The 49,659-nt window shown below is 61.9% G+C and carries 59 protein-coding genes and 1 pseudogene; 23 read left to right on the forward strand and 37 right to left on the reverse strand.

What is annotated here, in order from left to right:
- Nucleotides 1-401: transposase (locus AC1DUB_RS24360; RefSeq protein WP_477731733.1), on the forward strand; the 401-nt coding region annotated here is incomplete at its 5' end.
- A 47-nt stretch (nt 402-448) separates the two neighbouring features.
- On the opposite strand, the gene AC1DUB_RS24365 is transcribed toward AC1DUB_RS24360, so the two are convergent.
- The 3 genes from AC1DUB_RS24365 to AC1DUB_RS24375 form a co-directional block, all read right to left on the reverse strand.
- Nucleotides 449-1,180, reverse strand: coding sequence for an SDR family NAD(P)-dependent oxidoreductase (locus AC1DUB_RS24365; protein WP_477731734.1), 732 nt, complete (start codon nt 1,178-1,180; stop codon nt 449-451).
- 2 nt (nt 1,181-1,182) lie between these two features.
- Nucleotides 1,183-1,710: a 2,4'-dihydroxyacetophenone dioxygenase family protein gene (locus tag AC1DUB_RS24370; RefSeq protein ID WP_477720881.1), complete on the reverse strand. Its 528-nt coding sequence runs from the start codon at nt 1,708-1,710 to the stop codon at nt 1,183-1,185.
- A 255-nt stretch (nt 1,711-1,965) separates the two neighbouring features.
- The gene (locus AC1DUB_RS24375) at nt 1,966-2,799 is read right to left on the reverse strand and encodes an undecaprenyl-diphosphate phosphatase (RefSeq protein ID WP_477731735.1); all 834 of its coding nucleotides are present in this window, start codon (nt 2,797-2,799) and stop codon (nt 1,966-1,968) included.
- Between the two features lie 93 nt (nt 2,800-2,892).
- Here AC1DUB_RS24375 and AC1DUB_RS24380 point away from each other — a divergent pair, with 93 nt between their 5' ends.
- Nucleotides 2,893-3,561 (forward strand): DUF924 family protein, encoded by a 669-nt coding sequence (locus AC1DUB_RS24380; protein ID WP_477731736.1) that lies wholly within the window; start codon nt 2,893-2,895, stop codon nt 3,559-3,561.
- A 153-nt stretch (nt 3,562-3,714) separates the two neighbouring features.
- Complete coding sequence (locus tag AC1DUB_RS24385; RefSeq protein ID WP_477731737.1) at nt 3,715-4,305, forward strand: DUF3455 domain-containing protein; 591 nt, start codon at nt 3,715-3,717, stop codon at nt 4,303-4,305.
- 11 nt (nt 4,306-4,316) lie between these two features.
- Here the strand turns inward: AC1DUB_RS24385 and AC1DUB_RS24390 are convergent, their stop codons facing one another.
- Nucleotides 4,317-5,303 carry a LysR family transcriptional regulator gene (locus AC1DUB_RS24390; protein ID WP_477731738.1) on the reverse strand — a complete coding sequence of 329 codons (987 nt, stop codon included), beginning with the start codon at nt 5,301-5,303 and terminating at the stop codon, nt 4,317-4,319.
- Nucleotides 5,304-5,549: 246 nt separating this feature from the next.
- On the opposite strand from AC1DUB_RS24390, the gene AC1DUB_RS24395 reads away from it, so the two are divergent.
- The 3 genes from AC1DUB_RS24395 (at nt 5,550) to AC1DUB_RS24405 (ending at nt 8,395) form a co-directional block, all read left to right on the forward strand.
- Nucleotides 5,550-6,434 carry a Bug family tripartite tricarboxylate transporter substrate binding protein gene (locus AC1DUB_RS24395; RefSeq protein ID WP_477731739.1) on the forward strand — a complete coding sequence of 295 codons (885 nt, stop codon included), beginning with the start codon at nt 5,550-5,552 and terminating at the stop codon, nt 6,432-6,434.
- Between the two features lie 128 nt (nt 6,435-6,562).
- Nucleotides 6,563-7,003 carry a DoxX family protein gene (locus AC1DUB_RS24400; RefSeq protein WP_477731740.1) on the forward strand — a complete coding sequence of 147 codons (441 nt, stop codon included), beginning with the start codon at nt 6,563-6,565 and terminating at the stop codon, nt 7,001-7,003.
- Nucleotides 7,004-7,121: 118 nt separating this feature from the next.
- A protein-coding gene (locus AC1DUB_RS24405; RefSeq protein WP_477731741.1) for an IS3 family transposase occupies nt 7,122-8,395 on the forward strand; the annotation gives its coding sequence in 2 pieces (ribosomal slippage) (nt 7,122-7,484 and nt 7,487-8,395; 1,272 coding nt in all).
- A 94-nt stretch (nt 8,396-8,489) separates the two neighbouring features.
- Here the strand turns inward: AC1DUB_RS24405 and AC1DUB_RS24410 are convergent.
- Nucleotides 8,490-8,906, reverse strand: a complete 417-nt coding sequence (locus AC1DUB_RS24410; RefSeq protein ID WP_477731742.1) for a hypothetical protein — start codon at nt 8,904-8,906, stop codon at nt 8,490-8,492.
- Between the two features lie 133 nt (nt 8,907-9,039).
- On the opposite strand from AC1DUB_RS24410, the gene AC1DUB_RS24415 reads away from it, so the two are divergent.
- Both AC1DUB_RS24415 and AC1DUB_RS24420 read left to right on the forward strand, forming a co-directional pair.
- Nucleotides 9,040-10,878, forward strand: a complete 1,839-nt coding sequence (locus AC1DUB_RS24415) for a glutamine--tRNA ligase/YqeY domain fusion protein (protein WP_477731743.1) — start codon at nt 9,040-9,042, stop codon at nt 10,876-10,878.
- Between the two features lie 28 nt (nt 10,879-10,906).
- Complete coding sequence (locus AC1DUB_RS24420; RefSeq protein WP_477731744.1) at nt 10,907-11,659, forward strand: endonuclease/exonuclease/phosphatase family protein; 753 nt, start codon at nt 10,907-10,909, stop codon at nt 11,657-11,659.
- A 112-nt stretch (nt 11,660-11,771) separates the two neighbouring features.
- Here AC1DUB_RS24420 and AC1DUB_RS24425 read toward each other — a convergent pair whose 3' ends face one another.
- A complete protein-coding gene (locus AC1DUB_RS24425) occupies nt 11,772-12,677 on the reverse strand; it encodes a restriction endonuclease (RefSeq protein WP_477731745.1) in 906 nt (301 codons plus the stop codon).
- Nucleotides 12,678-12,867: 190 nt separating this feature from the next.
- Nucleotides 12,868-13,731 (reverse strand): restriction endonuclease, encoded by an 864-nt coding sequence (locus AC1DUB_RS24430; protein ID WP_477731783.1) that lies wholly within the window; start codon nt 13,729-13,731, stop codon nt 12,868-12,870.
- A 263-nt stretch (nt 13,732-13,994) separates the two neighbouring features.
- Here AC1DUB_RS24430 and AC1DUB_RS24435 point away from each other — a divergent pair, with 263 nt between their 5' ends.
- Together AC1DUB_RS24435 and AC1DUB_RS24440 are read left to right on the forward strand one after the other, a co-directional pair.
- A complete protein-coding gene (locus tag AC1DUB_RS24435) occupies nt 13,995-14,303 on the forward strand; it encodes a nucleotidyltransferase family protein (RefSeq protein ID WP_332776468.1) in 309 nt (102 codons plus the stop codon).
- Nucleotides 14,293-14,637, forward strand: a complete 345-nt coding sequence (locus AC1DUB_RS24440; protein WP_477731746.1) for a HepT-like ribonuclease domain-containing protein — start codon at nt 14,293-14,295, stop codon at nt 14,635-14,637. Before AC1DUB_RS24435 ends, AC1DUB_RS24440 begins: the two co-directional genes overlap by 11 nt.
- Before the next feature lie 64 nt (nt 14,638-14,701).
- On the opposite strand, the gene AC1DUB_RS24445 is transcribed toward AC1DUB_RS24440, so the two are convergent.
- Complete coding sequence (locus tag AC1DUB_RS24445) at nt 14,702-15,067, reverse strand: ArsR/SmtB family transcription factor (RefSeq protein ID WP_477731747.1); 366 nt, start codon at nt 15,065-15,067, stop codon at nt 14,702-14,704.
- On the reverse strand, nt 15,051-15,512 hold the full coding sequence (locus tag AC1DUB_RS24450; RefSeq protein WP_477731748.1) for an SRPBCC family protein: 462 nt from the start codon (nt 15,510-15,512) through the stop codon (nt 15,051-15,053). Before AC1DUB_RS24450 ends, AC1DUB_RS24445 begins: the two co-directional genes overlap by 17 nt.
- Before the next feature lie 260 nt (nt 15,513-15,772).
- Between AC1DUB_RS24450 and AC1DUB_RS24455 the strand changes: the two genes are divergently transcribed.
- Nucleotides 15,773-15,991, forward strand: coding sequence for a hypothetical protein (locus AC1DUB_RS24455; RefSeq protein ID WP_477731749.1), 219 nt, complete (start codon nt 15,773-15,775; stop codon nt 15,989-15,991).
- A 94-nt stretch (nt 15,992-16,085) separates the two neighbouring features.
- Here AC1DUB_RS24455 and AC1DUB_RS24460 read toward each other — a convergent pair whose 3' ends face one another.
- Nucleotides 16,086-16,448: a DUF1428 domain-containing protein gene (locus AC1DUB_RS24460; RefSeq protein WP_477731750.1), complete on the reverse strand. Its 363-nt coding sequence runs from the start codon at nt 16,446-16,448 to the stop codon at nt 16,086-16,088.
- Nucleotides 16,449-16,760: 312 nt separating this feature from the next.
- Between AC1DUB_RS24460 and AC1DUB_RS24465 the strand changes: the two genes are divergently transcribed.
- Entirely contained in the window at nt 16,761-17,108 is a 348-nt protein-coding gene (locus AC1DUB_RS24465) for a PA2779 family protein (protein ID WP_477731751.1), read from the forward strand.
- Nucleotides 17,109-17,153: 45 nt separating this feature from the next.
- Nucleotides 17,154-18,185, forward strand: a complete 1,032-nt coding sequence (locus AC1DUB_RS24470; RefSeq protein ID WP_477731752.1) for a PA2778 family cysteine peptidase — start codon at nt 17,154-17,156, stop codon at nt 18,183-18,185.
- Between the two features lie 86 nt (nt 18,186-18,271).
- On the opposite strand, the gene AC1DUB_RS24475 is transcribed toward AC1DUB_RS24470, so the two are convergent.
- Nucleotides 18,272-19,177 carry a DUF72 domain-containing protein gene (locus tag AC1DUB_RS24475; protein ID WP_477731784.1) on the reverse strand — a complete coding sequence of 302 codons (906 nt, stop codon included), beginning with the start codon at nt 19,175-19,177 and terminating at the stop codon, nt 18,272-18,274.
- A gap of 110 nt (nt 19,178-19,287) precedes the next feature.
- On the opposite strand from AC1DUB_RS24475, the gene AC1DUB_RS24480 reads away from it, so the two are divergent.
- Together AC1DUB_RS24480 and AC1DUB_RS24485 are read left to right on the forward strand one after the other, a co-directional pair.
- Nucleotides 19,288-20,262, forward strand: coding sequence for a cysteine synthase A (locus AC1DUB_RS24480; RefSeq protein ID WP_477731753.1), 975 nt, complete (start codon nt 19,288-19,290; stop codon nt 20,260-20,262).
- A gap of 131 nt (nt 20,263-20,393) precedes the next feature.
- Nucleotides 20,394-20,981, forward strand: a complete 588-nt coding sequence (locus AC1DUB_RS24485) for a transcriptional regulator (protein WP_477731754.1) — start codon at nt 20,394-20,396, stop codon at nt 20,979-20,981.
- Nucleotides 20,982-21,135: 154 nt separating this feature from the next.
- Here AC1DUB_RS24485 and AC1DUB_RS24490 read toward each other — a convergent pair whose 3' ends face one another.
- From AC1DUB_RS24490 to AC1DUB_RS24500, 3 genes are all read right to left on the reverse strand, one after another.
- Nucleotides 21,136-21,543: a nuclear transport factor 2 family protein gene (locus AC1DUB_RS24490; RefSeq protein ID WP_477731755.1), complete on the reverse strand. Its 408-nt coding sequence runs from the start codon at nt 21,541-21,543 to the stop codon at nt 21,136-21,138.
- 147 nt (nt 21,544-21,690) lie between these two features.
- Nucleotides 21,691-22,389, reverse strand: coding sequence for a pirin family protein (locus AC1DUB_RS24495; RefSeq protein ID WP_477731756.1), 699 nt, complete (start codon nt 22,387-22,389; stop codon nt 21,691-21,693).
- Between the two features lie 59 nt (nt 22,390-22,448).
- Complete coding sequence (locus tag AC1DUB_RS24500) at nt 22,449-23,201, reverse strand: SDR family oxidoreductase (protein WP_477731757.1); 753 nt, start codon at nt 23,199-23,201, stop codon at nt 22,449-22,451.
- 102 nt (nt 23,202-23,303) lie between these two features.
- On the opposite strand from AC1DUB_RS24500, the gene AC1DUB_RS24505 reads away from it, so the two are divergent.
- Nucleotides 23,304-24,221, forward strand: coding sequence for a LysR family transcriptional regulator (locus AC1DUB_RS24505; RefSeq protein WP_477731785.1), 918 nt, complete (start codon nt 23,304-23,306; stop codon nt 24,219-24,221).
- A 1,196-nt stretch (nt 24,222-25,417) separates the two neighbouring features.
- On the forward strand, nt 25,418-25,945 hold the full coding sequence (locus AC1DUB_RS24510; protein WP_477731758.1) for a hypothetical protein: 528 nt from the start codon (nt 25,418-25,420) through the stop codon (nt 25,943-25,945).
- 64 nt (nt 25,946-26,009) lie between these two features.
- On the opposite strand, the gene AC1DUB_RS24515 is transcribed toward AC1DUB_RS24510, so the two are convergent.
- A complete protein-coding gene (locus AC1DUB_RS24515; RefSeq protein ID WP_477731759.1) occupies nt 26,010-26,396 on the reverse strand; it encodes an SRPBCC domain-containing protein in 387 nt (128 codons plus the stop codon).
- 166 nt (nt 26,397-26,562) lie between these two features.
- Here AC1DUB_RS24515 and AC1DUB_RS24520 point away from each other — a divergent pair, with 166 nt between their 5' ends.
- Nucleotides 26,563-27,168, forward strand: a complete 606-nt coding sequence (locus tag AC1DUB_RS24520) for a DUF938 domain-containing protein (protein ID WP_477731760.1) — start codon at nt 26,563-26,565, stop codon at nt 27,166-27,168.
- 64 nt (nt 27,169-27,232) lie between these two features.
- Here the strand turns inward: AC1DUB_RS24520 and AC1DUB_RS24525 are convergent, their stop codons facing one another.
- From AC1DUB_RS24525 to AC1DUB_RS24540, 4 genes are all read right to left on the reverse strand, one after another.
- On the reverse strand, nt 27,233-27,838 hold the full coding sequence (locus AC1DUB_RS24525) for a hypothetical protein (RefSeq protein ID WP_477731761.1): 606 nt from the start codon (nt 27,836-27,838) through the stop codon (nt 27,233-27,235).
- A gap of 226 nt (nt 27,839-28,064) precedes the next feature.
- Nucleotides 28,065-28,526 carry a methyltransferase family protein gene (locus tag AC1DUB_RS24530; protein ID WP_477731762.1) on the reverse strand — a complete coding sequence of 154 codons (462 nt, stop codon included), beginning with the start codon at nt 28,524-28,526 and terminating at the stop codon, nt 28,065-28,067.
- A gap of 251 nt (nt 28,527-28,777) precedes the next feature.
- Nucleotides 28,778-29,218, reverse strand: a complete 441-nt coding sequence (locus AC1DUB_RS24535; RefSeq protein WP_477731763.1) for a host attachment protein — start codon at nt 29,216-29,218, stop codon at nt 28,778-28,780.
- 37 nt (nt 29,219-29,255) lie between these two features.
- Nucleotides 29,256-29,696, reverse strand: coding sequence for a universal stress protein (locus tag AC1DUB_RS24540; RefSeq protein ID WP_477719577.1), 441 nt, complete (start codon nt 29,694-29,696; stop codon nt 29,256-29,258).
- A 277-nt stretch (nt 29,697-29,973) separates the two neighbouring features.
- Here AC1DUB_RS24540 and trxC point away from each other — a divergent pair, with 277 nt between their 5' ends.
- Nucleotides 29,974-30,411, forward strand: a complete 438-nt coding sequence (gene trxC / locus AC1DUB_RS24545; protein ID WP_477731764.1) for a thioredoxin TrxC — start codon at nt 29,974-29,976, stop codon at nt 30,409-30,411.
- Nucleotides 30,412-30,462: 51 nt separating this feature from the next.
- Here trxC and AC1DUB_RS24550 read toward each other — a convergent pair whose 3' ends face one another.
- Nucleotides 30,463-31,098 (reverse strand): DUF2242 domain-containing protein, encoded by a 636-nt coding sequence (locus tag AC1DUB_RS24550; RefSeq protein ID WP_477731765.1) that lies wholly within the window; start codon nt 31,096-31,098, stop codon nt 30,463-30,465.
- Between the two features lie 250 nt (nt 31,099-31,348).
- Between AC1DUB_RS24550 and AC1DUB_RS24555 the strand changes: the two genes are divergently transcribed.
- A complete protein-coding gene (locus AC1DUB_RS24555) occupies nt 31,349-31,657 on the forward strand; it encodes a hypothetical protein (protein ID WP_477731766.1) in 309 nt (102 codons plus the stop codon).
- A 163-nt stretch (nt 31,658-31,820) separates the two neighbouring features.
- On the opposite strand, the gene AC1DUB_RS24560 is transcribed toward AC1DUB_RS24555, so the two are convergent.
- A complete protein-coding gene (locus tag AC1DUB_RS24560) occupies nt 31,821-32,570 on the reverse strand; it encodes a winged helix-turn-helix transcriptional regulator (protein WP_477731767.1) in 750 nt (249 codons plus the stop codon).
- Between the two features lie 104 nt (nt 32,571-32,674).
- Between AC1DUB_RS24560 and AC1DUB_RS24565 the strand changes: the two genes are divergently transcribed.
- Together AC1DUB_RS24565 and AC1DUB_RS24570 are read left to right on the forward strand one after the other, a co-directional pair.
- Nucleotides 32,675-33,616: a carbon-nitrogen hydrolase family protein gene (locus AC1DUB_RS24565; protein ID WP_477731768.1), complete on the forward strand. Its 942-nt coding sequence runs from the start codon at nt 32,675-32,677 to the stop codon at nt 33,614-33,616.
- A gap of 125 nt (nt 33,617-33,741) precedes the next feature.
- Nucleotides 33,742-35,163, forward strand: a complete 1,422-nt coding sequence (locus AC1DUB_RS24570) for an FAD-binding oxidoreductase (protein WP_477731769.1) — start codon at nt 33,742-33,744, stop codon at nt 35,161-35,163.
- Nucleotides 35,164-35,286: 123 nt separating this feature from the next.
- Here AC1DUB_RS24570 and AC1DUB_RS24575 read toward each other — a convergent pair whose 3' ends face one another.
- From AC1DUB_RS24575 to AC1DUB_RS24620, 10 genes are all read right to left on the reverse strand, one after another.
- Nucleotides 35,287-35,898, reverse strand: coding sequence for a hypothetical protein (locus tag AC1DUB_RS24575; RefSeq protein WP_477719584.1), 612 nt, complete (start codon nt 35,896-35,898; stop codon nt 35,287-35,289).
- A 333-nt stretch (nt 35,899-36,231) separates the two neighbouring features.
- Complete coding sequence (locus AC1DUB_RS24580; RefSeq protein ID WP_477719585.1) at nt 36,232-36,651, reverse strand: potassium channel family protein; 420 nt, start codon at nt 36,649-36,651, stop codon at nt 36,232-36,234.
- 74 nt (nt 36,652-36,725) lie between these two features.
- A complete protein-coding gene (locus AC1DUB_RS24585) occupies nt 36,726-37,430 on the reverse strand; it encodes an ABC transporter ATP-binding protein (protein ID WP_477731770.1) in 705 nt (234 codons plus the stop codon).
- Nucleotides 37,423-38,220: an ABC transporter ATP-binding protein gene (locus tag AC1DUB_RS24590; RefSeq protein WP_477731771.1), complete on the reverse strand. Its 798-nt coding sequence runs from the start codon at nt 38,218-38,220 to the stop codon at nt 37,423-37,425. The genes AC1DUB_RS24585 and AC1DUB_RS24590 overlap by 8 nt, the downstream gene beginning before the upstream one ends.
- Nucleotides 38,217-39,197 (reverse strand): branched-chain amino acid ABC transporter permease, encoded by a 981-nt coding sequence (locus tag AC1DUB_RS24595; protein ID WP_477731772.1) that lies wholly within the window; start codon nt 39,195-39,197, stop codon nt 38,217-38,219. The genes AC1DUB_RS24590 and AC1DUB_RS24595 overlap by 4 nt, the downstream gene beginning before the upstream one ends.
- Entirely contained in the window at nt 39,197-40,069 is an 873-nt protein-coding gene (locus AC1DUB_RS24600; protein WP_477731773.1) for a branched-chain amino acid ABC transporter permease, read from the reverse strand. The genes AC1DUB_RS24595 and AC1DUB_RS24600 overlap by 1 nt, the downstream gene beginning before the upstream one ends.
- 159 nt (nt 40,070-40,228) lie before the next feature.
- Complete coding sequence (locus AC1DUB_RS24605) at nt 40,229-41,401, reverse strand: ABC transporter substrate-binding protein (protein ID WP_477731774.1); 1,173 nt, start codon at nt 41,399-41,401, stop codon at nt 40,229-40,231.
- A 100-nt stretch (nt 41,402-41,501) separates the two neighbouring features.
- The gene (locus AC1DUB_RS24610) at nt 41,502-42,491 is read right to left on the reverse strand and encodes a PDR/VanB family oxidoreductase (protein WP_477731775.1); all 990 of its coding nucleotides are present in this window, start codon (nt 42,489-42,491) and stop codon (nt 41,502-41,504) included.
- Between the two features lie 28 nt (nt 42,492-42,519).
- The gene (locus AC1DUB_RS24615; RefSeq protein ID WP_477731776.1) at nt 42,520-43,317 is read right to left on the reverse strand and encodes a GntR family transcriptional regulator; all 798 of its coding nucleotides are present in this window, start codon (nt 43,315-43,317) and stop codon (nt 42,520-42,522) included.
- Between the two features lie 72 nt (nt 43,318-43,389).
- Entirely contained in the window at nt 43,390-44,499 is a 1,110-nt protein-coding gene (locus AC1DUB_RS24620; RefSeq protein ID WP_477731777.1) for an aromatic ring-hydroxylating dioxygenase subunit alpha, read from the reverse strand.
- 143 nt (nt 44,500-44,642) lie between these two features.
- Here AC1DUB_RS24620 and AC1DUB_RS24625 point away from each other — a divergent pair, with 143 nt between their 5' ends.
- The gene (locus AC1DUB_RS24625; RefSeq protein WP_477731778.1) at nt 44,643-45,776 is read left to right on the forward strand and encodes a 5-methyltetrahydropteroyltriglutamate--homocysteine S-methyltransferase; all 1,134 of its coding nucleotides are present in this window, start codon (nt 44,643-44,645) and stop codon (nt 45,774-45,776) included.
- Between the two features lie 46 nt (nt 45,777-45,822).
- On the opposite strand, the gene AC1DUB_RS24630 is transcribed toward AC1DUB_RS24625, so the two are convergent.
- From AC1DUB_RS24630 to AC1DUB_RS24655, 6 genes and pseudogenes are all read right to left on the reverse strand, one after another.
- A complete protein-coding gene (locus AC1DUB_RS24630; RefSeq protein ID WP_477731779.1) occupies nt 45,823-46,221 on the reverse strand; it encodes a c-type cytochrome in 399 nt (132 codons plus the stop codon).
- Complete coding sequence (locus tag AC1DUB_RS24635) at nt 46,218-46,790, reverse strand: ferritin-like domain-containing protein (RefSeq protein WP_477731780.1); 573 nt, start codon at nt 46,788-46,790, stop codon at nt 46,218-46,220. Before AC1DUB_RS24635 ends, AC1DUB_RS24630 begins: the two co-directional genes overlap by 4 nt.
- A 49-nt stretch (nt 46,791-46,839) precedes the next feature.
- A complete protein-coding gene (locus AC1DUB_RS24640) occupies nt 46,840-47,559 on the reverse strand; it encodes an RNA polymerase sigma factor (RefSeq protein ID WP_477731786.1) in 720 nt (239 codons plus the stop codon).
- 150 nt (nt 47,560-47,709) lie between these two features.
- A complete protein-coding gene (locus tag AC1DUB_RS24645) occupies nt 47,710-48,438 on the reverse strand; it encodes an FAD-dependent oxidoreductase (protein WP_477731781.1) in 729 nt (242 codons plus the stop codon).
- On the reverse strand, nt 48,435-48,641 hold the full coding sequence (locus tag AC1DUB_RS24650) for a hypothetical protein (protein ID WP_477731782.1): 207 nt from the start codon (nt 48,639-48,641) through the stop codon (nt 48,435-48,437). Before AC1DUB_RS24650 ends, AC1DUB_RS24645 begins: the two co-directional genes overlap by 4 nt.
- Nucleotides 48,642-48,994: 353 nt before the next feature.
- Nucleotides 48,995-49,276 (reverse strand): annotated as a pseudogene (locus AC1DUB_RS24655) (IS4 family transposase); the annotation flags it as partial.
- Nucleotides 49,277-49,659 lie beyond the last annotated feature (383 nt).

The raw sequence follows: 49,659 nt of genomic DNA on the forward strand, positions 1-49,659 counted from the left end.
CCCATCACGCGGACCTGGCCAAACTCCTCACCTCGGTCAAGGGCGTCGGGCCCACCACGGCCAGCACCTTGCTGGCGCAATTGCCCGAGCTGGGAAAGCTCAACCGCAAGCAGATCACTTCGTTGGTGGGTCTGGCGCCGATGAACCGGGACTCGGGCACGCTGCGCGGCCAGCGTCACATCTTCGGCGGGCGAAGCGATGTGCGTCGCGTGCTCTATGTCGCCGCCCTGGTGGGTACCCGATTCAATCCAGTACTCAAAGCCTTTTATGCCAAGCTCCTGGCCGCCGGCAAGCCCAAGAAGGTCGCCTTGGTGGCCTGCATGCACAAGCTGCTGGTTATCCTGAACGCCATCGCACGCTGCAAGTCGCCTTGGAGCAACGAGATCGCAAAGGTCGTTTAATTTATTCATTCAAGATGGTTGCTGTTGTGGTTGAAAAACGTATCGACTCAGTAGGTGGCGCGCCCGCCGGAGAGGTCAAAAACCGCCCCGGTATTGAAGGTGCAGGAGCCCGAGCACAGCCAGGCCACCATCTCGGCAACTTCGGGCGTTTCGCCCAGGCGTTGCATCGGGCTTTTGTTGATCATGGTCTGCACATGCTCGGGCGCCATCTGCGCCAGGATGGGCGTGCGCACCGCGGCTGGTGCGATGGCGTTGACCAGAATGCCGGTGGTCGCCAGTTCCTTGCCCAGCGATTTGGTGAGCGCCAGCACACCCGCCTTGGCCGCGCTGTAGGCGGAGGCATTGGGCGTGCCCTCCTTGCCGGCCAGCGAGGCGATGTTGACGATGCGGCCCTGCCCGGCTTTACGCATGTGCGGCACCACCGCGCGGCACACGTTGAACACGCCCACCAGGTTGACCTCGACAATGCGCGTCCATGCATCCGGGTCGTAGGCGTCCAGCGGCACCGTGGGGCCGGCAAAACCGGCGCTGTTGACCAGGAAGTCGATACGGCCCCAGCGCGCGCTGGTTTGCAGCGCGGCGCGCTCCACGCCCTGCCGGTCGGTCACATCGACGCGCAGGGCTGTGCCGGCGTCATCCGGCGCAGACAAGTCCCAGCTGACCACCGTGGCACCACTGGCATGCAGTTGCCGCGCCACTTCGGCGCCAATGCCGCTGGCCCCGCCCGTGACCACCGCCACGCTGCCCGCAAAGTCGTACTGCGCTGTTGCGTAAGCCATGGTCAGCGGATGAACTGTTTGGTGTAGTCGGCGCCGAGGCCCACGCTCTCGAAGTGCTTGTTGCACATCTCGATCTTGGTGAACACGTCTTCGTAGCCCATACCCTTGCCGTACGGGTCGGTGTAGTACATGACGCCGTTGACCTGGAAGTAGGTGATCATTTCTTCCACGTCTTCCGGCACGTAGAGCGTATGGGTCTCGCCCGGCGGCTCAAAAACATAGCTGCCTTCGGTGGCCTCCCAGTCATGTTCCAGGTAACGCCAGCGGCCCTTGAGCACAAAGCCATGCACGGCCTGCGGATGGCGGTGGCGGCTGAGCACGCCGGACTTGCGCACACGCAACAGGTTCATCCAGTAGCCCTGGCTGGCATTCAGGCACAGCGGGCGGAACCACACGTTTTCAGCTTGCGGAACCCACAGCCGCTCATCGGTCGGAATGGCGTGCTGGACCACGATCTCCGGCAAGGCGGCCGCCGGGTTCGGGAATTGATAGGGCATCAGGGGGGAGGGGTCGGTCGTATCAACGGGCATGCAAGTCTCCTAAATATCCATATTGTGGACATAATGTCTACATAGTGGTCATTCTACCGGCGACCTGCAGCCTTAATTCAAGGGTTTACCCTTAATTTCAAAACGAACAGGGGCAAACACGGCAGTTGCACGCGGCGCGAGCTCCCCAACTCAACCCCAACCGAAATCCCGGCCTCAATCCCCGCCCCAAAGAAAAACGGGCCCTGCCATTGCTGGCGGGCCCGTCAAAAAAACGAGGGGAACGGTGTGGAATGCTCAGGGGGTCCAGGTCACCACACCGCTCCACGCGGTGGCCAGCACCACCACACCAAAGGCAATGCGGTACCAGGCAAAAGGCACAAAGCTGTGGCTGGAGATGTAGCGCAACAGCCAGCGTATGCACAGCCACGCGCTGACAAAAGAAAACACCAGCCCCACCATGAACAAGGGCACATCAGCCACGGACAGCAGCGCGCGCTCCTTGTACAGGCTGTAGACGCCCGCGCCAATCAGCGTGGGAATGGCGAGGTAAAAAGAAAAGTCGGTCGCGGCCTTGCGCGACAGCCCCAGCAACATGCCGCCAATGATGGTGGCGCCGCTGCGGCTGGTGCCCGGAATCATGGCCAGGCACTGCACCAGCCCGACCTTGAGCGCATCCATCACCGTCATGGCCTCGACTTCATGAATGCGCGCGACGGCCGGGTTGCGCTCCTGGCGCTTTTCCGCCCACAGGATGATGAAGCCGCCAATGACAAAGGTGCTGGCCACCACCACTGGCGTGAACAGATGTGCCTGGATGGCCTTGCCAAACAGCAGGCCCAACACCACGGCCGGCACAAAAGCCACCAGCACGTTCAGCGCAAATTGCTGCGCCTGCTTTTCACTCGGAAGCGCCACCAGCGTGTCGCGGATTTTTTGCCAGTACACCAAAATGACGGCAAAGATGGCGCCGGTCTGTATGGCGATGTCAAACACCTTGGCCTTGTCGTCGTCAAAACCTAGCAGTGCACCCGCAAGGATGAGGTGTCCAGTGGACGAAATGGGAAGAAACTCGGTTAAACCTTCAACGACCCCCATGATGGCGGCTTTGATCAACAGTGCAATGTCCACTCAGACTCCTGAAATTTGGGCTTGATTATCGCCCGCCAGCCTGAGGGGCAGCTTAAGCTTTCCTGAGGCCCATTGCGGTTAAGCTGAACAGTCATGACCGAGCCCACATCCGCAACATCGCGTAACTCGCCACCACAAAATGTCGACCAGGCCACGCCCGCCAGCGTGCTTGAATTCTGGCTGGCCGACGGCCTGGAAGGCGGCACGGCAGGCGGCTGGCCCACGCAGGACCTCGGCAAACGCTGGTTTGGCGGCGGCGCCGCGCTGGATGAGGAAATCAGGACGCGCTTTGGCGCGCGGGTCGTGCAGGCGATAGGCGGCGGGCTGCAGGATTGGGAGCAGCAGCCCTTGCACCGGCTGGCCCTGGTGATCCTGCTCGATCAGTTCACTCGCAACATGTTTCGCGCAAGCGCCCAGGCCTTTGCGGGCGATGCACGCGCCCAGCAACTGGTGCTGGATACGCTGGCCCATCAGGCCGACCAGCAACTGCCCTGGGTGGCGCGTGTGTTCACCTACATGCCGCTCATGCACGCAGAAGACCTGGCCCTGCAGGATGAATGCATCGCCCGCTTTTCGCGACTGGTGGAGCAGGCGCCCGGCAGGCTGAAGCAACGCATGCAAGGCCACCTCGACTATGCCCGCCGCCACCGGGCCATCATTGCCCGCTTTGGCCGCTTTCCCTACCGCAACGCGGCCTTGGAGCGCGTCAACACACCCGAGGAAGAAGACTTCCTGCGCAAGGGCCCGCGCTTCGGGCAATAGCGGCTTCTGGGACTTCTGGGGTTTTTTATAAACGCTTGTTATAAGCGCTTGTTGTAAGCGCCTACATCCCGCAATGGCTTAGCGCAGCGTCCTACAGTTTCTTACATGGTTTCAAGTTGTACTTGGCAACAGGTAAACAACCTGAGGACCCCCATGAAAAGCACACACAACACCCTGTGGGCGTATAGCAAAACTGCTGCGGTCACCGCGGCCATGGTCACCGGCACCGCCGTGCTGCTGGCGGCCTGCGCCGGCGTCAAGCCGCCTCCGAAGGAATACACGCAGGAGCGGCTGGACGATCAAATCCAGGTGCCGCCCGGCAACGTCGTCGCGCTTGAGACCACCGCGACCGGCCTGCTCAACTACGAATGCAAGGCCAACGCCACCACAGCCGGCACCATTGGCTGGGTGCTGGTGAGCCCGCAGGCCGACCTGCTAGACCGCACCGGCAAGCAGGTCGCGAAATACGCCGGCCCACCCGCCACCTGGACGCACATCGACGGCTCCAGCGTCGTTGGCGAGCAGGTAGCCATTGCACCGCGCCGGGGTGCCACCAACCTCCCGCAGCAGTTGTCCAAAGGCTCGCCCGGCTCCGCCGCCGGCGTGCTGCAGAACGTGACCTACATCCAGCGCATCAAAACCAAAGGCGGACAGGACCTGAGCAAGGCCTGCACGCAAGCCGACCTGGGCGACAAGCTGACGCTGCCCGACCAGGCCGACTACATTTTCTGGAAAGCAGCTTGAACAATGACGACTCACTTCGGTTGAGGATGGGGTGAGCGCGCCCCAGGAGTAGCAGCCTTTGTAGCGGCCTTTGTTTCGGCTTGCACACTCCGGTCTGTGCTCCACTTCTGCTGCATCACGTACGCCAACAAAAAGTCTGAAAATCCCTGGGCCGCCGGTGACAGCGGGCGATCTTTCTTGGTCAGCAGGTAAAACTTCCGTCTGAGCGTGGGCGCCTGCAGCAAACGGGTTTGCAGCCCGTAAAGATTGAGTAGCGACGTGGCATACGGCAGGCAGGTCGTCACCCCCAGTCCGGCACTCACCATGCTGAGCGCCGTGGTCATGAAGGTGACTTCCATGCCGGGACTCAGCGTCAGGTTGCCGGATGCGGCCTGCAGATCCGCGCTTAGCCTCTGCGTGTAGTCCCCCTGCAGGGAAATCAGCGGATATCGGGAAATATCTGTCCAGGTCACGCGCTTCAATTTACCCAGCGGATGATCCGGCGGAAATACCGCGACAAACGGTATTTCAAACAAGCTGTGCGTTGCGATTTCAGGTGACACCTCCCGTTCCGGCCCAATGGCGAAATCGACTTCGCCACTGTGCACTTTGGACTGCACCGCCTCCACCGCGCAATCCGAAAGGCGAATCTGCACCGCCGGGTATTTCCTGTTGAATGCCGCAATGGCGTCGGGCATCAGCGTACAGGCCATCAGCTGCGGAGCAGCGACCCGGACAACACCGCTCTTCAAGGCCTTCAGGTCATGGATCGCGTGGTACGCCTCGTCAAGGTCCTGCAGGATACGTGTGGCCAAAGGCAAGAACTCGCTGCCGACCTCAGACAGCTGCACTTTGCGCGTGCTGCGGTAAACCACCTGCACGCCCAGCACGTGCTCCAGCTCCTTGATCAACCCGCTCAGCGCTGACTGGGTAATGTGAAGCGTGGCAGCCGCCTCGGTAAAGCTCGCGGACTTCGCGACAGCCACAAAAGCACGTAATTGACGCAAGGTCACATTCATCGAATTAATCGGATTACGTAATAAGTTGATATGAAAAAGTTGATTGAATAATAAGCCAGATTGTCTTCTACTCGCATCGCGTACGAAACGCCTCGCTCAATCTCGCTCAATATTTCAAACACCCTGCAGGAGACAACCATGCCTTATCTCAATTTCGGGAGCCGCCTCGCCATGCTGCTAACCGCCATCGCGGTGTCCTTCAGCGCCCAGGCCTAAGCCCCGACCCAGAGCTTCCCCAGCAAGCCCGTGAAATGGATCGTGGGTTATCCCGCCGGGGGCGGCTCGGACTTCCTGGCGCGCACCGTGGCGGCCCAGATGTCTGTGCAACTGGGCCAACCGGTGATCATCGATAACCGGGCCGGCGCCGGCGCCATCATTGGAGCCGAAGCTACAGCCAGATCGCCGGGCGATGGCTACACCCTCTTCACCGCCGATAACGGTGTGCTGATCTACAACCCGGCGCTCTACAAGCGCCTGCCATACGATCCCGAGCGTGACTTCGCGCCCCTCGGCCTGATGGCGCGGACACCGCTGCTGATTGTTGCCGCACCCAATGCCGGGATCCGAAATGCCCGGGAGCTGATGGACGTGCTCAAGAAAAATCCCGGCAAGCTGAACTATGGTTCACCAGGAAACGGCAGCCCTCACCACCTGGCCATGGAACTCTTCAAAACGCGAACAGCGGCTTTCGCGGTGCACGTTCCATACCGCGGGGCTGCGCCCGCCATGCAGGACGTCATGGGCGGCCAGATACCCCTGATGATTGTGGACACGTCGACCGGCATGAGCGCCATCAAGGCCGGCAAGCTGGTGCCGCTGGTGGCTTTTTCAGCAAAACGTGTTTCGCAGCTGCCCGACGTACCCACCATGATCGAGTTGGGCTACAAGGATGTTGAAGCCTATGCATGGCAGGGCATGGTGGTTCCCGCCAGCACGCCAAACGACATTCGGCAAAAGCTTTCGCTGGAAATGCAGGCGGCCGTCAATAACCCAGGCGTCCGCAAGAAACTCGAGGAGGCCGCCTGGGAATCCGTGCCCAGTGACGCAGCCTTGATGTCGGTGTACACCCTCGCCGAAACGAAAAAGTGGCACCAGCTGATCCGCGAGCGCGGCATCACCCTGGAACAGTAGACGGCCCACCACCCTCACCCTCACCCTCACCCTCACCCTCACCCTCACCCTCACCCTCACCCTCACCCTCACCCTCACCCTCACCCTCACCCTATTCACCCTATTCACAAAACGCAATGGAGACATCAATGACACACAACAACTCTGCACTCAACCCTGCGCTCAACCCCGCACTCAGCCTCATGCTGGGCCGTACCCTGCTTGGCGCCCTGTTCCTCATCTCCGGTTTCGCCAAAATCGGGCGGTTCGCCGGTATTGCTGCTTTTATGACATCCAAAGGCCTGCCTGCCGCCGAAATGCTGCTCATGGCCACCATTGCGCTGGAGGTGGCCGGTGGCCTTGCCCTGATTGCGGGCTGGCGTGTCCGGTATGCGGCATGGGCCCTGCTGGTATTCACAGGCCTGGCAGCCGTGATCTTTCATGCCTTCTGGGCTGCGGAAGCCCCTGCCTACCAGAACCAGCTGAATCACTTTCTGAAGAACGTCGCCATCATGGGTGGTCTGCTCTGCGTTGGCGCTGCGGGCGCCGGGTCGTGGAGCTTTGATGGACGCAAGCCGACAAAGGCATGAATGCCTGCACCGACTTCGGCTGCACCCATAAAAAAGCCTGCACGAAGCAGGCATTTTTTGATTCAGTGACCCATCCTGAATAAGGTTGACACTTTTCTATCCAGGAAAAGGCAAGTCAATGGAGTCAGGCATCAAACGCAAGCAGGGCGATTACACGCTGGCTTTTAAGCTGTCGGTGGTCGAGCAGGTAGAAAAAGGCGATCTCACGTACAAACAGGCCCAGCTCTGCTACGGTATCCAGGGCCGCTCGACGGTACTGGTGTGGCTGCGCAAACACGGACGCCAGGCGTGGGGAGATGCGGCATCATCAAGGCCGACCATGTTGATATCCCCCAAATCACCCCGATCCGCATCAGACGTGCCGCTCACGCCCGAGCAGAAGATCAAAGCGCTCGAAGTGCAGCTTCGCGAGGCGCGCGAGAAGGCCCAACTGTTCGAAACCGTGCTCGATGTCCTGAAGAAGGACTACGGCGTGCGTGTCGTAAAAAAGCCTTTGGGCAAGTCCTCGCGCAAAAGCTCCTCCCGCAGCTGAGCGTCGCGAGGGCTTGCCGCCACTGGGGCGTCAGCCGCCAGGCCTACTACCAGCAGTTGCAGCATCACCGGCACCGCTGTGAGCGTGCGGACACCGTGATCGAGCTCGTGCGCTCGGTGCGGCTGCGCCAGCCGAGGATAGGTACGCGCAAGCTGCACCACATGCTCAGCCAGCCCCTGGGACAAGCGCAGGCCAGCCTGGGGCGTGATGCGCTGTTTGACGTGCTGCGCCAGGCCCGCCTGCTGGTGGCGCCCAGCAGGGCGTATCACAAGACGACCAACAGCTGCCACCGGTTTCACCGGCACCCGAACCTGCTCAAGGCGGGGCCCCGGCAAGTTCGCCCGAGCGCTGGCGAGCAGGTCTGGGTGGCCGACATCACCTACCTGCCGACCGACAAGGGGTTCGTCTACCTCAGCCTGGTCACGGATGCCTGGTCGCGCAAGATCGTCGGGCACCACGTGCATGACAGCCTGCGGACAGAGCAGGTCAGCCAGGCCTTGAAGACGGCGCTCAAGGGCAGGCAGACCAGGCAGGCGCTGGTGCATCACTCGGACCGCGGCATCCAGTACTGCTCGAGCGAGTATCAGGCGATTCACGCGCGCTACGGCATTGCGTGTTCGATGACCGATGGCTACGACTGCTACCAGAATGCGCTGGCCGAGCGCGTCAACGGGATTCTGAAGATGGAGTTCCTGCTTCAAAGACCGGCCGACCTCGGTCAGGCCAGAAAAATGGTTCAGCAGTCCGTGCATATCTACAACCAGGAAAGACCACACCTATCCCTACAATTGAAAACGCCCGGTGAGGTTCACCGGGCGTCTCTGGCTGGCCTTCACGGCTCAGCTACTTGTGTTTCATAGGTGTCAACCTATGGCAGGACGGGTCACAGTCTTGATCCGGGCTCTAATTCGGTTCCGATTCAGACCGGATCAACACGGCTATCAGCGATAGATATCAACGCTGGTAGTAAACCGGGGCATAACCCTGGCGGTAACCACCCCGGTAGCCATCGTCGTCGCGGTCATGGCCGTGCTTTTTATGCCAGCCGCGATGGCCGGGCTGGACGTAAACCACTTGCGGCGGGCCATAGTAGTAAGGGCGGGGTTGCACAAACACCGGTGCGGGCCGTACATACACCGGCGCCGGCTGGTAATAAACCGGTGCAGGCTGCACATACACGGGTGCCGGCTGGGTGTACACCGGGTAGGCGTTGCCCACGTTCACCGACACGCCGGGTGAGCCAACGCCCACCGACCAATACACGTCGTCCCGGGCCTGGGCAGCCCCGGCAAATCCCAAGGCGGCCACGGCCAGGGCGGCAGCGGCGCCGGCCAGAGCTACGGAGCGGTTTGTCTTGATGGCTGTCTTCATTGTCATTTCTCCTTAAATAGGCATGGAATGCCCATGTGTTTATTAAACGCGGGATACGGGTAACGGCTTACCGCACGCACAGTTAAGAGCGTAGCCAAACGTAACGCTTCGCCCAACCGCCTAAAATCAACGCATGACCTCCCCCGCCCCCTCCAAAGCTGGCCCCAAGGGCACTGCTGCCGCAGCCCCCGCCGACAAAGAAGCCCATAAGCCCAGCAACWTTTTGCGCCAGATCATCGAAAAAGACCTGGCCGAAGGCACGTATGCCACCCGCCGCTGGGGCGGCGGCCCCGGCGATGCCGCCCACCACGCCACCGGCCAGCCCGACCCGGCCAAAGTGCGCCTGCGCTTTCCGCCCGAGCCCAACGGCTACCTGCACATCGGCCACGCCAAGAGCATTTGCCTGAACTTTGGCCTGGCGCGCGACTACGGCGGCGTGTGCCACCTGCGCTTTGACGACACCAACCCCGAAAAAGAAGACACCGAATACGTCAACAGCATCATTGACGCGGTGAAATGGCTGGGCTTTGGCTGGGACAACAATGGCCCGACAGGCAATGAGTCCAACCTCTACCAGGCCAGCGACTACTTCGACTTCATGTACCGCGCGGCCGAGTACCTGATCGAAGCCGGCCACGCCTACGTGGACGAGCAGACCGTGGAACAAATACGCATCAATCGCGGCGACTTTTCCCACCCCGGCACCGACAGCCCCTTTCGCAGCCGCACCCCCGAGCAAAACCTGGCCCGCTTTCGCGAAATGCGCGACGGCCTGCATGAAGACGGCTCCATGGTCCTGCGCGCCAAGATCGACATGGCCAGCCCCAACATCAATATGCGCGACCCGGCCATCTACCGCATTCGCCGCGCCACGCACCACAACACCGGCGACAAATGGTGCATTTACCCCATGTACACCTTTGCGCACCCGATCGAGGACGCACTGGAGCAGATCACCCACAGCCTGTGCACACTCGAGTTTGAAGACCAGCGCCCGTTTTACGACTGGCTGCTCGACCGCCTGTGCGAAGGCGGCCTGGTTGCCACCCCGCACCCGCACCAGTACGAATTTGCCCGCCTCAACCTCACCTACGTGCTGACCAGCAAACGCAAACTGGCGCAACTGGTGTACGACCACAAAGTAAACGGCTGGGACGACCCCCGCATGCCAACAATAGTCGGCCTGCGCCGCCGCGGCTACACCCCCGAAGCGATTCAGCTCTTTGCCGAACGCATCGGTGTGACGAAAAGCGACAGCTGGATTGACTACAGCACGCTGGAAGGCGCCCTGCGCGACACGCTGGACCCCACCGCCCCCCGCGCCATGGCCGTGCTCGACCCCGTCAAGCTGGTGCTGACCAATTGGGACACGGTCATGGGCGCAGGCAAGCTCGACGACTGCAGCGCCCCCGTGCACCCGCACCACCCCGAGCTGGGCAAGCGCAGCTTCAAGATTGGCAAAGAGGTGTGGATTGAACGCACCGACTTTGAAGAAACGCCACCCAAAGGCTTCTTCCGTTTATTCCCAGGCAACAAGGTGCGCCTCAAATACGGCCACGTCATCGAATGCACCGGAGCTACCCGCGACGCCAGCGGCCAGGTCACCGAAGTACAAGCCACGCTGATCCCCGACACCAAGAGCGGCACCCCCGGCTCGGATGCCATCAAGGTCAAGGGCGTGATCACCTGGGTCGGCGTGAATGATGCGGTGCAGGCGGAAGTGCGCCTCTATGACCGCCTCTTCAAGGAGGCCCATCCCGGCACGGGCGAGAAGGACTTTATGGAAGAGCTGAATCCGGACAGCCTGAAGGTGCTGCAAGCCGTGGTGGAGCCATCACTGGTGGCGGCCAAGGCCGACGACAAGTTTCAGTTTGAACGGCATGGCTACTTTGCGGCGGACCGGGTGGATCATGCGGCGGGCAAGCCGGTGTTTAACTTGGCTGTGGGGTTGAAGGATAGTTGGGGGAAGTAACTGAAAGCACTCCAGTACCACCCAAAAAATGAAAATCGTCACCTGGAATTGCAATGGAGCCTTGCGCAAAAAGATCTCTGAATTGGAATCTCTAGACGCAGACGTACTGGTAATTCAGGAGTGCGAGAACCCCGCCGAATCCACCCCGGCTTTTAGAGACTGGGCTGGTGAATACCTTTGGAAAGGCCTGTCCAAGAACAAAGGTATTGGGATCTTTCCCCGCAAACACCACAAGGTCACTGAAGCTGGATGGCATGGCACCTTTGAAATTCCGGGCCTTGGTTTAAAAACCTCTGCAACGCGCTGGCAATCCGATGAGCTGGAGCTTTTTCTACCGTTCACACTAAATAACCAGTATTCAATACTGAGCGTTTGGACAAAGGGCAGCGATGCCAAAGCATTTGGCTACATCGGACAACTTTGGAAGTACCTTCAAATTCACAAAGCGGAACTTTCGAATCACAAAACGTTTGTGGTTGGCGATTTCAATAGCAATGCCATTTGGGACAAGCCTGATCGTTGGTGGAATCACTCTGACGTAGTGGCAGAACTCCAAGAAATCGGCATTCACAGCGTATACCACTCATCACGCAGTGAAACGCAAGGCGGAGAAACCAGCCCCACTTTTTTCCTACACCGCAACACCAGCAAGGCTTACCACGTCGATTATGTTTTTGCTTCCGCAGATTTACTCCCGCATTGCCAGATTGACGTGGGTTGCGTAGATAAGTGGCTCCACATTAGCGACCACATGCCACTGACGGTGGAACTCAATCCATAGCCGAAACAGAGACCTGGAGAACGGCAAAATGGGAAATTGGGAAATTGGGAAATTGGGAAATTGGGAAATTGGGAAATTGGGGGCGGATTCCAATTAATCCGAAAAGACCTGCTTACTCAAAAAATTCCTCATCAATCTTCTTGATGTGAATGGTCTCTTCCACCCGGCATCCAATACCAAACCGGATCATCAGCCGAGTGAGTTGATGGCCATYGATCAACACAATGCGCTTGCTGAGTAGATCAGCTGTTTCTTTGGCTGCTGGCGAAAAAGAAGACGTGGTGACGAAGAGACCTTTGCTGGCCTTGAAGCGGTCAAGAGAACCGAAAAAATCACGTATTTCACCGGATGACACTTTGCTGTCGGTGTAACGCTTGGCCTGCACGTAGATGCGGTCCAGGCCCAAAGCGTCCTGGTCGATCACGCCGTCCACGCCGCCATCTCCGCTCTTGCCTAAAGCCTTGCCCGCTTCAATGGCAGAGCCGCCGTAGCCCATTGCGATCAGCAGCTGCACCACCAGTCGCTCAAAAAATTCGGGCGGTGCAGCGAGGATTTTCGACAGCAATTCCGAACTCAGCGAATCGTGCAGTTCACCATATGCAGAACGAATGACTTCGTCGGGCGTCAAGTCTTTCAGATTGACGGTTTCGGGTTGGGGTGTGGCGGACGGCTGGCCATTGGCTCCCCTGAACTCTTTGAACTCAGGGAAGGACTCAAGAAACTTGATGTTGATGATGGGCGGAGGGGACGCCAATACGGTCTTGCCGCGTGTGCTGATCTCGAAATGCCCTCGTTTAGTGAGCGTAATCAATCCCGCTTTGCCAAGATAGCTCTTGGCCCAGTTGACGCGGTTAGCAAACGTGGTTTGCTTGCCCGAGGGGAGCAGGTCAGAAAGCTCTTCTTCTGACAGCGCCAGTTGCTTGCCCAGCAGCGTCACCACGTCGGAAATTTTCACCTCACCAGCAGTCGAGGCCTTGAGGACGGGAAGCATCAGTGTTTGGAAATCTGGAATAGCCATAACTGGTTTCTGTGTGAGCCCACAAATGGGTGTTCGCAGGATTGTTTAACAAGTGGGATGCAGGCAAGCATAAACGAGGGCGGGACATGATCAGTTTTCGGAAATCGGGGAAATCAGGGGCACATTCCAATCAATCGGTAATCGGGGTCAGACTCGAATTAACGGAGATCGGATAGTGAGGATAAGGAGTTCAACCAACATTCCGGGTGCCCTTACACGCCGGATATTGAATACAGCCCCAAAACTCCCCGCCAGCATTACTCCCGCGCTTCGCAACCCGCTTTTTCATGGCGGCACCGCAGGCAGGACACGCCGGTAAGTCGCTGGACAACGGCACCGGTGCATCAAAAGCTCGCCCCGACGGTTCATTGATGGTACGGCGTGCCGCCTTGGCTTGCGCAAGCAAGCCATGCAGACGCGGGCCGTCTATTAATGTGATGTTTCGGCCCGTGGCGAATGCCGTTGCATCTTCAGTGAAGCGGCCAGAGGTGACGACGAAGCCGCCAGCGGCCCCCTTTGCTGCCATCACGCCGTAAAGCTCGCGCACCACCGTCACGCTGACCTTGAATGCCTTCCACTGCTTGCATTGAACGAGAAACTTTTCCGTTCCCTTACTGAGCACCAGATCAATTCCGCCATCAGGCCCCGATCCACCCGTCTCGACGACGCGGTAGCCCTGCAGGCGGAACGCCTCGCCCACCAGCATTTCAAATTCACGCCATGACATGCCATCAAGCGCATCGGCGGATTTGCTTTGCGAGACATTGCTGACCAAAGATTGCCGACGGCGACGCGCCAAATAAGAACCCAGCGCGCCGAAGAGGCAGATGATTGGGACGATGAACTGCCCCGCAAATGCCAGACCTGTGATGACAGACCCGACGACTACGCCGGCCATCTGACCTGGCTGGAGGCCCTGCAATGGTGTGGGTTTGGCCAGCTGATGCAAAAAAACATAGCTGACTAGGGCGAGCGCCACACCAGCCCACCACGGCAACATTGCAATCAAATCCAGCCAGTCCTCCAACGGGCTTGTCTTCTTTCTACGCGCCATTTTCTTCCTCCCTTTTTTAGAGTAGTTGGTATCAGATTCCAATGAAATTCAAATTCTGCTCGCCAGCCCCAGCATAACGGCCATGCCACTCATGGGCAGCTCGGCTAACGACTTGGTCGAGTGGATGACCCCACAAGGCCAGACGCTGGATGAGGTGAAGGGGCAGTCGGCAAATGCGGCGGCGCATTTACTTCACTTTTGAGGTCGCCGGCATCAAAGTCCAATTTGACACAATAACGCCTTACCCCGTTAAACTTCAATCCATGCATCCCGCCATCGCCCAACACCGTTCAGGCATTTCCGCCATCTGCCAGCGCTACCGCATCCGCCGGCTGGAAGTGTTTGGCTCGGCTGCACGGGCGGACGACTTCAACCCCGCCAGCAGCGATGCTGATTTCCTGGTGGAATTCGCGCCCGATGCGCAGCCGGGCCTGGAGGCATTCTTCGGGGCCAAGGCCGAACTGGAGAAGTTGCTGGGCCGTGGCGTGGATTTGGTGGAGCCCGGTGCGGTGCGCAACCCCTACGTATTGGCCAGCATCAACCGCAACCGCGAAGCCGTCTATGCAGCGTGACCCACGCGCCTTTCTGTGGGATGTGCGCGAGTCCGCTTTGGCGATTCAGGCTTTTACTGCGGACATGGACGTTGCCGCCTACGCAGCCAACGAGATGGCCCAGGCGGCCGTAGAGCGCAAATTTGAAATCATTGGCGAGGCGCTCAACCAGCTTGCCAAGCTGGACACCGCGCTGGCAGCCCGCATTCCAGACCTGCCGCAGATCGTGGCGTTTCGCAATCAGCTCATCCACGGCTACGCCACCGTGAATGTCAGCACGGTTTGGAATGTGGCGCAAAGCGCATTGCCGCCTTTGCTTGGCGCGGTGCAATCTCTCCTGGACGAATTAGAATAGTTTTTGCTACGCTTTTAATAGCTTTTTACGTACGGTGAGCGCCGTGTAGCACGGCTACTACGGCTTAGCCTCTCTCCGCCGCCATCTTCAACCTACCCAGCGCCAAATCCCACTGCTGCGCAATCAACTCCAATGAGCGACGCGCCTCATCCAGTTGCTTCGGGTCAAACTGCCACAAGCGTTCCCGCCCCACCTTCACGTGATGCACCAGGCCCGCATCGGCCAGCACATGCAAGTGCTTGGTCACGGCCTGGCGGGTGATGTCGGTGGTGGAGGTCAGTTGTGCAATCGACACGGCACCACCCACGCACAGCACGGCCACCAGGCGCAAACGGGTTTCATCGCCCAGCGCGGCGAACACGCCCGCGGGGCCGGGTTGCGGTGACGGTGTTTCGGGCGCCTTACTGGGTGCCTTACTGCGGGGTGACATATTTCTGGATATTGCTCATCTGCCCTTCCCAGCCGCCGTCGTTCATGCGGAAGGCTTCTTCGCGGCGAGCCAGCGGGATGTTGTCAAAGCCCGATTCGACCACGCTGAGCAGCGTGCCGGCGCCCGCTTCCGTGAGCGTAAACACCACCAGCGTGGTCGGCTCTTTCGAATAGTCGATGGCCGGGTCCACCGCATAGGGGTGCCAGCGGTAGGAGAACAGTTTTTCCGGCTCGATGCGCTCGATCTGCACGTCGAACACCACATGCTCGTAGCCGGGAATGGTGATGTGGCCCTGCACCTGCTGGCCGGCGGTAAATTTTTTGCCCTTGAGTGCCACGCCGAACCAGTTGCCAAATTCTTCGGCGGTGGTGAGCGCCGTCCAGACTTTGGAAGGCGCGGCGTTGATGAGGACGCTGCGTTCAATACGGTCGGTTGATGAAGTCATATGCAATCTCCTGGTTGCATTTATTGTGCATAGGCAAATCAAATAATGCAACTCCATGGTTGCATTATTTAGGGGGCTGAGGAAACAAATTGCAACCGGATTGCAGAGACTTCGTGTTCCATGCATCATCAACGCTTACCGCGCTGGACGCTGCACAAAGTCGTTTTTTGCCTACACAGGGCAGTTAGTGCTGCGTGGCAAATGAGGGCCTCGGCTTAAAGCATGCCGTCCACGTCCGTTCAACCATGCAGGAGATTGCCATGCCCCAGTTCGCCATGATTACCGGTGACGTGACCTACACACCGGGTGACGGTGTGCCCATTGAAATCCCCCGCGTGCGCGTGGAAGTCGCGCTGGAGCCCGACAGCGCCACTCTGAGCTGGGACGCCGGCGACGGCGTGGCCGCCGTGACGGCCATTCCGCGGGAGCAGTTTGATGACTACATGCAGGAAGGCAAGATCATCTGGATACCGGAATAAGCGCCGGCGTCCCAATTAGCCACCCACCAGGTCTGGACGATGCCCTCGTTCGCCATCAGCTTCTCGCGACGCGAGGCTCGTGCGGTCCAAAAGCTCAGAGCTCGACGATGGTCTTGAAGCCGCCCCAGAACATGCGCTTGCCGTCGAAGGGCATGGCCTTGGGGTCCATCATCGGCGCCAGGCGCGGGTCTTTCATCACCTTGGCATTGACGCTGTCGCGCTGCCTGCGCGACTTGTAGACTATCCAGGAGAACACCACGGTCTCGTCGGGCTTGAGCTTGACGGCTTGCGGGAACGAAGTGTGCTTGCCCGGCTTCACGTCGTCAGCAACGCATTCAATGTAATCAAGAGCGCCGAATTCCTTCCAGATCTTTCCGGCCTTGCGCGCCATGCGGCGGTAGGCGTCGAGGTTTTTCTTCGGAACCGGGACAATGAATCCATCGACATAGTGGGCCATGCGTGTGCTCCTTGGGCGTCGGGGTGAAGGAATCGGGCTGCAGGAGAGTGTCCGGCTTTATCAAGGTGCCCGTCAAGCTGCGCGCTTGTTTGACGCAACGCCGGATCCAGCAAGTCTGGGGTGCGGCTCACGGCCCAGCGTTGCGAGAGCGCGGCTCAACTTTTTTTTGTTGCCAAGTGTGAATGCCACACGGTTCGCGCACGCACGCAGCATACAAAAATCCGCCACGGGCGTATATTGGAACGACGTCGGGCAATTCCTGCCGGGCGTTGTTCAGGCCGAGCTTTGAAGGAGGTCCAGATGATACCAATCATGAAACGTCTGATATGCCGCTCATTGATCGTTGCGCTAATCACACTGTCTTTCCAGACAGCACAGGCAGGGATGATCGGGGCTGATCAGGTCGCTGCCAACGCACCGCCTGACCGCGCCGCGGTGCTGAGCGTACTCAGCCGCGCCGACACGGCAGCCCAACTTCAGGCCCAAGGCATTGACCCAACGATGGCACGCGAGCGCGTCGCGGCCATGACGGACGAAGAAGTGCGGGCTCTGGCGGCCAATGTTGACACGGCCCCGGCCGGTGGCATGAGCACCGCCGCGGGCGTGCTGCTGGTGGCGCTGATCGCCGGCCTCGTCTGGTACTTCGCGTTCCGCAAATAGAGCGCCGCGAAAGCCGCGGAGTCCGCAGAGTCCGCGGAGTGGTGCATGCCTGATCTCCGCACTTTGAGCGCTTTGATGATGGGCTTGTGCACATGCCGACGCGCGGGTATTGCGGGTATTGCCTGCCTGTTGCTCGCCCTCGCCGGCTGCGCGCAAATGGTGCCGCAGACCATGGCGCTGCGCACGGGCTGGCCTGTGGGCGTGGCCCGGCAGGTTGAACTGGCCGGCGTTCCCTTTTTTCCGCAAGAGGAGTACCAGTGCGGCCCTGCCGCGCTGGCGACCTTGCTCAATCACGCGGGCGTGACGATCACGCCCGAGGCGCTGGTCGAGCAGGTTTACCTGCCCGCGCGCCTGGGCAGCCTGCAAGCCGAGATGCTGGCCACGCCGCGGCGCTACGGCCAGGTGCCCTACCTGCTCGAGCCTCGCTACGACGACCTGTTACGCGAGGTGGCGGCTGGCAATCCGGTGCTGGTCTTGCAGGACATCGGCCTTGTCATGACCCAGTGGCATTACGCGGTGGTGGCGGGCTTTGACTACCCCGCCGGCGAACTGCATCTGCGCTCGGGCATGCGCAGGAGTCAGGCCCTGCCCTTCACGCTGTTCGAGCGCACCTGGATGAAAAGCGGCTACTGGGCCATGGTGACCGTGCCGCCCGACCGCATTCCCGCGACGGCGACCGAAACCCGATGGCTGGCGGCCGTGATGGCGATGGAAAGAACGGGCGACAGAAAGGCCGCTACCCTGGCCTACGCCGCGACCCTCAAGCGCTGGCCAGACAACCTGGCTGCCAGCATAGGCCTGGCCAACCAGTACCATGCCGCAGGCGCGCTCAAAGAGGCCGAAGCGGTGCTGCGCGAGGCCTCGACGCGCCACCGACAGTCGACCGTGGTTTTGAACAACCTGGCCCAGAACCTGTCCGACCAGGGCCGCCAACAGGAGGCACTTGCGCAGATCGACCAGGCTCTGCAGGCACAGGGGCCATTTGCGGCCGAGGTGCGTGAAACCCACCGGCTCATCTTGCAACGCCTGGCTGCCCAGCAGCCTCAAGGTGCGCGAGCGGGGTCGGATTCGAAGTAACAGGGGAATAGGGGAATAGGGTTCAGGAATTGGGGTTGGATTCCGATTCAACACTGGTGCCAGCTGGTGCCATCTACTGGAAGCCCTTAAGCCGCCAACAGCCGCATCAACGTCCTCGCGTTCCTCTGCCCCTGATCCTCGAAGTTGTTGTTGAACACCACGTGCATCGCGCCGACCCGCTTGGCCAGCTCGCGGATGCGAGGCACCAGCGCCGCGAGTTCCTCGTCCGGGTAGTCGTAGTTGAAACGCTCGGACGACGCCGTAAGCCCTTTCTGGTTCCAGGTCTCCTGGTTGCGTCCGTGCAGCCGCAGGATGGCCAGCGCGGGATTGGCCACCTCCCATACCGCCGGCACGCTGTTGGCAAAGCCCTGCGGCCCGTCGACCACCACATGGACCACGTTCAGATCCCGCTCGAACGCGAGCGTGGCGGCGGCATGCTCTCCTTCGAACCAGGTGCGGTTGCGAAACTCCACCGCCAGCGTGTGCCCGGCCATGGTCTGCACGCAGCGCGCCACATGCTCATGCCCTTCGCGGTTGCGCACAATCCACGGCGCAAACTGGAAGTGCACGGCGCGCAGCTTGCCCGCGGCGTTCAGCGGCGCCAGCGCCTCGATGAAGCGACGCCACAGCTCATCGCGAATCTCGGCGGGCATGTCGCGGTAATAGAGCAGCTTCTTGCGGCTCAAGGTGGCGCTGGCAGCGATGGCGGCCTGCAAGTCCTTGTGCAGCACGGTCGGCGAGGTCTGGTGCCCGGTGAACAGCCTGAACGCCTTGACGTTGAACACGAAGCCTGCCGGCGTGCGCTCGGCCCACAGCTGCGCGGTGCTTGCGCTGGGCATGGCGTAATAGCTCGAATCCACCTCGACCAGGGGAAACTGGCTCGCGTAATAGTGCAGCCGCGCCTCGGCGCTGCGCGCTTCCTTGGGATAAAAGCGTGCGCAACCGATCAGGCTTTTGTCGGTCCAGGAGGCAGTGCCAACCAGGATGGTCATGGGAATCAGGATGGTGGGATGGCGCTCGGCTCCCACAATGTTTTCATTGGGAGTATCCTTCAAAGAAGAGATATCCGGTGCGCCAAGCACTGGGACGTGGAGGTCCAATCATGGACGTGCGTGAAGGCTTCATCGGCAGCATAGGCAACACACCACTGATCCGGCTGGCAAGGCTCAGCGCCGAGACCGGCTGCGAGATCCTCGGCAAGGCCGAGTTCCTGAACCCGGGCGGCTCGGTCAAGGACCGCGCGGCGCTCTACATCATCCAGGATGCCGAGCGGCGCGGCACGCTGAGGCCCGGCGGCACGGTGGTAGAGGGCACCGCCGGCAATACCGGCATCGGGCTCGCCCATATCTGCGCGGCGCGCGGCTACCGCTGCGTGATCGTCATCCCCGAGACGCAGTCGCAGGAAAAGATGGACCTGCTGCGCGTGCTGGGCGCCGAGGTGCGGCCGGTGCCCGCCGTGCCGTACAAGGACCCCAACAACTACCAGAAGATCGCCTCCCGCCTGGCGCAGGAAATGGACAACGCGATCTGGGCCAACCAGTTCGACAACCTCGTCAACCGCCAGGCCCACTATGAAACCACCGGCCCGGAGATCTGGCGCGACACGGCCGGCAAGGTGGACGCCTTTACCTGCTCCACCGGCACGGGCGGCACGCTCGCCGGCGTGGCGCGCTTTCTCAAGGAACAGAACCCTGCTGTGCGCAGCGTGCTGGCCGACCCCTATGGCAGCGCCCTGTACAACTTTGTGAAGACCGGCCAGCTCACGGCGGAGGGCAACTCCATCACCGAAGGCATAGGCTCCAGCCGCGTGACCGCGAACCTGGAGGGCACGTCCATCGACGACGCCGTGCGAATCAATGACCAGGACTGCGTCACCATGGTCTACCGCCTGCTGCGCGAAGAAGGCCTGTTCGTGGGCGGCTCCACCGGCATCAACGTGGCGGCCGCCGCGTGGCTGGCCCGCCAGATGGGGCCGGGCCACACCATCGTCACCCTGCTGTGCGACCGCGGTGGGCTGTATTCAAGCCGGCTGTTCAACCGCGCCTGGCTGACGGAAAAGGGATTGGCGCCGCAGTGATTGAAAGAGTCAGGTGCAGATTCCAACTCCCGACTCTCCTCGCTTTTAATTTCTCCTTGAAAAACCCCGTTTTGGGTATGATAAACCCCGTTATGGGTATTATCCAAAACATCCCGCATGCAACTTCAAGCATGGCAGATGCCTTGTTCCCCAAAGTGCGGCAGCGTGTTCTGTTGGTGCTCTTCGGCAACCCCGACCGCAGCTTTTATGCCAATGAGGTGATCGCCCTCGCCCAGTCGGGCACCGGGGCGGTGCAGCGCGAACTGGCTGCGTTGTCTGAAGCCGGTCTGCTCACCATCACCAGGCAAGGCAACCAGAAGCACTACCAGGCCAACACGGCAGCGCCGGTGTTTGCCGAGTTGCGCGGTCTGGTGCTCAAGACCATGGGCCTGGCCGACGTCCTGCGCGCCGCCCTGGCTCCGCTGACATCGCAGATTGATGCGGCCTTCGTCTATGGCTCGGTCGCCCGGCAGCAAGACACCGCCGAAAGCGACATTGACGTGATGATTGTGAGCGCCAGCCTGGGTTACGCCGACGTGTTTGGCGCGCTGGAAAGCGCCACCACGACGCTGGGCCGCAAGGTCAACCCGACGCTGTACACGCCCGCTGACATGGCCAAACGAATCAAACAGGACAACGCGTTTGTCACCCGCGTTTTGCAGCAGCCCAAAATATGGTTAATAGGAACGGAGGAGCAGCTTCATGCCCAGCCCGCTTGACAACCTGTGTGGCCCAGGCTAGATGATTATCAGATTCCAATTGCCACAAACAGCGTTCAAGGGACCACAGATGCCCTAATCCCCCTAACAGGTCTCGGTGGATTGAAAACCTGACCGAAGTCAGGCGTGGGGGATCTTGAACAATGCCAATCCGTCAGGAGCGTGCCGCCCGGGAGACAGCGAAGCTGTCCTCCAGCATCAGGAAGCGGRTGATCTCGCCGCCCGAGATGGTCAGAACGATGGCAAAAGGCGACTCGATGACCTTGCCGCTGCTCTTCACTCTCGTCGCCAGCTCGCCGAGGATCACGGCTCGACTGTCGCTGGCGAGAATATCATGTACGTCGAAGCGGAGCCGCTCGAGGAGACTGCCCGTAGCGGAAATGAAGTCCACGATGGCGCCGCGTCCGGTTGTCCGTCCGATCCACGGCAGCGCGCCGGCATCCCCGGGTATGTCCAAGTCAAGATCCGGGCTGAACAGCTTGGCGATCTCCTCGGGTTCAGACCCAGCGCCTAAGCGACTCAGAAATTCCTGGGCGATCTGTTTGGTTTGTTCTTGGCTCATAATTTTCTCCTTAAATAAAGTTGCGAATCAGTAATAAATCAGCAGCATGGGACCGGGTTTCCCCGGTTGTTTAGCGTCAGAGCCGGCCTCTGCGACACCCGTGAGGTGGGTCCGGTAAAGAATAGTGCGCATCACTTATTCTCCTGTTCAGATAACCTCGACAAGCACGATCTCGGTATCGTCGATGGCGGTAATGGTGAGTTGCGACTCCCCGGTGATGACAGCACCGTCGCGGGGCGCAAGGCGCAGGCCGCGGAGGTCGACGTGACCCGTGGTCGAGACCAGATAGGCACGTCTTCCCTCTGACAGGTCGTGGACGATAGTCTCGCCTGTTTGCATGGTTGCACCGAGAACCCGCGCATCGCTGTTGATGAAAAGCGCATCGGTGTCGGCAGAGTCCCCGCTGGCCAGTGCCACGAGCCGGCCGCTGCGGTCGGCGCGCGGAAAGCGTCGGCTGTTCCAGCGCGGCTCGCCGCCTTGGGTCCGGGGTTCCAGCCAGATCTGGAAGAGTCGGGTCGAGGTCGACTCGGCATTGAATTCGGAATGACGGATGCCCGTACCCGCACTCATGACCTGCACATCACCGGCAGCGGTATGGCCCTTGTTACCCAGGCTGTCCTCATGCGTAATCGCACCTTCGCGAACATAGGTAACGATCTCCACATTCCGGTGTGGGTGGAGCGGAAAGCCCGAGGATGGGGCGAACTCGTCGTCGTTCCAGACGCGCAGAGCGCCGAGCGGACAATGCTCTGGCCGCCCCATACCGCCGAAGGCGAAGTGCAGTTTGGCTTTCAGCCAGCCACCCTCGGTTCCGGCCAAGGTGGCAAAGGGGCGACGCTCGATCATGATGCGGTTCCTTTGGAATAAAGCTGGGCAGGGATGCCCCTGCCCAACTGGTGCGGGACTCAGATTTGTCGCATACCGCCATCGACGAACAGTTCGATGCCGTTGACGAAGCTCGAATCGTCGGAGGCCAGAAAGACTGCCGCCTTGGCAATCTCGTCCGGATCACCGACGCGGCCCATCGGGATCTGTGAGGCGAAGTGATCGAGCAGTCCCTGCTGCTGGGCGGCGTCAGGGCCGGCGAGTTCGACCAGGCCGGGCGTCTTAATGGGTCCGGGGCTGAGCGTGTTAACCCGAATGGCGCGACCCTTGAGGTCGAGGATCCAGTTACGGGCGAAAGCGCGCACGGCGGCCTTCGATGCGGCATAGACGCTGAATGCGGCGGTACCACCACTGCCGGCTGTGGAGCCGGTCAGGATGACCGATGCGCCGTCAGCAAGCAATGGCAGTGCCTTCTGCACGGTGAACAGCACGCCCTTGACGTTACGGCCAAAGGTGTCGTCGTACTGCTCCTCGGTGATGCTGCCGAGCGGTAGCATCGAGCCGCCACCGGCATTGACGAACAGCACGTCGATCCGGCCCTTCTCCGATTTCACCTGAGCAAACAGCGCGTCGAGTTCGGCCATGTTCGATGAGTCGACCCGGATGCCGGTGGCGTTACCGATCGCGGAGACGGCGGCGTCGAGTTCGGCTTGGCGGCGGCCGGTGACGATGACGTGGGCGCCTTCGCTGGCGAAGCGCTTGGCGGTGGCGAGCCCGATCCCGGTGGTGCCGCCGGTAACGATGGCGATTTTGCCTTCAAGTTTGCGTGTCATGGTGTGTTCCTTCAGTGGTTACGAGTTGGTAGAACAAAGTGTATGGACGCACCTTTCTTTTTGAAATAGCATTGATTGCAAACCATCATTGCAGGAATGACGATGTCTAGAATGCCGGATTTCGAGGGGCTGGCGATGTTTGCCAAGGTGGCGGAGGAGCGGTCCTTCGCCGCGGCGGCGCGGGCCATGGGCCTGTCGGTGGCTACGGTATCGCGAGGCGTCAGCCGCCTGGAAGATCGCCTCGGAGCGCGGCTTTTGAACCGTACGTCAAGGCAGTTGGCGCTGACCGAGTTCGGCCGGACGATCGCGGAAAGCGCCAGCCGCATTTACCAGGAGGCCTTGGAAACAGAGGGCGCGGCGCGAGAACTCTCCGTCCGGCCGCGTGGGCTGGTCCGTCTGGCGGTGCCCATGTCGTTCGGTTTGCGCTGGGTGGCCCCGATCCTGCCGGACTTCTTCCGCGCCTATCCGGACGTATCGATCGATCTGCATCTTTCGGATGCGACGGTCGATCTGATCGGCCAGGGCTTCGATGCCGCGCTCAGAGTTGCGGTACTGCCGGACTCGTCGCTGGTCGCGCGACGGCTCTGTCCGGTTTCACGCTTTATCGTCGCCGCACCCAGCTATCTGGCGCAATACGGCTGGCCCGAGCATCCCCACGACCTGATCGGACGCGCCTGTCTTGGTTACGCTTACCGTGCACGGAGCGAGGTCTGGCGGTTCACCAACCATGCCGGTGATGAGGAGACGATTGAGCCCGCCGGGCCACTACGCGTCACCAATGCGGATGCTCTGGTTCCGACCGTGCTCGCTGGTCTTGCCATTGCCGAGTTGCCTGAATTCATCGCCGGCGAGTATCTGCGCGACGGACGAATGGAGGCGATTCTGACGAACTGGACGATGCAAAAGGGCGGCCTTTATTTCGTCACACCCTCGGTACATGCACGTCCGGCCAAGGTTGAGGTGCTCGCTGACTTCCTTATTGAACGTCTCTCAAAGCCCGCATGGTCCTGGCCGGGCTGATGGAAAAAGGATTGGCGCCGCAGTGATTGAGAGAATCAGGGGTAGATTCCAGTTACCTGAAAACATCTCACCGACCTGATGACCGCCACGCGGGCCGTTGACGATTGCTCTGTTTTGGATAGATGGTTCGACCCTTAAACCCATGTCGCTCTACACAAGTCTGCTTTACACCTGGTCAGGCGCCGGCTGGTTTGACTCCTTCACCCTCTGGGGGAAGGTTGGGATGGGGGCTGGCGAGGCACACTTCGTTAACCGACGCAAAACAGGTCGAAAGGCACAGCAAGCGCACCGGCTTTGTTTGAAAGAAGTGCGGGTGCACAGAGCCCCCATCCCAGCCTTCCCCCAAAGGCGGGAAGGAGCAAAAACGGGCAGCCTGAGCGTTCGGAAGGCGGCACGAACTCCAATCACCTGAAACGTCTCACCGATGCACTACGTCTTCCCGGCCGCCAGTTCAAGCATGCGCCGGCTGGTTTGGCTCCTTCACCCTCTGGGGGAAGGTTGGGATGGGGGCTGGCGAGGCAACGCTTCGTTAACCGACGCAAAACAGGCCGAAAGGCACAGCAAGCGCACCGGCTTTGTTTGACAGAAGTGCAGGCGCACAGAGCCCCCATCCCAGCCTTCCCCCAAAGGCGGGAAGGAGCAAAAACGGGCAGCCTGAGCGTTCGGAAGGCGGCACGAACTCCAATCACCTGAAACGTCTCACCGATGCACTACGTCTTCCTGGCTGCCAGTTCAAGCACGCGCCGGCTGGTTTGGCTCCTTCACCCTCTGGGGGAAGGTTGGGATGGGGGTTGGCGAGGCAACGCTTCGTTAACCGACGCAAAACAGGYCGAAAGGCACAGCAAGCGCACCGGCTTTGTTTGAAAGAAGTGCAGGTGCACAGCGCCCCCATCGCAGCCTTCCCCCAAAGGCGGGAAGGAGCAAAAACGGGCAGCCTGAGCCTTCAGAGGGCTGGCACGGACTTCATGGACTTGTATATAACGACCATGCCCTCCCCCCAATTTGAAGCCAGAAATTGGAGCCAACTCCCAGCCAGGCGCACGCCGCGCTTCCGGCTGCAAGCCAGGCCTTGCCTCGAACCCGGCTGGGCTCGCCACTCTAGCCCGTTAGGTCGCGCTCACTAGGGAAAACCCGCATGATGGCGCTACTTTTCTTTTTCTAGCTTTCCCAGCTTCAACCCATCCCAAGGAAACACCATGAGCGCCAACAATCTGTCCACCGTTGCCAGCAACCTGATCGAGTCGTATGGCAATACGGCCAAAAACGTGATTGATGCCTACCGCGCTGGCGGCGAGCGTGTGGTCAGCCTGCTGGAGCAGCGCTGGAACCGCGCGCTGGAAGAGTCGCGCCCGCAACTTACGGCTGAAACGGTCGAAAACGCATCGGCTGCGCAGCTGGCTTTCAGCGCCTGCTATGCCAAGGGCCTGACACTGACGACCAACGGCGCACAACACGTGGTGAGCCAATTGGTCAAAGTGCTGGAAGGTGGCGTAGAGCGCGTGGCCGCCAACGCCAGTGCATTTGAAGAAAAAACCGGCGTGACCGCCCTGAACGTGCTGGCTCAAGCCACGGTACCAGGCGCCGAGGCACTGACCAGGCTGGTGACGCAGATCGAGCAGAAGACGGCGGAACTGGCCAGCAAGATTGCGGGCGGCGGCGTGGTGACTGCCAAGGTCAAGCGTACGTCTGCCTTCAAGCAGCGGCGCACCGCCAAAGCGGCCTGAGCCAGCGAAATCGGGCCGGACTCCGGCCCGACTCCCGTTCCCTGCCAGCGCTCACCGGCGCCCATCAAGCCAGGTACTTCTTCAGCGGTTCCCAGTAATTGCTTTGCCAACCGGTCTCCAGGTGCTCGCCCGTGCCCTCCGGAAAGCCTGCATGGTCGAAGACAAGCAGGGTGCCCGCACCCTGCGCCTTGAGCACGAAACGAATCACGGAATAAACGCCGGCATCCCAATTGGCCACCCGCCAGGCCTGAACGATGCGCTCGTTCACCATCAGCTCCACATGGCGCCCCACGATCATGCCGCCAAAGCATGAAAAGGCGCCGCCAGCCTCGCGGCTGATCTCGGCCGGCACGCCGGTGAGTGCGCTGAACTGCTGGCTGTCGGTCAGCGCGCTGTAGACGCGCTGCGGGCTGGCTGCGATGACGATTTCCTGATGGATGACATGAGACATGGCCACACTCCAATCCGTCTCTCGATTGTGGGGAGCGTCGCAGGCTTGTCAAGCTGGCTGCAGCGGGTAGCCGAACCAGCCCTGGAAAGCTGCCCACGCCCGCTGCGCAAGGGCTACCATTCACCTTCGCTCCTTTCGCGCATTAACCTTGCCGCAACGCCCGCCCATGCCTCAACCCGAATTCAGCCCCGCTGCCGACCGCAACAAGCAGCCCATCTTCAACATGCTGCGCGAAGTGCTGCCGGAGCGCGGCAGTGCGCTGGAGATTGCCTCGGGCACTGGCCAGCACGTGGCCTGGTTTGCCGCTGGCCTGCCGCACTGGACATGGCAGCCCACCGATGCCCGGCCCGACGCGCTGGACTCCATTGCAGCTTATGTGGAGCAGCAGGGCCTGACGCAGGTACGCCCGCCCTTGCTGCTGGACGTGATGGCGCCGCGCTGGTTGCCAGACGACGAGAAGTTCGACCTGATTTACTGCGCCAACATGCTGCACATCGCGCCCTGGGCCACCTGCCCCGCATTGATGCAGGGAAGCGCGCGACACTTGGCACCGGGCGGTGTGTTGATTACCTACGGGCCCTATCTGGAAGATGACGTGCAGACCTCGGAGGGCAACCTGGCGTTTGACCAAAGCCTGCGCGCACAAGATCCCGCCTGGGGCATCCGCCGGCGTGAAGACGTGGAGCAAGAGGCTGCGCGCGCCGGGCTGAAGTTATCGTCGCGGCACGCCATGCCCGCCAACAATCTGCTGCTGGTGTGGGCCAGGGCCTGAAACCGGGGCCAGATGCTGCGCCCACAACAAGCCCCGCCGCAAACCAGGCCGCAAACCACGCTGCTCAGCCGCCCGTCAACGCCATATAGGCCGCCCGCGTATCGGGCCCCACTGCCGCCAGCACCTGCGCATACGTTGTTTGGTGCCGCGCCATCAAGCGCGCAGAAGCCACCGCTTTCGAGTTGCAAAACCAGTGGCAGGTGTGCTGCATCAAAAACAGCTCGGCAGACAGTGTGAAGGCCTTGTCCCGGGGCGTGCGGTTCAACGCATTGCTCGCCGCCTGCATGAGGCCGTGGGCGTGGATGGCGAGGGCCTTGCGCAGGTCGAACGTGGCTTGGGGGAACAACCTGGCGGCGTAGGGAATGGCCAGGGGGAGCGTGCTGACGCGGGTATCTGCGGCATCCAGCCTGGCAAACTCGGCGCAGAACTTGTTGAATTGCTCGCACAACTGGGTTTCGGTCGAGTCGAGGTAGCGCCAGATCTGATCGCGGCGCTCCAGATCTTTCTCGCCGAGTGCGCGCAGGTAGCCTTCGGCCAGGGTCTCCATCAGCTTTTCAATCTGGTAGTTGCCCAGATGGCTGGCCAGCAAAACAATGCGTTTGCGTTGCTCACTTTTCTTGAGCAAGAAATAAGCCACCGCCAACAGCAGCACCAGGGGAAGAAGTTCCATCGCGACGTTCAGTTTTCTTGTGTGAAGGGTAAAGGGCAAGGCAAGGGCGGCAGGATCAGACCTGTTCAGCTTCAGGGCGAACGGGCCGCATTACCCGGTCGGCCTAGCTTAAACCACTGGGCGGACCTGTTTTGATGCACGGGAACGTTTTGTGTCAAGGCAGGGCCGGCGTCTTGCGACCGCTGGCGGCGGGAGCGGCGGGAATGCAGCGCAGCTGGGTGAGCCCTCACAACCAGCGCCTGACGCGGGCCCGATAGTCGGTGTAGTGGCGGCCAAACAGGGCGGCCAGCGCTTTTTCTTCGGGTTTGATCTGGAAGCGGGTGATGTAGCGCACAAACACCGGCAACCCCAGCACGGCCCAGGCGCATGACAAATGGGCGGCCCAGGCCAGAAGCATGAATACCAGGCCCACATACATCGGGTTTCGGGTGAACCGGTAAACACCCGAGCTGACCAGCCGGGAGGATTTGTCGGGCCGCAGGGGGTTGACGGTGGTTTTGGCACGCCGGAAGGCGAGGATGCCGGACATCTCAAAGCCGGCGCCGATCAGCACCAGCGCCACCACCACGGCCATGCGTACAGCCGCGGGGGTGTCGATGCCCGGTGCAATCAGCGACACACCCCACATCGCGCTGCCCACCAAAACGGCTACCAGGGGTGGCGGAATCCTGAGTTCAAGGTTGGGCATGTGAAGACCGATGGACAAAATGACAGATTGACCGGGCACCGGAGCACCCCAGACCGCCATCTTCGCCCATTGGCCCCCAAAAGAGGCTTCAAGGGACTTTAAAAAAAGAGAAAGGGCACAAAGCCCAACCAGCGGTGAATCGCTGCGGGGGCAACAGCCCGCCCCGTGCCATCCTTCCCTACTCCCTACTCCCTACTCCCTACTCTCCACTTCCTGCCCAGTGACAGCAAAAGTGATTTTTTTGCCGCCAATCAGCGCGCCATCTCCTGCGCAATTCGCCGCTCGACTTCGCCCAGGCCCAAGCTGGTGAGGTCCAGGTCTTGCAGGTAGGTCAGCAGGCGCGTGGTGGCCGAACCGAGTTCGCTTTCGAGCTCGCCCAGGAAGGGGCTGGACGCAAAGATGGCGAGTGAGCGGAAGCTGTCCTGCTGGGCATACGGCTCCAGGTAGTCGGCCAGTTCACGCGCAAAGCGCAGGTTTTCCTTGTGTTTGGCATCCATTCGCGGCTGATAAGCCGTGCCACCCATGCCCTGGTCAGTATTTTCGCGCCCCATCCTGTCGTCGGCCAGCTCGCTGACCTTGCTGCGGCCTTGCGGATGCTCAAAGCTCTTGAGGACCACCATGGGGCTGCCGCGGTCGTGCGACAGCAGGCGGGCGTGGGCGGCGTTGGCAATCAGTATCCATTCTGGCTTCATGATCGAATCCGTCAAGGTTAGGGTTACCGCCCCAAGGTCAGCGCGCCACCAGCACGGGCAACGCCGACTCGGCCACCACCCGGTTGGCCACGCTGCCCAGCATCAGGCGGCCGAAGCCGGAGCGCCCGTGCGAGCCGACCACGACGAGGTCGGCGCCCTCGTTTTCGGCGGTCAGCAAAATGCCGCGCGCGGATCCGACCTCCTCCACCATGCGAAGCTCCACCGCCAGCTGGTCATCACCCCGCCCGGCGATCTCCATCACCCTGGCGTGGGCTTCTGCGGCCCGGGCCTGCGCGGCCGCCATGTAGGCATTGAAGCCGTACGGGTTGGTCTCGCCCAGGCTCAGGTAAGGATAGGGGTCGATGACAAACACCGCCGTGAGCTTGGCGCCGTGTGTGCGCGCAAGACCGACAGCCAGTTCGGCTGCATGCTCCGAGGCGGCGGAGCCGTCAGTAGCCAGAAGAATGTGTTTGAACATGGCGGGCCTCGCTTTTGAAAATGGCGGGCAGGCAAGGCCCGGCCAGCAGTTGGTTTGATGACACCGATTTGATGATGCAACCGGGGGATGGACGGGCCTTTGATCCGCGTCAAACTCGCTGCAATTAGTAGGTGGTAAGTGGCAATTGGGCAATTGGGCAATTGGGCATTTGGCGGGCCGTGGTCGGCGGGACTTGCGCCCTAGCCAGCCGGCCACGCCCGTCGAAAAGCGGGGGACGCGCTTGAAATGGGTCGCCACGGCCCCAAGGTGCACGAATATGACTGAATCCCTGCACATCGTCTGCCCGCACTGCCACACCACCAACCGCGTCCGCGCAGACCAGCTCGGCAGTGCGCCGAATTGCGGCAGCTGCAAACAGGCGCTTTTCACCGCGCATTCCACCGCGCTGGACGAAGCGGCTTTTGACAAACACATCAGTCGCAACCAGATTCCGGTGCTGGTGGATTTTTGGGCGCCGTGGTGCGGGCCCTGCCGCCAGATGGCGCTTGGCTACGAGCAGGCTGCCGCGCAACTGGAGCCCAGGGTGCGCGTGGCCAAGGTAGACACCGAGGCCGTGCCCAACCTGGGCGCACGCTTCAACATCCGCAGCATTCCCACGCTGGCGCTGTTCCAGAACGGCCGCGAGGTAGCGCGCCAAGCGGGCGCCATGGGCGCGGCGGACATCGTGCGCTGGGTGCAGTCCAAGCTGCGCTGACGGCGGCCAGCACGGCCGGATCGGCCTGACCGGGGTTTTCTCAAGGGGAGATCAGGGGGAGATGCCCACTGACTCATCCGTAGCCAGGTAGCGCTTCAACAGGTCAAAAAAGCTGTCATAAAACGCATCGGAGGTGATGGTCTGGCTGCCCACCTTGACCATCGCATCATTGCTCGAACTGAAGGGCAGCGAGAGCGAGCCGATCGCACCCACGCCCACGCTGGCGGAGTTGTTGCTTTTTTTCAGGGCGTAGCTGTCCTGCAGTGCGGTGACAAAACCCAGGCTGATTTTTCCGCTGGGGCTCTCGGGCGCGCACACCACCCGGATCATCATCTGCAGGTGGGCCTCGGGCTCGGGCTGGAAGCTCTTCTGGCCCTCCACCAGGTCGGCCCTGACGGTGTTGATGATGTAACCCTGGCTCAGCAGCGCCCGTCGCGCGGCCTCGCAGGTTTGCGCGGGGGTGGCGTCAAACAGCCGGGAGTACGTCGCGGTGGAACCAAACTTTTCCTGCAGCGGGAAGGCCTTCACATTGCTTGCGCACCCTGCCAGCAAGGCTGACAGGCCGCAAAGGCCCAGCAGCAATGGCACCCATGGAGACACCAATGGAGATTGACGGTAAGTCAGGCAAAACAGCTTCACAGGTAAAACACTCCCCAGCATCAACATTTCTACAGGTTCATCAGGCATCACCCCCCATGCTGACACACCCAGAGACGTTCAGGCGATTTTAAAAACTTCGCCGACGCCCTCACAACACCCTAAACCATGGACCCGGCGCAAACGCACGGTTTGCACCCAGACTGTCGTAGGACGTTTCCACCGGCTTCGGGCCACACGGCAGGTACGCTATTATTTTGATAGCTACCTGTCGCCGTGGTTCGCCGCAGTTACTTGGCAAGAGCCTCTTTTATTTCAGGAAATCGCTAAAGTAGGCCTGATGAAGCCCTGCTACATCCATTACAAACGCAAACACCGCGCCCGGGGCCTGGCTGCCGGCGCGCTGGCCGCCTTGCTCACACTGGCCGCCTGCACCGAGGCGCCCAGCTGGCAAAAGCTGCTGGCGGCAAAGATCACTCAGCAGTATCCGGCGTACACCGTGCAGCCGACACCCGACGGCAACTTGAAGGTGGAGCGGCCGGGGCTTGCGACCGTGCCGGTGGATGTGGACGCCATTGCCCGCTTTTGCCAGCGCGGGCCGCAGGACTGCAACTACGCAACCGACCAGATGCTGCTGGCGCTGCGCTAGACATCATGGTGCGCTCGAAGTTCCAGAACTTATGGGGCGCCGACAGTGGCGGCATTTGCGGGTGTCGAACTCACGCTCTCGGCCAGTTGCTGCCGGTGGCGACCGGCGACTGTCGGGCGACCACCCAGTGCAGTCACGGCCGACCTGGCCTGCGCGTCCAAAATTACAAATGCGCTTCGGGTCCGCGGCCAACCAGCGATGGCGTCAGAGATTGGCTGCTCGGGGACATCCGTCTCGCGGCGCGTCGCGTCGAGGCGAACGCGCTCGTGCCCAGCCACCGCCATAGGTTTTCCGCGTCGCGCTTCGCCCCATCAACACGGATCTCGCGCGACTGAAGGGCCTGCTGAGGCGTGCGGTCACCCGCCCACACTTCGGTCAACGCGCGCACGGAAGCATCCACCACGAGCGTCAGCTCGCGCCCTGGGTCGTCGCGACACAGGTCGGCCACGCCGTCCTCCACTACGAGCCACCAGGCGCGCTCGCGAGGCCGTGCGTCGCGGAACTGGAAGTGGATGACCACGGGCCTGGACGGGAACTCCTGGATGCACGCGAATCGGCGCATATCCCACATGAGCAAGCCCGCATCCAGTTCATCGTCGCGCAGGCGGCTGCCAATCCACTGCGCACCCCAATGGCCAAGCACCATGACAATGGGTCGGAGTGCCTCGCCGGCCTCTGTGAGGCTGTATTCCCAAACCTTGCCGACGGCGTCGCGGCGCACGACACCGAATTCCTCGAGACGTTGAAGCCGCTGCGCCAGCAGGCTGGTGGACATTCGCGGTACGCCGCGATGCAGCTCGTTGAAGCGCTTGCTGCCGCACAGCAACTCGCGCACAACCAGCGGCGTCCAGTGCTCGCACAACACCTCGGCACCCCTTGCAACGGTGCAGAACTGACCGTAGGTTTTTTCCATCGCATCGTCTCCAGAGCGTAAACGCTTCAGATTCTGGACTAGTCTGGGCGCCCAGTCACGCGCAAGCTGTCCATGTAGGGCACGTCTGCCCGAGAAAGAACGCCATGACGAAGATTGCCATCATTCAGCGCCCGCCGGTCTTGCTCGACTGTGGCGCCACCATCACAAGAGCCGTGCAATGGGTCGCCGAAGCCGCAGCGGCGGGGGCATCGCTGATCGTCTTTCCCGAGTCATTCATTCCGGGTTACCCGTCCTGGATATGGCGACTCGCGGCAGGAAGGGATGGCGCCGTCATGGGCCAATTGCATGCCCGCTTGCTCGCCAACGCGGTTGACGTCGGCGGCGGCGACCTGGCCGAGCTGTGCGAGGCCGCCCGCGCCCATAACGTGACGATCGTGTGCGGCATCAATGAGCGGGATCGGGAGCGTGGCGGCGGGACGCTGTACAACACCGTCGTTACCATTGGTACCGACGGCAGGGTGCAGAACCGGCACCGCAAGTTGATGCCAACCAACCCGGAACGCATGGTTCATGGCTTGGGCGACGCGTCCGGGTTGCGCGTGGTCGACACGCCTGCCGGCCGGATCGGCTGCCTCATCTGCTGGGAGAACTACATGCCGCTGGCGCGCTACGCGCTCTACGCCCAGGGCGTGGAGATCTACGTCGCGCCCACCTACGACAGTGGGGACGCCTGGATCGGCACGATGCGCCATATCGCGCTCGAAGGTCGGTGCTGGGTGGTCGGTAGCGGCACGGCGCTGCGTGCCAGTGACATTCCGCAGGACTTCCCGGCCCGCGCAGAGTTGTTCCCCGATCCCGAGGAATGGATCAACGACGGCGATTCGGTGGTGGTCGATCCCATGGGGAAGGTCGTCGCGGGCCCATTGCGCCGAGAGGCCGGCATCTTGTATGCAGAGATCGATACCGCGCGCGTCGCGCCGTCACGCCGAACGCTCGACGTCACCGGGCACTACGCGCGACCGGACATCTTCGAGCTACAGGTGCGTCGCGCGCCGGTGACACCCGTGCGCTACGTTGACGGGTAAGCGCCGCGCGCCCGGATTGATTGCAGGACCAGCCGACCCGTTCCGTCGCTCGAACACTTGCCAGGATGGCGGCCGGCAACCGGCAGCAAGACCCCAAATTTCATCACTCTTCCTGGAGATGACTCATGGCTATCAAACTTACACGAATGGACGGCGGGACAGTGGACCTTTCGCCGGAGGTCCTGCAGTCGTTCAAGGCCGCATTCAAAGGCCAGGTGCTGACTGCGGATGACCCGGAATACGAGGAGTCGCGCAAGATCTGGAACGCGATGATCGATCGTCGCCCTGGCTTGGTGGCTCGCTGCACCGGGACGGTCGATGTCGTGCAGGCCGTTCGGTTCGCGCGTCAGCACGGGCTTCTCAGTTCCGTGCGCGGCGGCGGCCACAATATCGCAGGCCTTGCGGTCTGCGAGGGCGGCCTCATGATCGACATGTCACCGCTGAGAGGCGTTTGGGTCGATCCAGTGCGCCGCACGGCTCGCGCGCAAGCCGGCTGCACACTGGCCGACGTCGACCGCGAGACACAGCTGCACGGGCTCGCAGCCGTGCTCGGTTTTGTTTCTGCCACCGGGATTGCAGGCCTCACCGTCGGCGGCGGATTTGGCTACCTCACGCGTCCCCACGGCTGGACCTGCGACAACGTGGTCTCGATGGAAGTGGTGACCGCCGGCGGCGACGTCTTGCGTGTGTCTGCGGACGAGAACGAGGACCTGTTCTGGGCGCTGCGTGGCGGCAGCGGCAACTTCGGAATCGTCACATCCTTTGAGTACCGACTCTTTCCCGTCGGCCCCGAAATCCTGGGAGGCGCGATCGCGTGGCACGGCGACGACGCAAGCGAAGTTCTCGACGCCTACCGTGAGTTCAGCGCAGGGGCGCCGCGCGAATTGACCAGCGTGGCTGTTCTGCGGATTGCGCCGCCGGCACCTTGGCTCCCGAAGGATGTGCACGGCAAGCCGATCGTCGCCATCTTCGTCTGCCACTCCGGCAAGGTCGAAGACGGAGAAGCATTGATTGCGCCGCTGCGCGGGCTTGGTCGGCCAGTGGCCGACATCATGACGCGTCGGCCCTATACGCAGATGCAGAGTCTGCTTGATGCCACGCAGCCCAAAGGACGGCGCTATAACTGGAAGTCACACTACCTGCCAGGCATCGATCGTCAGACCATTGACGTCGCCGTGGAGCATGCGGGCCGAATTCGATCGCCCCATTCGGCCATCCTCCTGTTCCAGATACAAGGTGCGTTGGGCGAGCTGCCTGCCGGGTACTCGCCGGCAGGCAATCGAGACGCAGCCTATGTTCTGAACATCGCTGGCTCCTGGGAGAAGCCGGGCGATGACGACATCAATGTCAAGTGGGCGCGGGACTGCTTCGAAGCGACGCGCTCCTGCTCGACAGGCGGGTCATACATCAACTTCCTGACTGAGGACGAGGGCCAGGACCGCATCGAGGCCGCGTATGGCCGATCCAACCTGGACAGACTCGCGGCGCTCAAGCGCAAATACGACCCCGAAAACTTTTTTCGCCACACAAAGAGTGTCTCTGGTTGAACTGATAGCCAGTCAGCTCGACCCTCTCGGGCCAAGCTGCCTGGCTTGATGGCTTCATGCCTTCGACTTGAGACACATCAAGCGCTGCGCGTGCGCACACGCCTGATGCCTTCTCAAAGCTTCCTAGCCACGTCCACGGCGGTTGTGCATCATGCGCTCCACCTCCTGGCGCAGTGCGGTCAGTTCATCGCGCAGCTGGCGGCGTTCCTGCTGGGTCACCACACCGTCAGACTTGAAGGCGGCCTCATGGCGTGCAATGCGGCGCTCGCGGCTGTGCAGCCTATCGGCTTCACGCTGGGTGATGCGGCCGGTGCGCACGCCCTCGTCAATGCGCTCGCTGATATTGACCTGGCGATTGTCGATGCCGGGGGTACCGGGATTGCCGGGGTAGCCGGGCTGGCCCACCACGTCGCGGTTGGCAATCAGGCGTTCAACTTCAGCGGTCAGGGCGCTGAGGTCGGCCCGCAGTTGCTGGCGCTCCTGGGGTGAGACGTCGCCGTTGGCCCTGAACTGGTTTTCGCGCATCTGGATCTCGCGGTCACGGCGGTAAAGCGCCTGCGCCTCCGAAGGTGTGATGCGACCCGAGGCCAGGCCTTCCTGGATGCGCGCGCTGATCGCAGCCTGCGTCTGGTCAATGCCGGGCGTGTAGGTGCTTTGCGCCATCACCGGAGCGAGGCCCAGGCTGGCAAACAAGGCGGACGCCAGTAGCGAGAGGGTTAAAAGTTTCGATTTCATGGGATCTCCTGCTTTGGATTGGATAACCGACAACTCGAATGGCCATTTGCAGCCGCTGGCATTTCAAACCAGGGTCGGCAAGCGGCTGTGGGAGCTGCTTTCTGAATCGCTGCGTTCCGGGGTTCTGTTATCGGGATCTTTGATTCAGTGCGTTCATTGTTGGCCTGCATTTGTGAACGCCGTGTAAGGAAAACGGAGATTTACCCGGTATTTACGTCGCGACTTCAGTGGTATCCAAATGCACTTTTGACCCATAAAGTGACCGCAAAGGTCGGGGTGCGCCGGCCCCGGAGGTGATGCGCCAATGGAGATGTACCGGGACAGGCGGCCGGCTCAGCCAGGCGGGTCGGCCTGGCGCGTTGCCTTGAGCTCGCGCAGCTCATCGTGCAGGCTTTTCACCTCGGCGCGCAGTGCGCCGATGGCGTGCATCAGGTCGCGTTCGATTTGCCGCTCTTCGGTTTCAACAAACATGGCCGCCACGGAGGCCGTCACCAGCGACAGCACAGCCAGGCCCAGCAGCACCACCAGCACGGCAAATGCGCGCGACAAATCGGTGCTGGGAACAATGTCGCCATAGCCGACGGTAGCGGCCGTGGTGAAGGCCAGCCACAGCCCGTCAGCCAGGGTGACGACGCGCGGCTCGACGATCCAGAAGCCCACGCCGCCCAGGCCCAGAATCAGCAGGCACAGCACCAGCGAGTACCTCACGCCGCGGCGGGTGACAAGATGTTTGCGATGTTGCCAGTTCATCATGGAGGCACTGTACCGCAGCACCGGCTGCCCCCGTGTTGCGCTGGATCAAGGGCGTAGTGTGGTGTTGCACCACGCTAGCGCGCCACCCCCAGCAGGTGCTCCAGCAACTGTGGCTGCTCGCGCAACTGCCGCGCGGTGCCGGCATGCACCACGGTGCCGCGGTCGAGCACGACAGCGCTGTCGGAGATCGCCAGGATGGCCTGCGGATGCTGCTCGACGATGATGGCCGACAAGCCCTCTTCGCGCGTGATGCGGCGAATCGCCCGCAGCAGCTCTTCCACAATGATGGGCGCCAGGCCTTCGAGCGGCTCGTCGAGCAGCAGCAGGCGCGGGTTGAGCACCAGCGCGCGGCCCACCGCCAGCATCTGCTGCTCGCCACCCGACAGCTGCGTGCCCAGGTTGGTCTTGCGTTCGGCCAGACGCGGAAACATCTCGTACACCCGCTCCGGCGTCCAGCGGCCCGGCCGCGCCACGGCGGTCAGGTTTTCGTGGACGGTCAGCGACTTGAAGATGTTGCGCTCCTGCGGCACCCAGCCGATGCCCACGGCCGCACGCTCGTGCGAGGCCAGCTTGTGCAAAGCCAGCCCGCCCAGTGTGATGCTGCCGCTGTGCTGGCGCGTGGCGCCGGCCAGCGTGTTGATCAGCGTGGTCTTGCCGGTGCCGTTGCGCCCCAGCAGCGCCAGTGTCTTGCCTTCGTCCAGCGCCAGCGAAATGTTGTTGAGCACAATCGCCTCGCCATAACCTGCACTCAATTGCTCGACCTTCAGCAGTTCATTCATGATGGGCCTCCTCGCCGTGGCCCAGGTACACCGCCTTGACTTCGGGATCGTTCGCAATCTGTTGCGGATCGCCTTCGGTGAGCACCGTGCCATTGACCAGTACCGTCATGCGCGTGGCAAAGCTGAACACCAGGTCCATGTCGTGTTCGATCAGCAACACCGACACGTCGGCCGGCAGCGCCGCGACGGTTTGCAGCAGTTCCTCGCGCTCGCCGGCCGGCACACCGGCCACGGGCTCGTCGAGCAGCAGCACCCGCGGCTCGCAGGCCAGCGCAATCGCGATTTCCAGCAGCCGGCGCTTGCCGTAGGCCAGCACGCGGGTCGGCTGGTTCATCACCTCTAGCAGGTGGAACTGCTCAAGCAGTTGCTCGCAGCGCGCGGCCACTGCGTCACTGCGGCCCAGCGATTGCCACCAGCGGGCACCGAGCCCGTGCTGCTGCGAGACTGTCAGCGCCAGAGTCTGCAGCGGCGTCAGCGAGTCGAACAGCTGGTTGATCTGAAACGTGCGCACCATGCCGCGCTGCACGCGCTGGTGCGGGGCCAGCTGGGTGATGTCCTGCCCGAGCAGCGTGATGCGCCCTTCGGTGGGTTGCAGCACGCCCGTCAGCAGGTTGATCAGCGTGGTCTTGCCGGCGCCATTGGGGCCGATGAGCGCATGGCGCGCGCCCTTTTGCAGGTTCAGCGTGACGTTGTTGGTGGCCGTGATGCCGCCAAAACGCATCACCAGGCCGCTGGCCGACAGCACAGTCTGGTCGGTTTGATCGATTTCATCGGTGTTGCCGGTGCTCATGCCTTACTCCTCTTGAACCAGGTCCAGGGCCGCAGCAGGCGCTCGCGCCCGACCAGCACCAGCACCACGAGGAACAGCCCAATCCAGAAAGTCCAGTACTGCGGCGTGATGGCCGACAGGATGTCCTGCATCAGCTTGAACACCACCGCACCGGCAATACCGCCGTACAGCCAGCCGACGCCGCCCACCACCAGCACCAGCATCACGTCGGCCGAGCGGTGAAAGTCAAACACGTCCAGCGAGGCAAAGCCGGTGGTCTGCGCCAGCAGGCCGCCGGCCGCACCGGCAAGCCCGGCAGACACCGTGTAGATCACAGCCAGGCGCGCATGCACCGGAATGCCTATGGCCATCGCGCGCAGCCGGTTGTCGCGAATCGCCATCAGGGTGGCGCCAAACGGCGAATGCACCAGGCGCCGGGCGAGCAAAAAGAGAACCAGGCCGACGCACAGCGAGTAATACGCGGCGGTGCGGCCCGACAGGTCAAACTCGAAGCGGCCCAGCAGCGGCCCCATCAGCACGCCTTGCAGGCCGTCGGCCCCGCCGGTGAGCCAGTCGAGCTTGTTGGCCAGCTCCAGCAGGATCAGGCCCATGCCCAGCGTGACCATCAGGCGCGTCAGGTCGCTGCCGCGCATGATGGTCAGGCTGCAGGCGGCGCCCATCAGCGTGGAGACCGCAATCGCCACCGCCAGCCCGACCAGCGGATCGGGCATGACCAGTTTGGCAAACAGCGCGGCGGCATAAGCGCCCAGGCCAAAAAATGCCGCATGCCCCAGCGACACAATCCCGGTGAAGCCCAGGATCAGGTCCAGCGAGATGGCGAACAGCGCGACGATGGCGATTTCATTGATGATCAGCGCATGGCTGGACAGCAGCAGCGGCGAGGCAAAAGCCAGCAGCCACAGCACCGGCTCCCAGGGTTTCCAGCGCGAGGCATTCAGCAGGGACTGCCGGACCGGCAAGAGTGTTTTGTTGTTCATCACTTGCCGCCTTTGCGCACAAACAGGCCTTGCGGGCGCCAGATCAGGATCGCGATCATCAGGCTGTAGACGATGAAGGCGCCGAGTTTGGGGATGTAGTACTTGCCGGCCACATCGGCAATGCCCAGCAGCAGCGCGGCCAGCAGCGGCCCGGTGATGGACGAGGTGCCGCCCACGGCAACGACGATCAAAAAGTAAATCATGAATTTCAGCGGAAAGGTCGGGTCCAGCCCCAGCACTTCGGCGCCCAGCGCGCCGCCCAGCCCGGCCAGGCCCGAGCCGACCGCAAAGGTGGACAGGAACACCACATTGACATTGATGCCCAGGCCGGCGGCCACGCGCTGGTCATCCACCGACGCGCGCAGGCGGCTGCCAAAGCGTGTGCGCGCCAGCACATACTGCAGCACCAGTGTGAGCGCCGCGCACACGGCCACGATGAACAGGCGGTAGTGGCCCATGCCCAGAATCCACGAGCCGCTGCCGATTTCGGTGCGGCCGCGCAGCCAGTCAGGCAGCTGGATGATCTGCTGGGTCGAGCCCATGAAGTAGTCCATGCTGGCCACCGCCATGAAGGTCAGGCCAATGGAAAACAGCACCTGGTCCAGGTGCGGCCTGGCGTACATCGGCCGGTACAGCGTGCGTTCCAGCACCCCGCCCAGCAGCGCCGCACCCGCAAAGGCCAACGGCAGGCACAGCAAAAAGGGCACGCCCAGCCGCTGCATCAGCAGCACGGTGATGTAGCCGCCCACCATGGCAAATGCGCCGTGCGCCAGGTTGATGAAATTCATCAGGCCCATGGTGACGGCCAGGCCGACCGCGAGCACAAACAGCAGCATGCCGTAGGCAATGCCGTCAAAGAGGATGGTGAGCATCAGTGATGGTAGTTAGTCAAGAAGTCGGGATCATGGATTGCGGGTCGAGCCCGCAATGACAAGCAACCAAAATAGCTGTCATGCCGGGCTTGACCCGGCATCCATCTTGGCGTGTACACGGCGATGGATTGCGGATCAGACCCCAATGACATACCCGTTTTACCTGGCCTTGCCCGGGTCTTTCACGTCCTTGATGGTTTCGAATTCGACGTTGTAGAGCTGGCCGCCGACTTTCTCGACCTTGCGGATGTAGACGTTTTGCACAATGTCGCGCGATTGCGCATCCACAAAGATCGGGCCGCGCGGGCTCTCGAAAACCTGGCCCTTCATGGCAGCGAGCAAGGCCTCGCCGCCGCCTGCCCCCTTGGTGGTCTTCAGGGCCTCGTAGATCACGCGCATGCCGTCATAGCCGCCCACGGCCATGAAGTTGGGCCGCAGCCCCTTGTTGGCCTTGCCGAAGGCCTCCACAAACTTCTGGTTCAGCGGCGATTTGTGGGCCGCCGAATAGTGGTGCGAGGTCACCACGCCCACAGCCACCTCGCCCATGTCGTTCAGGATGTCGTCATCGGTCACATCGCCGGTAGCGATCAGCTTGATGCCGGCCTTGTCCAGGCCGCGCTCGGCAAACTGCTTCATCAGCGCCGAGCCGGCACCGGAGGGCACAAAGGCAAACACCGCATCGGGCTTGGCATCGCGCACTTTCTGCAGGAAAGGCGCGAAGTCGGGGTTGCGCAGCGGCACGCGCACCGCGTCCACCACAGCGCCGCCGTTGAAGGTGAAGCGGTCCTTGAAGGTGCGCTCGGCGTCAATGCCGGGGCCGTAGTCCGACACCAGGCTCACCACTTTCTTGATGCCGTTCTTCGGCGCCCAGTCCGCCACGCCAATGGTGACCTGCGGCAGCGTGAAGCTGGTGCGCACGATGTAGGGCGAGGCCTCGGTGATGCTGGAGGTGGCCGCGGCCATCACCACCATCGGTGTTTTGGACTGCGTGGCCAGCGGGGCCGTGGCGAGCGCCAGCGGCGTCAGGCCGAAACCAGCCAGCACATTGACCTTGTCGTTGACGATCATTTCCTGCGCCAGGCGCTTGGTGACGTCGGGTGTGCCGGTGTCGTCCTTGATGATGAGTTCGACCTTTTTGCCGGCGACGGTGTCGCCGTTTTGCGCCATATACAGCCGGGTCGCCGCTTCAATCTGCCGGCCTGTGGAAGCGAAGGGCCCCGTCATCGGCAGGAGCAGGCCTATCCTGAACTTGTTGTCCTGCGCGAGGGCTTGCGCGCCGGCGAACGCCACGGTGGCCATCACGGCTGCCTGGATAAAGGTTCTTTTTTTCATGCGGTGTCTCCTGGTAATTAATGCGAACTCAATCGGACGGGATCAAAACGAAATCGAACGCGGGATCGAAAGCGGAATCAACAATGCAGTGTTAGGGCCTTCAGGCCTCGGGTCTATAGGAAGAATCCAGGGTCAGCGAGCCGACCACCCGTGATACGCAGGTACAGATGCGCGTGTTTTGCTGCTTTTCGTGCTCGCTCAAAAACACATCGCGGTGATCGATCTCGCCTTCCAGCGCGAGCACATCCATCGCGCACAGGCCGCACTCGCCGCGGCGGCAATCAAAAATGCTTTCCACACCGGCGCTCTCCAGTGCGTCCAGCAGCGTGGTGTCGGCCGGCACCATGATGTCGACCTGATGGCGCGGCACCCGCACCCTGAAGGCCTGGGCGGCAAAACGGCCGCTGCTGCCAAAGGTTTCAAAACGCAGGTCGGCCAGCGGGCGACCGGCCTCGGCCCAGCTTTTCCTGACGGCCTCCAGCATGGACACCGGGCCGCAGGTATACAGCTGCCCGCCCGCGGGCAAGGCGCCAATGGCGGCGGCCAGATCCATGTTTTCGCCGCGCCCGGCCACGAAGGTCTGCAGGGCGTCGCCCAATGCCTCGCGCAGCAGCGGCAAAAACGCCAGTTCCTCTTGCGTGCGCGCACCGTAGAGCATGCGCAGCGTGGCGCCCGACTTCTGGCACTGCGCCTGGAGCTGCTGGGCCATCATCACCAGCGGTGTGATGCCTATGCCGCCGGCCACGATCAGATAGTGCGGCGCCGACAGGTCCAGCTGAAAATGGTTTTGCGGATCGCTGATCTGCAGCCGGTCACCCACGGCCAGCCGCCACATGGCCAGCGAGCCGCCCCGGCCGCCGTCCATGCGTTTGACGGCAATACGATAGCTCACGCCATCGGGCAGGCCCACCAGCGAATAGGAACGGGTCTGCACCTTGCCGTTGACCAGCACCTGCAGCTGCAAATGCGAGCCGGCCTGCCACGGCGCAGCGGCGCCCTCCGCCGGACGGATTTCGAATTCGCGCACGGTGGGTGTGACGTCGCGCACGGCGGCAACGGTGGCGGGTTGCCAGGTCTGGGTGCTTTTCATGTTCTGGGAATCAGGTGGTCAGAAGTGATCAGCCGCGCCGGCGGATCAGCTTCATGGCTTTCATGGATGCCGGCATGGCCGAGCCCTGGCCCGACAGCGCATGGCGCAGGTTGCGCTGGGCCAGCCGCGAGTGYTCGCGCATCAGGGCTTCGGCGCGCGTGCCCTCGCCGCGCTCAATGGCATCGAGCACCTGCCAGTGCTGGTCCTGCGCCACCACCAGCATGTCGCGCGCCTGCGGCGAGTTGGACTGCACCACGACAAAGGCCGAAGCCGACGCAAACGGCAGGCTGACCACACGCTCGAGCTGTTTCACGGTGACCGGGCTGTCGGCCATCTCATAGAGCAGCGTGTGAAAGCGCTCATTCAAATCCACATAGGCGGAAAAAGCCTCGTCGCTCAGCGCGGGCTGGGCCAGCACCGCGTCCACCTGCTTGAGGCAGTCTTTGGCCTCGCCCATCACCACCGCCGGCGCGCCCCGCTCGGCCGCCAGCCGCACCAGCAAGCCCTCCAGCGTGCCGCGCAGTTCAATGGCGTCGGCAATGTCGCGCTCGGAAAAAGTCCGGACCGCATAACCGCCGTTGGGCAACGCTTCGAGCAGGCCTTCCTGCTCCAGCCGCATCAGCGCCGCGCGTATCGGCGTGCGCGACACACCGAGGCGCTCGACAATCGCCAGTTCAGCAATGCGCGTGCCGCCGGCCAGTTCGCCCGAGAGGATCAGCTCGCGCAGCTTCAGCAGCGCCCGCACCTGCGCGCTTTCCGTGCCAATCGGGTTTTCGGCGGCCGTTCCATCTGCCTCGGAAGCTATATTTTTGATAGCAGTTGCCATGGATTTTTTATGTTGGGGTGTAGGGGGAGACGTCGAAAAAGAAGAGCCGGGTTGAAAGGCGTGGTTGAAAGATCAGGCCACCTGGCGGATCGGGATCACCGGGGTGGGGGATGTTTCCCGTTCCACCATCTTGTCGATCAGCTTGCGGGCCCACATCGAGCCGGCGTCGATATTGAGGTTGTAGAACTGGTGGTCCGGGTGTTCGTCCATGGCGATCTGCTGCGCTTCCAGCACATGCTCGTCTTCGCGGAAGATGCTGGCCACACCCTCGCGCAACTGATGTGTGAGGCGCTGCTCGCTTAAGGCATAGTTGCGGGCAAAGGCCCAGAAGTAGTGGCAGGTGCCGTCGGTCTCGGGCGTGATGGTATTGAGCACAAAGCCGTTGACGCCCCTGCTGCGGTTGCTCAAGCGCGCATCGCCTGCATTGCCGCCGGGCGGCACGGCGCCGGTGCCGGCCTCGGCCACGCCCACGTCAATCGTCACGGTGCAGGGCGCTTCAAATTTGATGATCTGCCAGCGGTCCACCGGGCCCTGGTAACCCAGGGAGTGGTTGATCTGCCCGGCCCAGAAAGGCGGCGCATCAATATTTTCCATCCAGCGCGTCACGGTGGCCGTGCGGTCGCCGTGCGTAGCCACGAACGGGGCCTCGGCCACCGCGCGCTGGCCAATGCTGGAGCTGTGCACAAAAGTCTCATGCGTGAGATCCATCAGGTTGTCCACCACCAGGCGGTAGTCGCACTTCACCTTGATCATTTTTCCGTCGCCCGCCCACTCGGCATCGTCGTTCCAGTGCAGGTCGGGCACCAGCGCCGGGTCGGCCTTGGCCGGATCACCCGGCCAGACCCAGACAAAGCGGTGTTTTTCCAGCACCGGGTAAGCACGCACACAGGCCGAAGGGTTCAGTGCTTCCTGGCTCGGCATGTGGGTGCAGCGCCCTTGGGCGTTGTAGACCAGGCCGTGGTAGCCGCAGGTGAGCTCATCGCCCTCAAGGCGGCCCATGGACAGCGGCAGCAGCCGGTGCCAGCAGGCGTCTTCCAGCGCGGCCACTGTGCCGTCGGTCTTGCGGAACATCACCAGCTTTTGCTTGCAGATGGTGCGCGGCAGCAGCGCACGCACGACTTCCACGTCATAGGCCGCGGCGTACCAGGCGTTTAGCGGAAAGGAGGGTTTTTCGGCTTTCATGGATACTCACTGTATACATAAAAGAAGAAAAATCAACTACAAATAGCTATTTCTAGGTGTTTTCACCAGTTTATGTATTCATTCAAACAGTTGATCAATGCCTTAACATGCAAGCTAATTACCGCCTCAACCAAGGACTCCGTATGAGCAACACGAGCAACACCGCCCCTCACCTGCCCGCGCGCTATGACCACGTGGGCAGTTTTTTGCGCCCGAAATATTTGCTGGAAGCCCGCGAACAAAAAGCTCAGGGCCAGATCACGCCCGAGCAGTTACGCCAGGTGGAAGACCGGGCCATCACCGAGATTGTGAAATTCCAGGAAGACGTGGGCCTGAAAAGCATCACCGACGGCGAGTTCCGCCGCACCTACTTTCACATTGACTTTCTGGAGCAGATCGGCGGCGTGAAAACCGACATCCCGGTGACCGTGATCCGGCCCGACGGCTCGCAGGAGCTGGCTCCACCGGTGATGCGCGTGATTGACAAGGTCCGCCACGTCAAGGACATCCAGTTGGCCGACTTCCAGTACCTCAAGAGCCAGGTATCGGCAGGCAATACACCCAAGGTCACCATTCCGTCACCGACCATGCTGCACTTTCGCGGCGGACGGGCCGGCATCAGCAAGGAGCACTACCCCGAACTGGACCCGCAGTTCTACCAGGACGTGGCCAACGCCTACGGTGACGAGTTGCGCTCGCTGGCCGCCGCCGGCTGCACCTATGTGCAGATGGACGACACCAACCTGGCCTACCTGTGCGACGAAAAAATGCGCGAAGCCGCACGCCAGCGCGGCGACGACCCCAATGAGCTGCCGCACCGCTACGCCAAATTCATCAACCTCGTTGTCGCGCAAAAGCCACCCGGCATGCTGCTGGCCATGCACCTGTGCCGCGGCAACTTCAAGAGCACGCACGCGGCATCGGGCAACTACGAGCCGGTGGCCGAGGCGCTGCTGAAAGAAATGAACCTCGACGCCTACTTCATGGAGTACGACGACGCGCGCAGCGGCGACTTCAAGCCGCTGCGTTACCTGCCCAAAGGCAAGACCGTGGTGCTGGGACTCGTCACCACCAAGTTTGGCTCGCTGGAAGACAAGGACGACCTGAGGCGCCGCATTGAAGCCGCGGCCCGCTACGCGCCGCTGGAGCAGCTGGCGCTGTCACCGCAGTGCGGCTTCAGCAGCACAGTGCATGGCAACGACATCGCCGTTGAAGCGCAGCGCGCCAAACTGCGCCTGGTGGTGGAGACGGCGCAGGAGGTCTGGGGAACGGCCTGAAGCATCGCCCCCGAATGCCATGACACGGGTTGGCGCGGCAGCCCCGCTATTTGCGGCACGGCGCCGCGCTGTTGGCGGCCTTGAGGTAGGCAATCAGGTCGCTGCGGTCCCGGGCTTCGGAAACACCGTCATAGGTCATGGTGCTGCCCGGCACCATGGCCAGCGGTTTGGCCAGAAAAAGGTTGAGGGGGTTTTCGTCCCACACCAGGCCGGACTTCTTCATGGCCGGGGAATAGTCAAAGCCCGGCACACTGCCCGCACGCCGGCCCAGCACACCGCAATGCCGCGGGCCGACACGGTCGGTGGCCAGCGCGTGGCACGCTGCGCAGCGGGCATAGAGTTGCCCGCCGCGCACCGCATCAGGCGCCGCCTGGACCGCCGGCCCTACGGTCGCGGCCGCCAGACCCAGCAGGACACCCGGCAGGCGGTGGCTCCGTGGCTTCACGACACAAAGGCCGACGGCACGGGGGCTTCGCCAATGGCCTGGCGCAGGATGGCCCAGTGCATGGCTTCATCACCCAAAATGCTGGCGGCCGCCTTGGACAAGTCGCGGTTGGCAAACAGCGGCACGGCACCGAGGTAGGCGCTCACGGCCCCTTGCTCCAGCTGGGCGGCGAACTTGAGCACATCCAGTTCTGTTTTCAGCTGGTCGACCGGAAAGTTGTATTTGGTTTTGGCGATGACGGGTTTGCCGCCCAGCTTTTCGACCGTGCCGGAGAGCAGCGCAACATGCGCCTTGTGGTGCCCCTGAAAAGTCACCGCGAGATCCAGCACGGGCTTGGTGAGCAGCTTGCTTTCTGCGCCCAGCTGATAGGCCGCGATGGCCTCCAGTTCGGCACCGATGGCGGTGTTGAGAATTTGCACGTCGTCGGCTTTGGAGCCGCCGGCTTTGGCGGCCAGCGCGTCATTGCCTGCAAGCAGCGCAACCGCTGCCCCCGACAAGACCAGACCGCCCGAGCGGCCCAAAAACAGTCGCCGTGCAGCGATGGGCGTGGACATTTGAAAAAACGACATGGCAATCTCCAGTGGACAAAAACGGTTCACAAATAACGGACTTCACGGATCACGGACGAGAGGATTCACGCTCGTGGGCAATTTTTGCCAGCACGCCCGCCACAATGCTGTCGCAGCGCGGGCCGGCAAATGAAAAGGCGTCACCGACGGCCATGTCGATGTCGCGTGACAGGCCTTCGCGCAACATGCTGCGGGCACGGAAAAACCGGGTCCGCACCGTCGCTTCGGGTATGCCCAGCACCAGCGCAACCTCTTCCACACTCATCTCTTCAACCCCCCTGAGCATGAACACGGTGCGAAAGGCATCGGGCAAGGTGTCAATCCGGGCTTCAATCTGCTGGCGTATCTGCGCACGCATGACGGATGGCTCCGGCTGGTCATTCGGGTTGGCTTGCATCTGCATCTCCGGGGTTTCGTCATCGGCATCCACGCTGGCGCTCAGCGGCACGATGCGGGCAGCCTGCGCACCATTGCGCCGCAGCCGCCCCAGTGCTTCGTTGACGACGATGCGCACCAGCCAGGTGGAAAGCCTGGCCTCGGCCCGAAAGGTGGCCAGCGCACGCCAGGCGCGCAAATAAGCCTCCTGCAAGGCGTCTTGCGTGTCGTCGTCGCTTTTGAGGATGCTGCGCGCCGTGCGAAAGAGCAAACGGTTGTAGCGCCGCATGATCTGGGCGAACGCCAGATCGTTACCGGCTATGGACAGGCTGACCAGTTCTGCATCCGAACTGGCGTCGGACGGCACGGTGGGCACTGATTGCAAGTTGTTCATAGTGTTCATATCTGCTCCTGTCTCTGTCCATTGGATGGTCAGGGTGCCACCAGCGTTCCGGATTTTTCTCTGTCAGACGACGAGGCAAAAGGAAAAAAAAACAGCGCCCGGCCAAACCTCGTTCGCCACGGCGCGCGCGACTCCGAATACTCAGTACCCGTAAAACTCTTCGCTGCGAATGTCGTCGTCATTGACACCGACACGATTCAACATGTCGCACACGGCAGCGACCAGGCCGGGTGGTCCAGCCACATAGAAAACGGGTTTCAGAAAACCGTTCATGGTTTTTCTCAACAGATCTTCGGTGACATGGCTGGTTTCTCCTTGCCACGGCATAAGGGATTTGCCCATCTCCGTCATGGTCGGCAACAGGCGGAAATTGACGTTCTGCTGCTCAAGGTCCTGCAGTTCCAGAAGAAACGCCGCATCTTCGGGGCGCCGATTGGAATAGAGCAGAACCATCTCCTGTGGCAACCGATCATGCGTCGCCTGGCGCAACATGCTCATGAACGGGGTAATGCCAATGCCACCCGCGATGAATATCGCCTGTCTTGTGCGCTCGTTATGCAGCGTGAGGGAACCGAAGGGCCCTTCAATGTCCACCAGCCCGCCAATGGGCAACATCTTGAGCGCCCGCTTGAATGCGCTGTCGCGCATGCGTGTCGCGATCGCCAGTTCGTGCTCAAACGGCGCACTCACAAGGGAAAACGTATGCCGTTGGCTTTGCCCGCCGGGCGCCACTGCATCTGGAAGAATCAGGTCAATCGCCTGACCGGCCTTGAAGGCAAAGCCGGCCGGCCGCTGAAAATAAAACGCCATCGTGCCGCCAGCAACTTCCTCGCGCGCTTGCAGCAACACTTGCCAGGTGCTCATGCTCATACCTTGCCTCCATCCAGTGAACGACGCCCATGCGGCTGCGCTGGCCGCTTGCCGGTGCCACGGGCCGTGCGAAAGAAGAAACGGCTGTGGCGCCGCATGATCCGGGCAAGCGCCGGATCGTTGCCGGCTACGGACAGGCTGACCAGCTCTGCGTGCGAACGGGCATCTGTGGGCATGGAGCGCGGTGCTGGTGAGGTGTTCATGGCTGTTCCTGTCCATTGGATGAGCAGGCGGCTGTTGGCGTTCCGGCTTTTTTTCCGGCGCAGCCTTATTTCATTTCCAATGCGATGCGAGATAGCAACGGAATTGCCCCCAGCTTCTGTGGGCCACCCTGTGGATAAGGTCACTAACAACCCCGCAACACCGCGCCAGTATTGGCTTGCAACACAGTGCTCAGGAATTGATCAGCAGACCTGTTTGGCGCCTGCACAGCGCCGGCCGCCAATCAACCGGCTTGCATCAAGTGCCAGAGCCGGGATGGTGAAACCGGCATCTGCAACTGACGGGCCTGCGCCGCCATGCCGCCGCGTGCCAGCGCATCAGCCACGGCATTGACCACCGGCGCCAGACGCTGGGCGCTGCCTTGCACCAAGGCGCGAAGAATGGCCGGCTCGGTGCGTTTGACTTTGTCGTACAGCGTGGCCAGCGACACCGGCAGATGGCTCGCCTGCTTGGCCGCCGCGTGCAGCGACGGGCGCAGTCCCAGCGAGACCAGTGTCACCAATTCCACCACCGTGGAGTACAGCAACTCGCGCGGATACTGCCGCTGGCGATGGTCCTCGAATACTTCGTCCACCCAGCCCGGCTCTATCGCGCGCTCCAGCGCCACGCGCGCCATTACGCTGACCGGCGCTTGTTGTTCGAACCGGGCAAGTACTGCTTCCAACATCCATTTCTCTCCACAATTTCTATGTGGAGCAGAAGATTACCGCTGTCTCTGGAGCAAGACCTTGAAAGGGGTGGCTCTTAGAACCTGTTTACGATCTAAACGGGGCCGCGTTGGGGTGCAATCGGGATGAGTGGGCCGCCTGGGACCGCCGCATGGGCTAATGCCCATGCAAGGGTCCGGGTGGCTCAATCGCCCGACCGCACAGCCGGCCGGCTGTGCGTCGTGCGGCTGCCCCCATGGGGATGCAAACGCGACCGCGTTTGCGTCACCCCAACCCGAAGGGCAAGCGCCTTCTCGGGCGGTCTGCGGCGTTGCGGCGCTTGCCCATAGCC

It is taken from the genome of Polaromonas sp. P4_F9, assembly GCF_056401235.1.

What these genes read in the sequence shown, in the direction of transcription:
- AC1DUB_RS24365 (WP_477731734.1), bottom strand. Translation starts at nt 1,180, where the DNA reads ATGGCTTACGCAACAGCGCAGTACGACTTTGCGGGCAGCGTGGCGGTG.
- AC1DUB_RS24370 (WP_477720881.1), bottom strand. Translation starts at nt 1,710, where the DNA reads ATGCCCGTTGATACGACCGACCCCTCCCCCCTGATGCCCTATCAATTC.
- AC1DUB_RS24380 (WP_477731736.1), top strand. Translation starts at nt 2,893, where the DNA reads ATGACCGAGCCCACATCCGCAACATCGCGTAACTCGCCACCACAAAAT.
- AC1DUB_RS24385 (WP_477731737.1), top strand. Translation starts at nt 3,715, where the DNA reads ATGAAAAGCACACACAACACCCTGTGGGCGTATAGCAAAACTGCTGCG.
- AC1DUB_RS24390 (WP_477731738.1), bottom strand. Translation starts at nt 5,303, where the DNA reads ATGAATGTGACCTTGCGTCAATTACGTGCTTTTGTGGCTGTCGCGAAG.
- AC1DUB_RS24400 (WP_477731740.1), top strand. Translation starts at nt 6,563, where the DNA reads ATGACACACAACAACTCTGCACTCAACCCTGCGCTCAACCCCGCACTC.
- AC1DUB_RS24410 (WP_477731742.1), bottom strand. Translation starts at nt 8,906, where the DNA reads ATGAAGACAGCCATCAAGACAAACCGCTCCGTAGCTCTGGCCGGCGCC.
- AC1DUB_RS24420 (WP_477731744.1), top strand. Translation starts at nt 10,907, where the DNA reads ATGAAAATCGTCACCTGGAATTGCAATGGAGCCTTGCGCAAAAAGATC.
- AC1DUB_RS24430 (WP_477731783.1), bottom strand. Translation starts at nt 13,731, where the DNA reads ATGGCGCGTAGAAAGAAGACAAGCCCGTTGGAGGACTGGCTGGATTTG.
- AC1DUB_RS24435 (WP_332776468.1), top strand. Translation starts at nt 13,995, where the DNA reads ATGCATCCCGCCATCGCCCAACACCGTTCAGGCATTTCCGCCATCTGC.
- AC1DUB_RS24440 (WP_477731746.1), top strand. Translation starts at nt 14,293, where the DNA reads ATGCAGCGTGACCCACGCGCCTTTCTGTGGGATGTGCGCGAGTCCGCT.
- AC1DUB_RS24445 (WP_477731747.1), bottom strand. Translation starts at nt 15,067, where the DNA reads ATGTCACCCCGCAGTAAGGCACCCAGTAAGGCGCCCGAAACACCGTCA.
- AC1DUB_RS24450 (WP_477731748.1), bottom strand. Translation starts at nt 15,512, where the DNA reads ATGACTTCATCAACCGACCGTATTGAACGCAGCGTCCTCATCAACGCC.
- AC1DUB_RS24455 (WP_477731749.1), top strand. Translation starts at nt 15,773, where the DNA reads ATGCCCCAGTTCGCCATGATTACCGGTGACGTGACCTACACACCGGGT.
- AC1DUB_RS24460 (WP_477731750.1), bottom strand. Translation starts at nt 16,448, where the DNA reads ATGGCCCACTATGTCGATGGATTCATTGTCCCGGTTCCGAAGAAAAAC.
- AC1DUB_RS24465 (WP_477731751.1), top strand. Translation starts at nt 16,761, where the DNA reads ATGAAACGTCTGATATGCCGCTCATTGATCGTTGCGCTAATCACACTG.
- AC1DUB_RS24470 (WP_477731752.1), top strand. Translation starts at nt 17,154, where the DNA reads ATGCCTGATCTCCGCACTTTGAGCGCTTTGATGATGGGCTTGTGCACA.
- AC1DUB_RS24475 (WP_477731784.1), bottom strand. Translation starts at nt 19,177, where the DNA reads ATGACCATCCTGGTTGGCACTGCCTCCTGGACCGACAAAAGCCTGATC.
- AC1DUB_RS24480 (WP_477731753.1), top strand. Translation starts at nt 19,288, where the DNA reads ATGGACGTGCGTGAAGGCTTCATCGGCAGCATAGGCAACACACCACTG.
- AC1DUB_RS24485 (WP_477731754.1), top strand. Translation starts at nt 20,394, where the DNA reads ATGGCAGATGCCTTGTTCCCCAAAGTGCGGCAGCGTGTTCTGTTGGTG.
- AC1DUB_RS24495 (WP_477731756.1), bottom strand. Translation starts at nt 22,389, where the DNA reads ATGATCGAGCGTCGCCCCTTTGCCACCTTGGCCGGAACCGAGGGTGGC.
- AC1DUB_RS24500 (WP_477731757.1), bottom strand. Translation starts at nt 23,201, where the DNA reads ATGACACGCAAACTTGAAGGCAAAATCGCCATCGTTACCGGCGGCACC.
- AC1DUB_RS24505 (WP_477731785.1), top strand. Translation starts at nt 23,304, where the DNA reads ATGTCTAGAATGCCGGATTTCGAGGGGCTGGCGATGTTTGCCAAGGTG.
- AC1DUB_RS24510 (WP_477731758.1), top strand. Translation starts at nt 25,418, where the DNA reads ATGAGCGCCAACAATCTGTCCACCGTTGCCAGCAACCTGATCGAGTCG.
- AC1DUB_RS24515 (WP_477731759.1), bottom strand. Translation starts at nt 26,396, where the DNA reads ATGTCTCATGTCATCCATCAGGAAATCGTCATCGCAGCCAGCCCGCAG.
- AC1DUB_RS24520 (WP_477731760.1), top strand. Translation starts at nt 26,563, where the DNA reads ATGCCTCAACCCGAATTCAGCCCCGCTGCCGACCGCAACAAGCAGCCC.
- AC1DUB_RS24525 (WP_477731761.1), bottom strand. Translation starts at nt 27,838, where the DNA reads ATGGAACTTCTTCCCCTGGTGCTGCTGTTGGCGGTGGCTTATTTCTTG.
- AC1DUB_RS24530 (WP_477731762.1), bottom strand. Translation starts at nt 28,526, where the DNA reads ATGCCCAACCTTGAACTCAGGATTCCGCCACCCCTGGTAGCCGTTTTG.
- AC1DUB_RS24535 (WP_477731763.1), bottom strand. Translation starts at nt 29,218, where the DNA reads ATGAAGCCAGAATGGATACTGATTGCCAACGCCGCCCACGCCCGCCTG.
- AC1DUB_RS24540 (WP_477719577.1), bottom strand. Translation starts at nt 29,696, where the DNA reads ATGTTCAAACACATTCTTCTGGCTACTGACGGCTCCGCCGCCTCGGAG.
- trxC (WP_477731764.1), top strand. Translation starts at nt 29,974, where the DNA reads ATGACTGAATCCCTGCACATCGTCTGCCCGCACTGCCACACCACCAAC.
- AC1DUB_RS24550 (WP_477731765.1), bottom strand. Translation starts at nt 31,098, where the DNA reads ATGCCTGATGAACCTGTAGAAATGTTGATGCTGGGGAGTGTTTTACCT.
- AC1DUB_RS24555 (WP_477731766.1), top strand. Translation starts at nt 31,349, where the DNA reads ATGAAGCCCTGCTACATCCATTACAAACGCAAACACCGCGCCCGGGGC.
- AC1DUB_RS24560 (WP_477731767.1), bottom strand. Translation starts at nt 32,570, where the DNA reads ATGGAAAAAACCTACGGTCAGTTCTGCACCGTTGCAAGGGGTGCCGAG.
- AC1DUB_RS24565 (WP_477731768.1), top strand. Translation starts at nt 32,675, where the DNA reads ATGACGAAGATTGCCATCATTCAGCGCCCGCCGGTCTTGCTCGACTGT.
- AC1DUB_RS24570 (WP_477731769.1), top strand. Translation starts at nt 33,742, where the DNA reads ATGGCTATCAAACTTACACGAATGGACGGCGGGACAGTGGACCTTTCG.
- AC1DUB_RS24575 (WP_477719584.1), bottom strand. Translation starts at nt 35,898, where the DNA reads ATGAAATCGAAACTTTTAACCCTCTCGCTACTGGCGTCCGCCTTGTTT.
- AC1DUB_RS24580 (WP_477719585.1), bottom strand. Translation starts at nt 36,651, where the DNA reads ATGATGAACTGGCAACATCGCAAACATCTTGTCACCCGCCGCGGCGTG.
- AC1DUB_RS24585 (WP_477731770.1), bottom strand. Translation starts at nt 37,430, where the DNA reads ATGAATGAACTGCTGAAGGTCGAGCAATTGAGTGCAGGTTATGGCGAG.
- AC1DUB_RS24590 (WP_477731771.1), bottom strand. Translation starts at nt 38,220, where the DNA reads ATGAGCACCGGCAACACCGATGAAATCGATCAAACCGACCAGACTGTG.
- AC1DUB_RS24595 (WP_477731772.1), bottom strand. Translation starts at nt 39,197, where the DNA reads ATGAACAACAAAACACTCTTGCCGGTCCGGCAGTCCCTGCTGAATGCC.
- AC1DUB_RS24600 (WP_477731773.1), bottom strand. Translation starts at nt 40,069, where the DNA reads ATGCTCACCATCCTCTTTGACGGCATTGCCTACGGCATGCTGCTGTTT.
- AC1DUB_RS24605 (WP_477731774.1), bottom strand. Translation starts at nt 41,401, where the DNA reads ATGAAAAAAAGAACCTTTATCCAGGCAGCCGTGATGGCCACCGTGGCG.
- AC1DUB_RS24610 (WP_477731775.1), bottom strand. Translation starts at nt 42,491, where the DNA reads ATGAAAAGCACCCAGACCTGGCAACCCGCCACCGTTGCCGCCGTGCGC.
- AC1DUB_RS24620 (WP_477731777.1), bottom strand. Translation starts at nt 44,499, where the DNA reads ATGAAAGCCGAAAAACCCTCCTTTCCGCTAAACGCCTGGTACGCCGCG.
- AC1DUB_RS24625 (WP_477731778.1), top strand. Translation starts at nt 44,643, where the DNA reads ATGAGCAACACGAGCAACACCGCCCCTCACCTGCCCGCGCGCTATGAC.
- AC1DUB_RS24635 (WP_477731780.1), bottom strand. Translation starts at nt 46,790, where the DNA reads ATGTCGTTTTTTCAAATGTCCACGCCCATCGCTGCACGGCGACTGTTT.
- AC1DUB_RS24640 (WP_477731786.1), bottom strand. Translation starts at nt 47,559, where the DNA reads ATGAACAACTTGCAATCAGTGCCCACCGTGCCGTCCGACGCCAGTTCG.
- AC1DUB_RS24645 (WP_477731781.1), bottom strand. Translation starts at nt 48,438, where the DNA reads ATGAGCATGAGCACCTGGCAAGTGTTGCTGCAAGCGCGCGAGGAAGTT.
- AC1DUB_RS24650 (WP_477731782.1), bottom strand. Translation starts at nt 48,641, where the DNA reads ATGAACACCTCACCAGCACCGCGCTCCATGCCCACAGATGCCCGTTCG.